Raw genomic sequence first — 57,044 nt, 5'->3', positions numbered from 1 at the left:
GGCTCCCCCGGCGACCGGGCTCTCGCCGCACGCCGTGTACTCGCTCGACACCGACGTGCTGCACGACCTGGTGGAGTTCGCGGCCGAGCTCGGGCTGCGCCAGCACATCCATGCCGCCGAGGCCGCCTCCGAAGACGAGTTCACGCGCACGGGGACGGGCACGCTCGCCGAGCAGTGGCGGCAGTACGGGCACGCCGACCTGCAGCTGCTCGCCGGCGGCGGCTCGGGCCTCGGGGCGATCTCCTACCTCGACCGGGCGGGTGCGCTCACCCCATCGACCCACCTCGCGCACGGCATCTACGTCGACGCCGACGACCGCGCGCTGCTGCGACGCCGGGGCGTGACGGTGGCGCTGTGCCCCCGCTCCAACGCGGTCATCGGGCTCGACCCGCCACCCGTGGCCGCCTACCTGGCCGAGGGCAACGCTCTGGCCGTCGGCACGGACTCGCTCTCCTCGTCGCCGTCGCTCAACCCGCTCGCCGACGTCGCAGCCCTTCATCTGCTGGCGCGGGCGCAGGGGTACCGGGAGGCCGACCTGCACGAGCGGCTGCTCGAGGCGGTCACCCTCGGAGGCGCGAGAGCGCTCGGCCTGGAGGGCTCGACCGGGCACCTGACGCCGGGCGCGCGCGCCGACTTCGCCGTCTTCGACACGGCGAGCCCCGACCCACTCGACGCTCGCGCCGAACTGGTCGAGACCGGCTCGACCCCGGTCACCGCCACCCATGTCGACGGCGCACTCCTCTGGAGCTCGACCGCCGGCCACGCGAAGGAGAGCACCCATGCCTGAACGCCGCCCCCTGCTGTACGGACTCTACGAGCAGGCCTGCGTGGGCAACGGCTCCGGCGCGGTGAGCCTGTGGACGCACCCCTCCGACGAGCGCTTGAACGCCACCGGGCTGCAGTACTGGCTCGACCTGGCCAGGCGCACCGAGGAGGCCGGCTTCGACCTGTTCTTCTTCGGCGACGTGCTCGGCCTCTACGACACCTACGGCGGCTCGGCGGCCACGGCGCTCGAGTGGGGCGTCGAGATCCCCGCCCACGACCCGCTGCTGCACATCCCCGCCCTCGCGGCCGTGACCGAGCACCTCGCGTTCGGCGCCACCGTCTCCACCACCTACGAGCATCCGTTCGCCCACGCCCGCCGGTTCAGCACGCTCGACCACCTCACGGCGGGCCGGGTGGCGTGGAACGTGGTCACCTCCTACCTGCCGGGCGCCGCCCGCAACTTCGGCCTCGACGTGGTGGCGCACGACACGCGCTACGACCGCGCCGACGAGTTCCTCGACGTGGCGTACGGGCTCTGGGAGGGCAGCTGGGAAGACGGTGCCTACCTCGGCAGCAAGGAGCGGCGCCGCTTCGCCGACCCGTCGAAGGTGCACCGGATCGACCATGACGGGGCGCAGTTCCAGGTGGCGGGCCCGCACCTCAGCATCCCCTCGCCGCAGCGCACGCCCGTGATCGTGCAGGCCGGCTGGTCGGCGCGCGGGCGCGAGTTCGCCGCCCGGCACGCCGAGCTCGTGTTCGTGGGCGAGTCGGAGCCCGCGAAGATCAGGGAGGGGCTCGACGACATCCGCCGCCGGGCGGCCGAGTTCGGCCGCGACCCGTCGGAGATCCGCGCCGTGGTGGGGCTCAACCCGGTGCTCGCCTCGACGCCGATCGCCGTGCAGGAGAAGATCGACGACCTGCAGTCGTACTACTCGGCCGAGGCCCAGCTGGCCGCCTACGCGGGCTGGAGCGGCATCGACTTCACGCGCTATCGCGACGACGAGCCGCTCGTGAAGCAGGAGACCAACCACACCCAGATCGCCGGCGCCCGGCCCGACACGCCGCCGCTGCCGGCGGGCGAGGTGCGCGAGCGGTTCAGCCGGGTGACGGCCTTCGCCGACGACCGCTTCATCGGCACACCGGATGCGGTGGCCGCCGAGGTGGAGCGGTTCGTCGACGAGTCGGGGGTCGACGGCTTCTTGCTGCACCAGTTCGTGTCGCCCGGGTCGCTGAACGACTTCACCGAGCTGCTGGTGCCCCGGCTCCGTGAACGCGGTCTCTTCGGCGGGTTCCCCACGGGCGGCACCTTCCGCTCGCGACTGCGCTCCGACCGCTCCGACCGGCTGGCGGCCGACCACCCGGCGGCGCGCTGGAGGCGTGGCGGGAACGAGAACGCCCCGAACGCCTGAGCGTGCGATTGTTACGCATTCTTGCCCCGTGTGTCGGGGGGTGACGCACCGCTGGCGCGCCCGCGCCGGGCCGTCCCAGAATGGGGCACCGGCCGCGTGTGCGCGGCTCGACACAGCATCCGGTGGCCCCTCGGCCGCCACCCGAAAGGAACCCTCCCCATGACCGTGAACCGCCGCACCCGCCGCGCGCTCTCCCGCTCACTCCCCCGTGTGCTCGCCGCCACCGCCGTCGCCGGCTCGCTCGCCCTCGCCGGCTGCTCCTCGGGCGGCACGCCCTCCTCCACCAGCGGCTCCGGCGACTTCGACGGCGTCGAGCTCACGGTGTGGAACAACATCGACTACGACCCCTACCAGAGCCTGCAGGAGAAGTACTTCGCCGACTGCGCCACCGAGCTCGGCATCACCGTGAAGAACGAGACCATCACGGGCGACTACACCTCGAAGCTGCTGCAGGCGGCCAGCTCGAAGTCGCTGCCCGACATCGCGCTGCTCAGCACCGACGTGCAGGTGCCGCTGCTCGCCTCGCAGGGCGTGCTCGCCGACCTCGACTCGCTGGGGGTCTCCACCGACGGCCTCGAAGACAGCGTCGCCGCCCTCGGCCAGTACGAGGACACCCTCTACGCCCTGCCGGTGCAGGTGGAGGACTACGCGGTGTTCTACAACAAGGACCTGTTCGCCGCCGCCGGCATCACCGAGGCGCCCACCACCTTCGACGAGCTCGTCGAAGACGCCAAGGCCCTCACCACCGCCGACCAGTACGGCGTGGCCTTCGCCGGCAACGCCACCGACGGCGCCGCCCCCGTGTTCTTCCTGCCCTTCCTGCTGAGCGCCGGCGGCGACCCCGCCGACCCCACCAGCGACGGAGCGGTGGCCGCGGTCGACCTCTACAAGAAGCTCTTCGACGACGGCAGCCTGTCGAAGGAGTTCGTGAACTGGGGCTGGGACGCCAACGACCAGTGGACCGGTGGCAAGGCCGCGATCGCGGTGACGGGTCCGTGGCAGTTGGTCACCCCCACCGACTTCGAGTACGGCATCGCTCCGTTCCCCACCCTCGAGGCCGGAGAAGAGCCCAAGGTCGGCCTGCTCGGGTACGCCTACGGCGTCGCCGCCCAGAGCGACGAGACCAAGGCCCAAGCCGCGGCCGCGCTCGTGGAGTGCCGCGCCTCCGAAGAGAACCAGGTCGAGACGGCCGTGCAGGGCGGCTACATCCCGGCCCTCACCACCGCCCAGGAGGCCTTCGTGGCCGAGGTGCCCGGCGCCGCTCCCTTCGTCGACGCCGTGCCCACCGCGGTCAACACCGCCACCCTCGGCACCGACTGGAACACTCTGCAGCAGCAGTACGTGACCGCGATCCAGGATGCGACCGTCAACGGCACCAGCGCCGAGGAGGCCCTGAGCAAGGCCGTCGCGGGCCAGTGACCACCAGCGCCACCCGCGCCACCACGCCGCGCCGCCCGGAGCCCACCCGCTCCGGGCGGCGCGGCCTGTCGCTGTCGGGCCGCACGAAGGCCGAGCTGGTGGGCTTCCTCGTGCCGGCCATCGTCTTCTTCGCCCTCTGCTTCGTGTTCCCCCTCGGCTACGGGGTGTACATGAGCACCACCGACTTCACCACGGGCACCTTCTTCACCGGCGAGGCGCCCTTCGTGGGCCTGGACAACTTCGTCCACATCTTCTCCTCGCCGCTGCTCGGCAAGGCGATCGTCAACACCCTGCTCATCACGATCGTCTCGGTGACGGTCGAGCTCGTGGTGGGCTTCGCCCTGGCCCTGCACTTCAACCGCCGTTTCCCCGGCAGCCGCTGGCTACCGATGCTGCTGCTCATCCCCTGGCTCCTCCCCGCCGTCGTGGTGGGCACCATCTGGAAGTGGTTGCTCTCGGGCGACGGCGCCGTCAACGACGTGCTGCACGCGATCGGCCTGCCCACGAACGCCTGGCTGGCCGACCCCGCGACCGCACTGTGGGCCGTCATCGCCGTGTCGATCTGGGGCGCACTGCCCTACTGGGTCACCATCCTCGGCGCCGCCCTCAAGCAGGTGCCCGACGACCAGCTCGAGGCCGCGCAGCTCGACGGGGCGGGCGCGTGGAAGCGCCTCGTGTACATCGTCGTGCCGAGCGTCTGGCCCGTCATCTCGGTGCTCGTCGTGATGAGCATCGTCTACACCCTCCTCATCGTCGACCTCGTGCTCGTGCTCACCCAGGGCGGCCCGGCCGACAACACCGTCACCCTCGGCCTGCTGTCGTACCGCTCGGCGTTCCAGCTGTTCGAGTTCGGTGACGCGGGGGCCTACGGCATGGTGCTGCTGGTCATCAGCCTGGGCTTCGCCGGTGTCTACACCTGGCTCTCGCGGCGCGGCGAGAGGCGGCAGTCGTGAGCCGCGCGCCTGGCCGCGCCACGGCGCGCGGGCCCCGCCGTGGCCGTGCCGGGCGCATCCTGCTCACGGTGCTGAGCGTCGCCATCCTGCTGGTGTACCTCTTCCCGGTGTTCTGGATGCTCTCGGCCTCGCTCCAGCCGGGCGTCACCTCGGCGAACATCGACTGGATCCCCGCCGCGCCCAGCCTCGACGGCTACTCCACCGTGTTCGAAGACGGGCTGGAGAGCCTGCAGGTGAGCATCATCGTCTCGGCGGGTTCGGTGCTGCTCAGCCTCTTCGTGGCCATTCCGGCGGCCTACGCCCTCAGCCGGCTCACCTCGCGCATCGTCGACGTGGCCCTGGTGCTGCTGCTGCTCGCGCAGATGATCCCGAGCGTGGTGCTCGCCAACTCGTTCTACGCCATGTTCAATTTCTGGGGCGTGCTCAACACCTACGCGGGGCTCATCATCGCGAACTCCACCGCGGGCATCCCGTTCGCCATCATCGTGCTGAGGGCGTTCATGCTGCGCCTCGACCACGACGTGGTGGAGGCCGGCAAGCTCGACGGCCTGGGTCCGCTCGGCAGCCTCGTGCGCATCGTGCTGCCGCTGTCGCGGAACGCGGTCATCACGGCGGGCGTGTTCACCTTCCTGTTCAGCTGGGGCGACCTGCTGTTCGGGCTGACACTCGTGACGCAAGACCAGATGTATCCCATGACGGTGTTCGTCTACGCCCTCACGAGCTCGCAGGTCACGAGCTGGGCGGCGGTGATGGCGGCCTCACTGGTGGCGAGCCTGCCGGCGCTGCTGGTGGTGTTCGCGGCGCAGCGCTACGTCAAGGCGGGGATCGCGGTGGGCGGCGGCCGCTGAGGTCGGCCGCCCGTGGAGGCCCGCCGACCGCCGATCAGTCCCAGGCCTCCGCGAGCAGCTCGTAGGAGCGGATGCGGTCGGCGAGCGCGTGCGCCTGGGTGGTGACCACGAGCTCGTCGGCCCCGGTGGCCGCGGCGAGCGCCGCCAACCGCCGCACCACGGTCGCGGGCGAGCCGACGATCCGGCTGGCCAGCCGGTCGGAGACCTGGGCCCGCTGCGACTCGGTGAGCGGATGCGCGGCGGCGGTCGCGGCGCTGGGGTACAGCGGCGCGGCGTACTCGGTGCGCGAGCGGTAGAGCCACAGCCCGAACGGTTCGGCGATGCGCGCGGCCTCCTCGTCGGTCTCCGCCACCACCACGTCGGCCGACACCGCCACGTAGGGGCGGTCGAGCTGCGCCGAGGGCACGAACGCCTCCCGGTAGGCGGCCACGGTGGCGAACACCGACTGCGGCAGCGAGTGGTAGTTGGCGCCGAAGCGCAGCCCGTTCCGCCCGGCCACCTGGGCGCTCACCCCGGCCGAGCTGCCGTGCACCCAGAGGTCGACATCGGCGCCCTCGGCCGGGGTCGCCACCACCTCGACCCCCTCGGGCACCTCGAACCCACCGCGCAGAAAGCCGAGCACTTCGGCGATCTGCTCGCCGAAGTCGGCCGGGGCACCCGGGGTGCGCGAGAGCAGGCGGTCGTTGAGCCCCGCCCGCACGTCGTTGAAGGGCACCACCACCCTCGGCGGCACCACCACCCCGTCTACGAGCTCGGACTCCCCCACTGGACCTGGTTCGAGCTCCCCCACGGCGAGGCGGTCGTTCACGGCCCGCGCCGCGGCCCGTTGAGCCTCCGACGGCCCACCCCGTCCGACCCCGAGGTCCACCCCGCGCCCCGCGAGGGCGGCGACGGTGCCGCCGATCTCGGCCACCTGCAGCGGTGCATGGTTGTCGATGACGATCACGGCGGTGCCCACTCGGATGCGCGTGGTCGCCGCGGCGACGGTCGGCAGCAGCAGGTACGAGGCGGCGCCCGCTCCGCCGGGGTAGAGGTGGTGCTCGGCCACCCAGTAACGCTGGTAGCCCGCCCGATCGGCGGCACGGGCCAGGGTCACGGCATCGGCGAGGGCGCTCGCGGGGGTGCCGCCCTCGGGGATCAGCACGAGATCGAGCACGGAGAGGGGGATGCCGGCGCCGGGTTTCTGCACCCGCCCCATGATGCCCGAGGGGTGCCCGCCGACACAGCCGCGAGTCACACTCCGACACGGAGCGCGGTTGGCGGCCGGACTCTTCTAGGATCGGTCTCCGATGTCACAACCACTCCGGCGGGTGCACCTCGGTGCGTTCTACCCGAACGACCACCACTTCACGCTCTGGTCGCATCCCGACGCCGGGAGCCAGATCGAGTTCGACGCGTTCCTGCGGTTCGCCCGGGGCGCCGAGCGCGGGCTGTTCGACTTCGTCTTCCTCGCCGAGGCGAACTGGCTGCAGGAGCACCGTGGGCGGGTGGTCGACCACGCCATCCTCGACAAGCCCGACCCGCTCACCGTGCTCTCCGGTCTCGCCGCCGAGACCACGCACATCGGGCTCGTGGCCACCGTCGGCACCACCTTCTCCGACCCCTACGACGTCGCCCGGCGGCTCGCGGCGCTGCAGCACCTCTCGCAGGGCCGGGCGGGGTGGAACGTCGTGACCTCGCACACAACCTTCGGCATCGGTGCCTCCACCAACTTCCGCCCGGGGCGCATGGTGGCGCACGCCGACCGCTACCGGCAGGCCGACGCGTTCCTGCGCGAGGTGGGCGCGCTGTGGGCGGGCGACGACCCGAGCGCGGCGTTCGACGCCGTGGCCGGTCATCGTCCGGCCATCGTGCAGGCGGGCGGATCGCCGGAGGGGCGCGACCTCGCGGCCGCCCACGCCGACGTGGTGTTCGCGGGCCGGCGCAGCATCCCGGAGTCGAAGGCGTTCTGCGACGACGTGCGGGCCAGGCGCCGGGCGGCCGGGAGACACGACCAGGTGCTCTTCCTCCCCAGCACGGCGTTCGTGCTGGGCGATACCCCGGCCGAGGCCGAGGAGCGGCTGCGCGAGTGGCGCGCCCTCGAGATGACGCCGCGCACGGCGATCTTCTTGCTCGAAGAGGTGTGGGGGCACGACCTCAGCGGGCTCGACGTCGACGGGCCGCTGCCAGCGTTCGACCCCGACTGGGCCCATGCCGAGGCGTTCACCCGTGGCGAGGTGGGCGAGGCGCGGGATGCGCGGGTCATGATCGCGGAGTGGCGCGCGCTCGCCGAGGAGCGGTCGCTCTCGGTGCGCGAGCTGCTCGGCGTGGTGCGGGCGCGCCGCGATTTCGTGGGCACCCCGCGCCAGGTGGCGGAAGAGATCAACGCCTGGGTGCAGGCCGGGGCGGCCGACGGGTTCGTGGTGAACCCCTCCGTGGTGCCGAGCGGCATCGAGGAGTTCGTCGACCGGGTGGTGCCCGAGCTGCAGGAGCTCGGGGTGTACCGCGAGGAGTACTCCGGATCGACTCTGCACGACCACCTGCACGAAGGAGACGCCCGTGTCCGCTGACAGCCTCGCCGGCCGCATCCCTGCCGCCGGGCCCTCCGAGCCTCCCTACCCGAAGATCGAGCTGCACGTGCACCTCGAGGGCGCCGTACGACCCGCCACCCTGTTCGAGCTCGCCCGCCGCAACGGCATGGCGCTCCCCGTCGACTCGCTCGAGGAGCTCGAGCGCTTCTACGAGTTCAGCGACTTCGACCACTTCATCGACGTGTGGAACGTCACCACCCACGTGGTCGACACCGCCGACGACTTCCGCCAGGTGGTCGTCGACTACGCGAAGGAGGCCGCATCGTTCGGGGTGGTCTACCTCGAGGGCATCTTCTCGCCCGGGCAGTACCTCAGCCGGGGCATCGAGAGCCGAGAGCTGTTCGAGGGCTACACCGACGGCATCCAGGACGCCTTCGAGCAGACCGGCGTGATCGTGCGGCTCACCCCCGACATCGACCGCAACCGCGAGCCGGAGTCGAGCCTGCCCATCGTGGAGGAGTCGATCCGTTTCCGCGACCGCGGCATCGTGGGCGTCGGGCTCGGCGGGCGCGAGCGCGCCGCCCCCACCTCCGACTTCGTCGAGCTGTTCGCCCGGGCGCGCGACGGTGGACTCGCGGCGGTGCCCCACGCGGGTGAAGACGACGGGGCGCGCTCGGTGCGCGAGGCCGTCGAGCTGCTGGGCGCCGACCGCATCCGCCACGGCTTCCGCGCCATCGACGACCCCTCGCTCGTGCGCGAATTGCGAGACCGGCGCCTGGTGCTCGACGTGTGCCCCACCTCCAACCTGCGCACGCGGGTGGTGCCGAGCCTCGCCGAGCATCCGTTGCCCGCCCTGCTCGCCGCGGGCCTCGCCGTGACGGTCAACACCGACGACCCCGCCATGTTCGGCACCGACCTCGGGGTGGAGCACCGCTTCGCGCTCTCGGTGGGGGCGGATGCGCGCGAGCTCTACGAGGCGGGCGTGGTCGGGCAGGTGGCGGGGCCGGAGATGGAGGCGCACCTGCGCGCCGTCGGTGACGCGCACTGGGGCGCGCGGGCGTCGGAGGCGGCGTCGTGAGCGGCCAGGCCGCCTCCCGGCGCACACTCGTCGGGCTGTCGCTCGACGGCATCGGGGCCTCCACGGATTCCGGTGCGTCGGGCGTCGACGAGCTGGTCGACGCAGCCCGGCGTGCGGAGGCGCTGGGCTTCGACCTCATCGTGCTCGACGACCCGTTGGAGCGCGCGGCCGACGGACGAGCCCGCGTCTCCCCCACCGATGCGCTGGCATTCCTGGCTCGCCGCACCACCCGCATCGGACTCCTCGCGACGGCGCGCAGCCACTACCGCGAACCCTTCCACGTGGCCAAGGAGGTGGCCACCGTCGATTTCATCAGCTCGGGCCGCGCCGGACTCCTCGTCGACCCCACGCGCACCGCGGTCGCCGACGCCCACTTCCCCCAGGCCGCAGACCTCGACCCCACCGAGCTCGTCGCAGAGGCGGCCGAGTTCGCGGAAGTCGTCTCCGCGCTCTGGGATTCGTGGGAAGACGGCGCCGAGATCAGAGAGGCCGTCACCGGAAGGTACGTCGACAACACCAAGATCCACCACATCGACCACTCCGGTCGCTACTTCACGGTGAAGGGCCCGCTCATCACCCCGCGTCCTCCCCAGGGCCAGCCGCCGCTCTTCCTGCTCGACGCCCCCGGTTCGGGCCGCCTCGCCGCGCTGCCCGGGCATCGCATCGAGTTCCTGCCGGTCCCCGCCGTGTACGTCGCCCTCGCCGCGCTCGCGGCGGCGAGGGCGACGTCGGGCACCGCAGCCGGTCCCGTGAGCGGCACCGAAGGCTCCCTCACCCTCGTGCTCACGACGCCGCCTCAGCTGGTCGGCGACATCCTCACCGCGCTGGAGATCGATCCCGCCGTTCTGGGCGACACCCCGGGCATGGCCCCGTCCCACCTGCGCGAGCGCCTCGGGATTCCGCGACCGCGCAGCCGATACGCGGGCCTCACCGGCCGTGGAGACCGGCCAGCGTGACGTCGAGAAACTCCATCGCCAGGCGCTCGGCCTCGACGTTCCGCACGAGCGGCGCCGCCGCTGCTACCGCGTGCCGGGCCTCCGCGCCGTCTCGCCAGCGGCGGTAGAGCGCGATCGAGGCCAGCAGTGCCTCGACGATCGCGGCCGGCTCGTAGCCGCAGACCGTGCTGCGCAACTCGACCGCTGCGACGGGCGCGACCGACTCGATCCGGCGCACGCCGCGCGCTTCCCGCCCGGCGGCGACCGCGGCAAGAGGCCCCAGCACCGCGCCCCGCACGAACCCCAGCAGATCGAGCACCTCGAACCACTCCCCCCGGGCGGCCTTGGTGGCGGCGTAGTGCACCCACACCCAGAAGCGATCCTCCGCCCACTGCAGGTCGAAGCCGGGCTCGCCGGCACCGGCATCCGCACCGGCCCGGTCGAGCTCGGCAGCCACCGCTCCGGCGGTGTCGTGCACGACCTCGCCCGACCTCACGCTCCGACCCACGTCGGAGATCCGCACGAACGTGAAGTCCACGTGCACCAGCGGCGGCCCGAGCAGCGTGATGATGAGGCGCGGCTCCCCCACGTGCTCGCCGGTGAACCCCGCCACCAGCGGCGCCCACGACGCGATCAGCCGCATCCGCTCGCTCATCACGCTCTCGTGCTGCGCATCGTCGGTCACCAGCACGAGGTCGACGTCGGAGTGCTCGTCGCCCCTACCCGCCCCGAGCGAGCCCGTGAGGCAGACGCCGACGATGCGCGAGTCCGCGGCGATCTGCGACAGCAAGGCGTCGAGCATCCGTCGCTGCAGTTCTGGTGCCGTCATGTCGTCTCCCCGCCGTCGCCCGATCGAAAGTCCTCCAGATTACACAGCCGGCTACACACGGCGTAACAGTGCGTCGGATGCGCGTGGCGGGCCGTGCCCAGCCGGTAGATTCGGTCGTCGTGACCGCTCCCGACGACATCCGCCACATCGTTCTCGACACCGACACGGGCATCGACGACGCGCTCGCCCTGCTCTACCTGGCGGGCCGGCCCGACGCCGAGCTCTCGGCCATCACGGCCGTCTACGGCAACACGCCGGTCGACTCGTCGCTCACCAACATCGCTCGGGTGCTGAAGGTGGCGGGCCTCGAGGACACGCTCGTGGCACGCGGCGCCGACCGCCCGATCGTGGGCGAGCCGGCCATCGCGCACCTCGTGCACGGCCGCGACGGGCTCGGCGACCTGTGGAGCGACCCGATCGCGCCGAAGAACCTGTCGCCGCTCAGCGCCGCCGAGCTCATCGTGGAGCTCGGCCGCTCACGCCCCGGCTACTACGACCTGCTGCCCGTGGGACCGCTCACCAACATCGGGCTCGCGCTCGAGCTCGACCCCGAGATCCTCACCCTCTACCGCTCGGTCGTCATCATGGGAGGCTCGGGACCGTTCCCGCCGCTCGGGGTGTCGCAGATGGTCGACGCGAACATCCAGAACGACGGCGAGGCCGCCCGCCGGGTGTTCGCCGCGCCGCGGAACGAGCTCGTGATGGTGGGCGTCAACGTCACCGCGGGCACGATCGTCGACGAGCAACAGGTCGAGGCGCTCGCCCGCGCCGGCACCGAGTGGGGCACCTTCTCGGCGCAGGTGCTCGGCGCCTACATGGACTTCTACCAGCACGCCTGGGGGCGTCGCGTCTCCTCGGCCCACGACGGCCTCGCCGCCGCACTGCTCGTGCAGCCGTCGTGGATCACGGGCTCCCGCCGCGGCCCCGTCAACATCGTCACCGACGGCTACTCGGTGCGCGCCCACCTGCTCGAGACCCACGAGGGCTACCCGCCGAGCTGGCCCACCGAACCCGCCCCCGACACCCTCGTCGTCACCGAGGTCGACCGCGAGGGCTTCCTCCGCGACTTCATCCGCGTGCTCTCCGGCCGCTGAACCGTCACGCCGCCAGGGCGCCGCGGGGTCTCCGCCCTGTCACGTCCGCTTCTCTCGACACCCGCGGGGCCCATCCGAGCGCCACCAGTGCACCCGCCAGGGCGAGCTGGCCCACGATGGGCAGCACGGCCGAGATCACCGAGCTGTCGCCGCCCGAGGTCATGAAGGTGTCGGCGATCGACATGCCGATCGAGAAGCCCGCGAAGAAGCGGAAGAACACCGCGCCCCCGACGAGCGCCAGTACGATCACGACGATGCGGCGCGGGGTGAGTCCCGTCGAGCCCCGTCGCGCGGCGATGACCACGAGCACGAGCGCGGGAACGAGCCAGAACACGGCCCACACCGTCACCGCCACGACCGCGGTGCCGAGAAAGAAGCCGTCGTCGGAGGCCATGCGCCGGTAGACCTCCCCCAGCCCGAGCCCGGGTGCCTTCGCCAGTGGGTTCCACACCAGAGTGTCGAGGCCCCCGACGACGACGATCGCGAGCATCGCGACCGCCCCGCCGACGGCGACCGGCAGGCGCTGCCGGCGGGTGGCCCGACGGGGTTGGAGCGCGAGCGGCGGGGATCCGACCACGACCGCGAGCCCCGCGGCCAACCCGAAGATCCCGACGAGGAGGCTCACCGCCGCGAGCACCAACGGGGCGAGTCCGTCAGAGAACAGCGGATGAGCGAGCGGCATCACCAGGAATACCGGGGCGAGCAGCGTGGCGAACAGCGCCGCCCTCGCGAGCGCTGTGCGCGCGGTGAACGCGGCGATCGCCGTCATGACGGCGCCCACGAGGGCCAGTGCGATGGCCAGTCTCAGCACCAGCCATCCCGCCGACTCGAGCGCGGCCAGCACGGCCGGGGTGGCTCCCGGGCCCTCCGGCACGATGCCACCGCCGGTGAGGAGGAGCCCGAGAAGAACGACGCCGCTCGCCCCGGTGAGCGCGATCCCTCGCCGGGCGAGGCGACGGGGCCGGGAGCCTCGAGGCTCACCGGTGTAGTCGGGCACGTCGCGGTCGAGCGTGAGGGTCACGACGGCGGCCCCGAGCACCACGTCGCGACGGCGGAGCCCCAGTTCAGCGGCTCCGGCCGCGTCGGCGCGCCACTCTTCGAGGTAGCGGCCGCGTGCCCCCGACGGCAGCAGGCGGGCGAGCGCGCGGAGCACCCGGTCGACGCTCACGACAGCGCTCCGCCGTGCGCCGGCGCCAGTGGCGCGCGCGGCGCCGAACGCGGCCTCTCGCGCCGGGCGACCCGCTCGAACCGGTCGACCGCCTCGCGCGCCGCATCCGCCCCCTCTGCACAGAAGCGGTACAGCCGCCGGCGTGGCCCGTTGCGCTCGCTGTCGGCCTCCCACGCCGACTCCACCCAGCCCGCGCCTTCGAGCCGCTCCAGGATCGGGTACACGCTCCCGGCCGGCCTCCCCGACCTCTTGACGACCGCGAGCCCCCAGAGCTCGCCGCCCTCCTCGAGAAGGATGCGCAGCACGTCGACGGTGGCGGGGGTGAGCCGACTCAAAGGATCCATGCACCAAGTCTAGCTATATAGAGATAGAACTGTCCAGAGCATTCCTCACAGCACATGCTGACACGGGACGTCACGATCGGGCGCCGGCCGTTCCGATCGGAGAGGGTGGAGTCACATCGCGGTGTGCCCGAGTGGTCAGGGAGCGGCCTGCAAAGCCGTCTACGCCGGTTCGAATCCGGTCACCGCGTCGACAGGCCCGCGCGCGCCGGCAACCACCCACTTCGCCAATCGAGCGCGCGTCCGGCGCTTCAACAGGCCCGGATGCGCCCACGCGTGGCGAAACCGGCCCAGCCGGGGCCGCTGAGAGCGATACGACACACCAGGCCGCACCGGAAACCGTTCACAACCGCACGATCGCGCGCATCCGCCCGCCCGAGAGCGGCGGATGGGCGCAGTCGTGCACGAGCGAACGGCGCCACCGCACGCAAAGACGAACGTGGGCGGTCAGGGGCTCGAAGAGCCGCTGTGACCGCCCACGTTCGTCTCAAGCTCGGCCGGAGCGCGCGCCGCGGCAGGCCGCGCGCGCCGGGCCGCTCAGTGCTGGTGGTCGCCCGCACCGCCGAGCTTGAACGCGAGCCGGCCATGCGCGTACCCGCCTCCGGCACGGATCGCCGTGGCGACCCACGCCGCCTCGGCGAGCTCGCCGTCGGTCGCGCCAGCCTTCACGGCGTTTTGGCTGTGGGCGTCGATGCAGTACACGCACTGCGTCGTGATGCCCACGGCGAGCGCGATGAGCTCGCGGTACTTCAGCGGGATCTCGCGCCCCTCGGCGGCGAACACCGCGCTGTCGAAGGCGCTGAACGCGGCGAGGATGTCGGGCGTCTCCTTCTTGTAGACGGCGGTGAACTTCTTGTCCTCGGTGCGGTCGTAGTAGTCGGACACGGGTTTCCTTTCGAGAGGTGGATAGGGAAAGCGGGTACCAGGATGCGGGCTACGGCCGCAGCGCCCGGTCGAGGTCGGCGATCAGGTCGTCCACCGTCTCGGTGCCGATCGAGAGCCGGATGAGCCCCGGCGTCACCCCGAGCGCGAGCCGCAGCTCCTCCGAGAACGAGAGGTGCGTCGTGGTGGCCGGGTGCAGCGCCATCGACCGCACGTCGCCGATGTTGGTCATGCGGCTGATGACCCGCAGCCGGTCGGTGAACCGCCGCGCACCCGCTTCACCGCCGCGCACCGTGACGGCGAACACCGACCCGGTGAGACCCCCGTACAACCGCTGCGCGAGTGCACTGTAGGGGCTCGACGGCAGCCCCGCGTAGTCGACCGACTCGACGCCCGGATGCGTCTCCAGCCACGCCGCGATCGTCGCCGCGTTGGAGAGGTGGCGGTCCATGCGCAGCGACAGCGTCTCGATGCCCTGGTGCAGCAGGAATGACGTGAACGGCGACAGCGCCGGCCCGATGTCGTTCACCACGGCGTCGCGCGTGGCCCGCCCGTACGGGGCCGCGGGGAACCGTTCGAGCATCGACCGCCCGCCCGGCGCCGGCGGCTGCGTGATGAGCGGATACGACCGCGACGCCGCCGCCCAGTCGAACACGCCCGTGTCGACGATGGTGCCCGAGATGGCGGCCCCGTGCCCCGAGAGGAACTTCGTCGACGAGTGCACCACCACCGCCGCCCCGTGCTCCCCCGGCCGGATGAGGTAGGGCGTGGCGATGGTGTTGTCGACCACGAGCGGGATGCCGTGGCGGGCGGCGACGGCGGCCACCCGGTCGATGTCGACGATGTCGTTCTTCGGGTTGGGGATGGTCTCGGTGAAGATCGCCTTGGTCGACGGCCCGATCCGCCGCTCCCACTCGTCGTCGTCGTCGGGGTTCCACACGTAGTCGACGCCCACGCCCATGCGCTCGAAGCTGCGGCCGAACAGGATGCGCGTGCCGCTGTAGATCGACGCCGTCGACACGAACCGCTCGCCCGAGCGCACCAGCGCGAACAGTGCCGCGGTGATGGCGGCCTGCCCCGACGACACCACGATCGCATCCGTGCCGCCCTCGAGCGAGGCGATGCGCCGCTCGGCCACCGAGCCGGAGGGATTGCGCTGGCGGGAGTAGATGAGCCCCTCGCTCTCGCCGGCGAAGCGCTCGCGCCCGTCGTCCCAGGAGTCGAAGCGGTAACCCGCGCTCAGGGCGATGGGCGGGATGCGCGCGCCGGCGACCGGGTCGGCGTACTCCCCCGCGTGGATCTGGCGGGTGTCGAAGCCGTAGCCCGACCAGTCGTACTCGGGCTCGGCGGCCGGCTCGGCGGGTGAGGCGGGCACGGCGGGCGGCTGATCGGTCATGACGGTCTCTCCGAGGGTGCGAGGGTGGAACGGGACGAGTGCACGGCGTCGGCGATCGCGACGACCGCCTCCCGCAGCAGCGGAGCGGGCATGGCGAACACGAGCCGCGCGAAGCGCTCGTACCCGGCGCCGCACAGGGCGCCGTCGGTCACGGTGACGCCCGCGTGCTCGCGCAGGAACCGGGCGGGCGCCCCGTCCAGGTCGTAGGCCCCGAGATCGAGCCAGGCCAAGTACGTGGCGTCGGGCATCCGATACCCCACCTCGGGCAGGTGCTCGTCGAGCAGCTCGCCGAGCAGCCGGCGGTTGCCGTCGAGGTAGTGCACCACGTCGCTCAACCACTCCCGACCCTCCTGGTAGGCGGCGGTCGAGGCGATCACGCCCGGGGTCGACGCCCCGTGCTGCACCGCGAAGCCGAAGCGCCGGTACCGCTCGGCGTCGGCGGGGTTGGTGGTGATGAGCTGGGCGGCCTTGAGCCCCGGGATGTTCCACGCCTTCGAGGCGCTCGTACCCGTGACGCTGTGCCCGGCCGCTGCCTCCGACACCGAGGCGTAGGGGATGTGCCGCCGCCCGTCGTAGCGCAGCGGCGCGTGGATCTCGTCGGCGAACACCCGCGCCCCGTGCCGCTCCACGATCTCGGCGATCGCCTCGAGCTCCTCGCGCTCGAGTGCGGTGCCGGTGGGGTTCTGCGGGTTGCAGAGCACGAGCGTGCCCGCGCCCGCCGCGAAGGCGGCGTCGAGGGCGTCGAGGTCGTGCGTCCACCGCCCGTCGCGCTCGATGCCCGGCACCTGCACCACCTCGCGCCCGAGCGTGGCGGGGTAGGTGAGGAAGGGCATGTACGCCGGCGTCGGCACGATCACCGCCGAGCCGGGCCGCGAGTACTCGGTGACGGCCACGCCGAGCGCGGCCATCACGTCGGACACCGGATGCACGTCGCGGGGGTCGACCGCCCAGCCGTACTCCTCGCGCATCCAGATCGCGGTCGCGTCGGCGAGGTCGCGCGCGGTGGCGGGCGAGAGGTAGCCGAGCACGCCGTCGTCGACCGCCCGGTGCAGCGCCGCGGTGACGGCCGGTGCCGTGCCGAAGTCCATCTCGGCCACCCAGGCACCCAGCGTTCCGGGGTGCAGGCTCCACTTGCGGCTGCTCGGCACGTCGAGCTGCTCAGCGGTGATGGCGTCGAACGGATGCGCGCCCGCGGCGCTCCTGGTCGGCTCACTCGACGTCATCGTGCACCCATTCTCCGCCCTGCATCACGGCCACCGCAGCCCCGGCGTCATCGAAGGTCACGGGGTCGAGCGGATCGGAGCGCAGCAGCACGAGGTCGGCGAGCCGCCCCGGCTCGAGCACGCCCGCGTCGATGCGCAGCAGCTCGGCGCCCGTGCGCGTGGCCGCGACCAGCGCGTCGGGCGCGGGCACCCCGGCCCGCACGAGCGCGGCGATCTCGGCGAGATTGGTGCCGTGCTGCTCGGGAGTGGAGAAGTCCGACCCGAGCGCGAGCGGCAGCCCGGCGTCGAGCGCGTGGCGCACCGCTTCCACGTGACGGGAGACTGCATCGGCCACGCGCTGCTCGGGCACTCCGGCGAGGGCGCCCGAGCGCACCAGGTCGAGCACCCGGCGGTAGATGGTGAGGGTGGGCACGAAGACCGTGCCGGCCGCCGCGGCGCGCGCCGCCTGGCGGGACGTGAGGTGGATGCCGTGCTCGATGCTCGCGGCGCCCTCGTCGACCGCCCAGTCGAGCGAGTCGCCGCCCCAGGTGTGCACCATCACGCGCACGCCCGCCTCGGCGGCCTCCTCCACGGCGGCGGCGATCTCGTCGCGGGTGAGCAGCGGCTCCAGCACCGACTCACCGGGCGAGGCGACGCCCGAGGTGGCCACGAGCTTGACCCAGTCGGCTCCCTTCGCGAGCGCGGCGGCGACGGCCGCGCGCATCCGGTCGACCGACCCGGCGGTGTCCGAGGCGATCTGCGCGCCCCCGATCATGTCGACCGCCACCCGCAGCCGTGGGCCCGGGAGGTCGCCTTCCGTGATTCGGTCGCGCAGCCCGGCATCGGCACCGCCCGCGTCCCGCACGGTCGTCACGCCCGCCCGCAGCGTGGCCGCGAGTCCTGCGCGCAGCCGCGCCTGCCGCTCGTCGTCGCTGCGCGCATCCCGCTCGTCGTGATGGAAGTCGTTCCACGACACGTGGTCGTGCACATCCACCACCCCGGGCATCACCCACAGCCCGCGCGCGTCGACGACCCGCTCGCCCGCTACGGAGTCGCCGCCCGCCCTCTGCACCGCACCGGTCGCATCCGCGGCGGCGTCGCTGACGGACGCGATCCGGTCGCCCTCGACGCGGAGGGTGCGCGGAGCGAACCGGCCGTGCGCATCCATCACCCGCGCGCCGACGGTGGTGGTGACACCGGTGCTGCCCGCCGTCACGAGCGCTCCGGCAGCACCAGGCGGGGCACGGCGTCGAGCAGCCGCCGGGTGTACGGATGCGCGGGGCTCGCGAGCACCCGGGCGGTCGGCCCCTGCTCCACGATCGCGCCGTCCTTCATCACGACGACCGTGTCGCTCAGCCGCTCCACCACACTGAGGTCGTGGGTGATGACGACGAGCGCCGTGCCGAGCGTCGCGCGGAGCGACGCGAACAGCGCGAGCACGGCGGCCTGCACCGACACGTCGAGCGCCGAGGTGGGCTCGTCGGCCACGATGAGGCGCGGGCGCACGGCGAGCGCGCGGGCGATGGCGACGCGCTGGCGCTGACCACCCGAGAGGTGCGAGGGGCGCACGCGGCCGAGTTCGGGCGTGAGCTCCACGCGCGCGAGCAGCTCGTCGATGGCGGCGGGGGCGGAGGCGCGGTCGGCGAGGCCGTGCGCGCGCAGCAGCTCGCCGAGAGTCTGGGCGGCGGTGAGCCGGGGGTTGAGCGACTGGTACGGGTCTTGGAACACCATCTGGATGTCGCGCCGCAGCTCGGCCGGCCGCCGGCGCGGGAGCGGGAGCGGTGCGCCCTCCCAGTGCAATGACCCGGCGCTCACCGGCACGAATCCCGCGATCGCCCGGCCGAGCGTGGTCTTGCCCGACCCCGACTCCCCCACCACGCCCACGATCTCGCCGGCGCCCACGGTGAGCGAGGCGTCGTTCACGGCACGGGTCGCCCCGTAGTCGACCGACACCGCGTCGAGCCTCAGCAGTTCGCTCACGACGCACCCCCCGCATCCGCCGCCCCGCCGCCGCTCAGCGCGAGCGCCGACGCCACGAGGCCGCGCGTGTACTCGTGGGCGGGCGCGCCGAGCACCTCGAGGGTGTCGCCGGTCTCCACCACGGCGCCGTGCCGCATCACCGCGATGCGGCTGCTCACCCGCGCGATTACCGGCAGGTCGTGCGTGACGAACAGCACCCCGACCCCCTTCGTCACCCTGATCTCGTCGAGCAGCGCCAGGATCTCGGCCTGCACCGTCACGTCGAGCGCCGTCGTCGGCTCGTCGCAGAGCAGGAACTCGGGGTCGCTCGCGAGCGCGAACGCGATCATCACGCGCTGCCGCTGCCCACCGCTCAGCTCGTGCGGGTACCGGCCGTAGAGCTGCTCCGGATGCGGCAGCCGCGCCTCCGCGAGCAGCTGCACCGCATCCCGCCGCGCCTCGGCACGGCTCCGCCCGCGCACGTGCTGCCGCACCGCGGCCACCTGCGCGCCCACCCGCTTCAGCGGATCGAGCGCACTCGACGGGTCTTGGAACACCATCGCGATCCGCGCGCGGCGAGCCTTCCGCGCGGCGGTCCCGGCCGTGAGCGGCAGCACCGCGTCGCCCACCGCGACCGAGCCCGCACGCACCACGAGCGGCTTCGGCAGCAGTGCCGCGATGGCCCGCAGGGTGAGGCTCTTGCCCGACCCCGACTCCCCCACGAGCCCGAGGCACTCGCCCGGCTGCACGGTGAGGTCGAGCTCGGAGACCAGCGGATGCGCATCCCGCTCGGGCCGCCCCACGGCCAGCCCGCGCACCACGAGCGCGCCGCTCACCGCTCGTCCCTCAAGACGTCGGCGATGCCGTCGGCGAGCAGCGAGAAGCCCACGGCGGTGACGAAGAGCGCGGCACCTGGCGCGAGCGAGATCCACGGGCGACTGGTGAGGAAGGCCTGCCCATCGGAGATCATGCCGCCCCAGTCGGGCGTGGGCGGCTGGATGCCGAGCCCGAGGTAGCTGAGCGTCACCACGGCGAGGATGACGAAGACGATGTCGTTGACGACCAGCACCACGATCTGCGGCAGCGCGTTGGGCAGCACGTGGCGCACCATCACGCGCACGTGCCCGAGCCCTCCGCCGCGCGCGGCGAGCACCCAGTTCTCGCGCGCGAACCCGGCGGTCACCACGCCCACCACCCGGGTGTAGTTCACCCACGCCACCAGCGCGAAGGTGAGGTAGATGGCCCCCTCGCCGGTGCCGAGCAGCGTGACCATGGCCAGCACGATCACGTAGAAGGGGAAGGCGAGGTTGGTGTCGACGAGGTAGGAGGCGATGCGGTCGGTCCAGCCGCCGAAGTAGCCCGCCAGGAGTCCGAGGGCGATGCCGAGCACTGCGGGTGTGGCGACCGCGAGCACGCCCACGCGCAGGTCGGTGCGGGCGGCGTAGACGATGCGCGACCAGATGTCGCGGCCGAGCTGGTCGGTGCCGAGCCAGTGCGCCGCCGAGGGCGGCTGGAGGCCCGCGGTCAGGTCTTGCACGATCGGGTCGTGGGTCGCCACGAGCGGGGCGAAGGCGGCGGCGAGCAGCACGATCCCCACGATCACGGCGCCCGCGATGAGCGTGCCGGAGCGCCGGCGCCGACGACGCGTGGGGTGGCCGCCCGCGCCGCCGTCGCCGGGGCCCGACAGGATGGACGAGATCGTCTCGACGGTCACGCGCTCACCCCCGAGCGCATCTCGGCGGCACCGGCGGTGGTGCCACGACCCGCGGCACCGGCGGCGTCGCGCCGAGCCGTCCGGCGCGACCCCCTCGTGCGCCGCCGCGGGTCGATGAGCCGCACCAGCGCATCCGTCACCAGGTTCACGACCACCACGAGGATGGCCGTGTACACCACGATGCCCTGGATGACCGGCACGTCGCGCGCGCTGATGGAATCGAACATGAGCGCACCGAGGCCCGGGATGGCGAACACCTTCTCGACCACGAAGGTGCCGCCCACGAGGTAGGCCACGTTGAGCCCCACCAGCGTGAGCGCCGGGATGGCCGCGTTCGGCAGCAGGTAGGCGAAGGTGACCCGGGCGTTCGAGAACCCCGCCGAGCGCGCGGCCGCCACGAAGTCGCCGCCCGCCACCTCGAGCAGCTGCACGCGGAGGCTGCGGGTGAGCACCGGCACGATCGCCAGCGCGGCGGTGAGCGAGGGCAGCACCAGCGAACGGATGCCGTCGGTGTTGCCGCCGACCGGGAACCACCGCAGCTGCACCCCGAACAGCAGGATGAGCAGCATGCCCACGAGGAACGCCGGGATGGCGAGGGTGCTGGTGGAGATCAGGCGCACCACCTGGTCGGCCCACCGGTCGTGGTTCGCCGCGGCCACCACCGCGAGGGCGGTGCTGATGACCACGGCGAACAGAACGGCCAGCGCCACGATGCCGAGCGTCACCCCGGCCCGGGCCGAGATGAGCTCGCCCACCGGCACGCCGTTCACGAGCGACTCGCCGCCGCCCGTGAACAGGTCGGTGACGAACGTGCCGAAGCGGGCGTACCACGGCAGGTCGAGCCCGAGTTGCTGACGCAGTTCGGCCACGGCCTCCGGGGTGGCACGGCTGCCGAGCAGCGAGGTGGCGACGTCTCCCGGCACGAGCTGCAGCAGCACGAAGGTGGCGAGCACCACTCCCCCGGCCACCAGTGCCGCACGCAGCACCAGCAGGCCGACCTGCTTCACCCAGCCCATGGAATCCGTTCTACCGCCTGCTGCTCGACGCCCTGCGACGTGACCCTGCTGCGCCTCGCTACTGCTCGATCCAGACGTTCTCGAGCCGCACGGTGCCGTTCGGGATGAGCTCCAGACCGTGCAGCTTCGACGACGTCGCCTTGATCTCGGAGATGTAGGCCAGCGGCAGCGACGGGGAGTCCTGCGCCACGATCTCCTGGATCTGAGCATAGATCGCCGCGCGGTCGTCGCCGTCGGGGGTGGTGCGGCCGTCGACCACGAGCTGGTTCACCTCGTCGTTGTCGTAGAAGGTGTGGAACGACTGCGTCGGGCCGTTGCCGTCGACCTGCCAGCTGGAGACGTTGTCGGGGTCTCCGGTGTCGGCGATGGTCGTGGTGAGCGCGAAGTCGTAGTCGCCGGCGGGGAACCTGGTCCAGAAGGTGGCGTTGTCGACGCTCTCGATCGAGACGTCGAGGCCGATCTCGGCGAGCGAGGACTGGATGATCTGCGCCTGCTGGTCGCGCGACTGCGAACCGCCGTCCACGAGCAGCGTCACCGCACCGCCGTCGGGGTGCGACGACGAGGCGAGCTCGGCCTGGGCGGCGTCGACGTCGTACTGCAGCACGTCGGCATCCTGGTCGGAGTAGTTGATGGTGGAGGCGATGAAAGTGGTCGCCGGGGTGGCGGTGCCGAAGGTGGTCGCCTCGGTGAGCGCGGTGCGGTCGACCGCCTGGGCGACGGCGCGGCGCACCGAGCGGTCGCTGAACAGCTCGGAGGTGGTGTTGAAGAACACGATGTCGGAGTTCCAGCTGCCGACGCTCTGCACGCCCACGGCCGAGTTGCCCTCGAGCTGCTCCACGCTCGCGATCGGCACGTCGTCGACGATCTGCGCCTGGCCGCTCTCCACCTGCTGCACGAGCTGATTGTCGTCGTCGACCGTGGTGAGGTGCACGGTGTCGAGGTAGGGCAGGCCCTCCACACGGTAGGCGTCGTTCTTCACCAGCGTGAAGTCGCCGGTGCTCTTGTTCCACTCGCCGACCGTGAAGGGGCCGGTGCCGATGGGGGCGTCGAAGAAGGTGTCGGCCGACTCGCCCGCGAGGTCGTCGGGGAGGATGCTGCTGGAGAAGATCGAGAGCTCCCAGAGCAGCGGGGTGTAGGGCTCGGAGAGGGTGATCTGCACGGTGCTCGCGTCGACCGCGGTCACGTCGGTGATGGGTGCGGCCAGCGGCAGGGCACCCGGCGTGTCGAGGTGGCGCTGGATGGAGTACACCACGTCGGCGGAGTCGAAGGCCGAGCCGTCGGAGAAGGTGACGCCGTCTTCGAGGGTGAAGGTCCACACCAGGCCGTCGTCGCTCGTGGTGTAGCCGGTGGCGAGCGAGGGCTGCAGCTGGCCGTCGGTGTCGATGGCGTAGAGCGTGTCGAAGATCTTGTCGAGCGTGTAGGCGTTGGCCGTGGTGAGGGTCTCCGCCTGCGGGTCGAGCGAGGAGATCTCCTGACTGAGGCGGGCGTAGGTGATCTCGCCGCCCTCCACCGGCTCGCCGGCGGCACCGCTCGGCGAGGTGGCGTCGCTGCCGGCGGCGCAGCCGGAGAGGAGGAGGACTCCGGCCGCGAGGGCGGCGACCGGTGCGGCGACGCGGATGCGGCGGCGGCGCGGGGTGCGGTGTGATGCTCGGGTCATGAGACTCTTCCGTTTCGTGGGACGACTCTGGATAGAGTAATGAATACGTTTGTGTACATTATTTCCCGCATGTAACAGTGCGTAAAAAGCTCGGGCGGTTGCCCGGGTGACCCCGGTCGAGAGGAGCCACATGGTCGCGCAGAGGGATGCGAGCTGGAGTCCGCTCCTCGATCCCGCGGCATTCAGCGCCGCGCGGTACGACCGTCTGGGCCACCGCATCGGGGCGCTGCTGGGCAGTACCCACCACGATATCGCGCTCGTGCCGGGCGAGGCCGTCGTCGCCCTCGAGGCCGTGGCGCGCGAGCTCGGCGGCGGGGGCGGTCGCGTGCTCAACGTGGCCACGAGCGTCTACGGTCATCTCTTCGGGCAGTGGCTCGCCGCCGGCGGGGCGACGGTCACCACGCTCACTCCCTCGGTGCCGGGGCAGCCCATCCCGCTGGCCGAGGTGACGGATGCGCTCGACAACGGCCCGTGGGCGGCCATCGCGCTCGTGCACGGCGAGGCCGCGTCGGGCATCGTGAACCCGCTCGCCGAGATCCTCGCCGCCGCGCGCTCGCGCGGGGTGCCCACCGTGGTCGACGCGGTGGCCTCGGTGGGCGCCGAGCCCGTGCTGCTCGGCGACGAGGGGCCCGACATTCTCGTGATCGGCGCGCAGAAGGCGCTCGGCGGGCCGTCCGGGCTCGCGGTGGCGGCCGTGTCGGAGACCGGATGGGGGCTGCTCGCCCGGCCGGCCGGCGCCCCGTCGTTCTCGTCGCTGTCGCTGCTCGACCTCAAGCGCGACTGGCTCGACACCGACCGCACGGCCATCCCGCTCACCCCCATCACGCACGATCTCTGGGCCCTCGAGGCCGCCGTCGCCGACGTCGAAGACGAGGGGCTCGGGATGCGCGTCGCACGGCACCGGGCCGTGGCCCGCGCGGTGCGGGCCGGGCTCGCCGGCCTCGGGTTGCGGCTCTGGGTCGACGAAGAGGAACGCTCGTCGGGGCTCACCACGGCGGCGCTGCTGCCCGACGGGGTCGATCGCTCCACGGTGCTCGCGCTCGCCCGCGATCGCTTCGGCGTGGTGCTCGGCACCGGCTCATCGGAGGTCGATCCTCGTCTCGTGAAGATCTCGCACACCGGACCGCGCGCCGCCTTCGTGCCCGCCGCCGGGGCCCTCGCGGCTCTGGCCGGCGCGATCGAGCTCGCCTCCGCATCCGGGTCGCCCCGTCTCGACCTCGGGGCGGGAATGGCGGCGTTCACCGCATCCTGGATCGCGTCGACGGGCGGCGCCGGGTGAGTGCCGCCGGCCGCATGCGGCTCGGGGTGACCGTGATGCCGCCGTTCCCCCACCAGAGCATGGGCACACGGCACTACCCGCGCAACCTGCCGCACGGCTACCGCTTCGACCGACCCGAGGTGTGGCAGCAGCTGGTGCGCACGGCGGAGCGGGGCGGGTTCGACTTCGTGCTGCTCGCCGACACCGGCGGGGTGTACCGCGAGTACGGCGCGTCGATCGGCGACGCCGTGGAGCACGCCGCCCACGTGCCCGTGTTCGACGCCACGGCGATGACGGGGTTCTTGGCCGCGGCCACCTCGCACGTGGGGATCGTGGCGACGCGGTCCATCGCGGGCACGGCGCCGTATGTGGCAGCGCGCACGCTCGCCACGCTCGACCACCTGAGCGACGGGCGCATCGGATGGAACGTGGTCACCGGGCACCACCGGGCCGCGGCCGAGAACCTGGGTGCCGACGATCAGACCCCGCACGACCTGCGCTACGACATGGCCGACGAGTACGTGGAGCTGTGCAGGCGGCTGTGGAACGGGTGGAAGGCGGGGGCCGGATCCGGCGACGGCGGCTCCGCGCTCGACCCTCGCGCCACCCCGTTCGTGCCGCGCGAGGCCGTCACCGAGATCGACTTCGAGGGGCGGTTCTACTCCAGCCGCGGCCCGCTCAACGTGCATCCGAGTCCACAGCGCGGGCCCGCGATCTTCCAGGCGGGGGCGTCGCCGCGCGGCATCCGCACCGGGGCGCGCTGGGCGGACGCGGTGATGAGCGTGCAGCCCTACCCGGCCGGCATGGTGCGCTACCGCGACGCCGTGAAGGCGGAGGCCGCGGCGCAGGGGCGTGAGCCGTCCGAGGTCGCGGTGCTGCACGTCATCCAGGTGTTCACCGGCGAGAGCGATGCGATCGCGGCCGAGAAGGCGCGCATCTACGACGAGGGCGTCGACCCGGTCGCCGGGCTCGTCGTGCTCTCGGGGCATCTCGGCTTCGACCTGTCGACGGTGCCGTTCGACACCCCGTTCGCCTCCCTCGACGTGCCCGGAGGTCAGGGGCTGATCGACCAGTACGCGCGGGTCGACGAGGCCCGCGACATCACCGTCGGCCAGGTCGCCGAGCGCTACGGCCGCGACACCAGCCAACCCCGCTTCGTGGGTTCGGGGGCGACCGTCGCCGCTCAGCTCGCCGAGCTGTTCGACCACGTCGGAGGCGACGGCTTCATCGTGTCGCCCGCCTGGGCCCCGGGCAATCTCGAGGACTTCGTCGACTTCGTCGTCCCCGAACTCGCCGCCCGCGGCCTCGTCCGCACCTCCTACACCCCGGGAGCCACCCTCCGCGACAACCTCCGCGACGACACCACCGGGACGCGCTCGACCCCCGCCACCCCAGCCGCCGCCACCGCGCATCCGGCCACCACCGCGCCGGCCCACCCCGCGGCCGCCAGCCCCGCGCATCCGGCCACCACCCCGCCGGCCCACCCCGCGCATCCGACCCGCCCCACCGCCCGCGAGAACGGACACCCATGACCGACCGCCTCCTGCACCTCAACGCCTTCGAGAACTTCTCCCCCGGCAACATCTCCTCGGGTCTCTGGCGCCACCCCTCCGACCGATCCAGCGAGTACAAGACCCTCCGCTACTGGACCAGCCTCGCCCGCGACCTCGAACACGCCGGCTTCGACGGCATCTTCATGGCCGACATCCTCGGCATGCTCGACTCCTACCGCGGCGGCCCCGACGACGCCCTGCGCACCGCGAGCCAGGTGCCGATCGACGACCCGGTCGCGGTGGTGTCGGCGATGGCAGCGGTCACCGAGCGCCTCGGCTTCGCCATCACCGTGTCGACGTCGTACGAGCATCCGTTCCTGTTCGCCCGCACCATGACCAGCCTCGACCACCTCTCCGAGGGCCGTGTGGGCTGGAACATCGTCACCTCGTTCCTCGACAGCGCCGCCCGCAACCTCGGCGCCGGCGAGCAGCTCGTGCACGACCAGCGCTACGACCGGGCCGACGAGTTCCTCGAGGTGACCCACAAGCTGTGGGAGCTCTCATGGGACGACGACGCCGTGCGCGTCGACAAGCAGGCCGGTGTATACGTCGACCCCGCCAAGGTGCACCCGCTGCGCCACGACGGGCGGTGGTACCAGGTGCCCGACGCGTTCATCGCGGAGCCGTCGCCGCAGCGCACGCCGGTGCTCTTCCAAGCCGGGTCGTCGTCGCGCGGCCAGCGTTTCGCGGCCGAGCACGCCGAGGGGCTGTTCGTGCACGGCACCCGGCCCGAGGTGCTCGCGCCGATCGTGGCGGGGGCACGGGATGCCGCGGTGGCGCTCGGCCGCGCCCGCGACTCCATCAAGGCGTTCGCGGTGGCCACCATCGTCACCGGCGAGACCGACGAGATCGCCGAGGCGAAGTACCGCGACCTGCTCGACTACATCGACTACGACGGCGCGATGGTACAGTTCGCCGGCCCCGTGGGCGTCGACCTGTCGACCTACGACCCGGATGTTCCCCTGGCCGACATCGAGTCCAACGGCGCCCAGTTCTCGGCGCGCTTCTTCGCCTCGGCCGACCCCGACCGGGTGTGGACGCTGCGCGAGGTCGCCCACTACATGGGCGTCGGCGGCATGGGCCCCACCATCGTGGGGTCGGGCGCCACCGTCGCCGACGAGCTCGAGCGCTGGGCCGAGGTGGCCGACCTCGACGGCTTCAACCTCGCTTACGCGGTGCGGCCGGGCACCTACGAGGACATCGTGCGGCACGTGGTGCCCGAGCTGCGGCGGCGCGGGCGGCTGCGGCCGGCTCCGGATGCGGCGGGCGGGTCGCGCACGCGCAGCACGTTCCGTGAGAATCTGTTCGGAGCGGGGGCGACACGGCTCGCGGCCGATCACCCCCACTGGCGCCTCTCGCTGTGAGCCCGCTTCCCCCACGACGTCCGGCCGAAGGAGACCTGTGAACGAGACGGCGGCATCCGCGCACTACCGCACCCTGCGCGAGCGCATCATCGCGGGTGACATCACCTCGGAGACACGGCTCTACGAGAGCGCCCTCACCGGCGACCTCGGCACCTCGCGCACGCCCATCCGCGAGGCGCTCAGCCTGCTCGAGAAGGACGGCATCCTGGTGCGCGAGCGTCGCGGCTACCGCGTGCGCGAGCGCACCCTGCAGGAGGTGCTCGACTACTTCGACGTGCGCGGCGCCCTCGAGGCGGCGGCGGCCGAGGCGGCCGCCCTCCGCGCCACCGAGCTCGAGCGCGCACAGATGAGCGCCATGCTGCAGCGGGCGGATGCGGAGCCCGACGAGGCCACGCGCGCGCGCATCCACGACGGCTGGCACCAGGCGCTGCACCGCGCCAGCCACAACGACGCCCTGATCGAGTTCATCGCCCGCGCCGAGACGCTCATCGCGCTGCACCGCCGGCCGTGGGTGTCGTCGATCGCGGGCACCGCCGAGTCGCAGGCCGAGCACCAGGGCATCCTCGACGCCGTGCTCGCCCGCGACCCCGCCCTCGCCCGCTCCCGCATGGCCGCACACATGTCCCGCGCCCGCGACTACCAGCTCCAGGGCCTCACCGCCGCCGAGCACCCCTAGCCCGCCCCGCTGCGCATCCCCACCTCATCGAGTAGGCGCAATCGGTCGCATTCCCCGCCGCGAACCGCCCGATTGCGCCTACTCGATCCACGGTGCCGCTCCGACGCCTCACCGAGGCGCGTCAGGGGCGGGGGCGTGGTGGGCGGGATGCGCGACGGAGCTGACGAGCAGCAGAGACGCCGGTTCGGTGCCACGGTTCGCGAGGCGGTGCTCGAGTTCGGCCGAGAAGTGGGCGGAGTCGCCCGGCCTGAGGGTGTGGGTCGCGGTGCCCGCTTCGAGGTCGAGGCGCCCGTGCTCCACGAGCACCCACTCCTCGCCCTCGTGCGAGCGCCGCCGCGTCGCCGACCCCGCCGGCAGAAGCACCCGGATCGGCTGGAGCAGCGTGCGCGGCGCGTTCGACCCGAGCAGCTCGTAGCCGATCTCCGTGACCGGCCCCGGTGCGGGCGGCGAGGCACGGCGCACGGACACCTCGTCGTCGGCCGCGTCCTGCTCCTCGCCGATGAGCACGCCCAGCGGCACCCCATAGGCCCGCGCGAGCTGCAGCAGCACCGCGATGGAGGGGCTCCGTTCGCCGTTCTCGATGCGCGACAGGTGCGCCGACGAGACCCCGGAGGCCTTCGCCGCCGCCGCCAAGGTCAGTCCCCGCTGGGCGCGATGAGCGCGGATGGCGCGCGCGATGCTCTCGGTCATGTTGCACTCATGTTAACTCTTGCCTTAAAGGCAATGCCAATGCCAATCGGCAAACTACGCTGGCGGCATGACCCAAGTCGTCCTCATCCACGGCACCTGGCTCGGCGGCTGGGCGTGGGAGCGTCTCGTTCCCGCACTCACCGACACCGGCCACGACGTGCACGCCCCCGACCTGCCCGGCCTCGCCGGCCGCGCCTCCGAAGCCGGGCTCGACACCGGCCTCGACACCCACATCCGCTCCATCACCGCCTACCTCGACGAGCACGATCTCCACGAGGCCATCCTCGTCGGCCACAGCTACGGCGGCCTCGTGGCGCAGGGCGCCGCCGCCGCGAGCGAGCGCGTGGCCGGCGTCGTCTACCTCGACGCCTTCCTCGCCGCGGAGGGCGAGTCGGCCTTCGACCTGCTCCCCTGGCTCGCCAACGCGTTCCAACCGGTCGACGACGCACATCCGTGGCTCGTCACCCCGCTCGACCCGGCCGGTCTCGGCGTGACCGACCCCACCGACGCCGCGTGGCTCACCGCGCACATGACCCCCATGCCCCTCGCGACCCACCGCGATCCCGCCCCGGCGCCCGACGCCACCCCCGCCCACTACGTCTACTGCGAGGCGCTCCCGCTCATGGAGGGCATGCTCGCCACCGCCGATGCCCGCGGCTATAGCGTCACCCGCATCCCGACCGCGCACATGCCGATGGTCACGCATCCCGATCTACTCGCCGCCACCCTCGCCACCGTCATCACCCGCTTGGAGGCCAGCTCATGACCGAGTTCGTCAACCCGCCCACCGTGTTCGGCCTGCCCGGGCTCATCTCGCAGCTCGGCGTCGTCGGCGCCGGGCAATCGCTGCTGTTCGTGTCGGGCCAGGTCGCCTGGGGAGACGACGGCGAGTTCGTGGGCGTGGGCGACCACGGCGCCCAGGTGGCCCGCATCGTCGAGCGCGTAGACGGGCTGCTCGCCGCGGTGGGGGCGACGCGCTCCGACATCGTGAAGGAGACGATCTACGTGGTCGGGCACTCGCCCGAGCTGGTGCCCGCGATCCTCGGGCCGCTGCGCGCCGGGGTGGAGGCGCCGCCGACGAGCACATACCTCGGCGTGCAGAGCCTGTATGCACCCGAGGCGCTGGTCGAGATCGACTTCGTCGTCGCGCTGCCGGCGTGACGGGGGCGGATGCGGGAGTGACCACGCCGGCGTCGGCACCGGCGTGGCGCGGCACCCTCTCGGCGGTGTTCGTCGCCGAGGCGGCCGGCGTCGAGATGCACGCACTCGACGAGGCCCGCATGCTCGAGGGCATCGGCATCGAGGGCGACCGCTACGCGACCCACCGCGGCCACTACTCCCACCTCTGGCACGTCGACCGGCAGGTCACCCTCATCGCCCAGGAGACCATCGACGCCCTCAACGCCGAGACCGGCCTCGGCCTCGAACCCGTCGAGACGCGCCGCAACCTCGTGACGGCGGGCGCCCCCCTCGGCGACCTCGTCGGCACCACCTTCGCCGTGGGCGAGGTGCTGCTGCACGGCGGCCGCCTCAACGTGCCGTGCCGCTACCTCGAGCGCCTCATCGACAAGGCCGTGTTCGAGCCGCTCGTGGGCCGCTCGGGGCTCAACTGCAGCATCGTGCGGGGTGGTGTGATCCGCCCGGGTGACGCGATCGTGCCGGTGCACGCGACGGCGGCGACGGATGCGCCGGGCGCGACAGGTGCGCCGGGCACGGTCGGAGACCGGTCGTGACCGTGCGCCTGCTGATCGCGGCCCGCGTCGACCGCATCACGCCGCTCTCGCCGCGGGTCATCCGCATCAGCCTGCGACCCGCTCACCGAGCGGCCTTCCCCGCGTTCGAGCCGGGCGACCACGTGCAGCTGCAGCACGCGACCGGAGTCCGGCGTGACTACTCCCTCATAGGCTTCCCCGTGCATCCCGATCGCTACGAGATCGCCGTGCAGCGCGAGCCCAACGGGCGCGGGGGCTCGCTGCTCTTCCACGACGCGCTGAGCGAGGGTGACGAGGTGTTCGTCTCGTACCCGCAACCCGGTCTGCGACTCGACCCGGATGCGGACGAGCACCTCTTCATCGCCGGCGGCATCGGCGTGACGGCGATCGCGGGCGTCGCCCACGCCCTCACCGCCGACATGACCACCGGCGCCGCTCCCGCCGCCGCCGTGGCGCATCTGGCCGTGCGCACCCCCGCCGACGCCGTGCTCGTCGACGATCTCCGGTCGCTCGGGGTGCGCGTCGAGGTACACGCGAGCTCGCTCGGCGACCGCCTTGACGTCGCCGCTGTCCTCGACGCCGCGGCACACCCTGCCACGAGCACGCTGCCATCCCCTACCGCGCGTCCCGCGACGCACCCCGCCCGCCACCTCGCCGCCTACGTCTGCGGCCCCGCCGGCCTCATGACCGCCGTCGCCGACGCCGCCTCCGCCGCGGGCCTTCCCCCGGTGCGCAGCGAGGCCTTCGCCGCCACCACCACCGCCCCCGGGGAGCGCCTCGGCGCCACGTTCCCCGTCTACCTCAAGGGCGCGGCGCGCGAACTGGTCGTCGGCGAGACGGAGTCGTTGCTCGCCGCGCTGCACCGAGTGAAGGTACCCCTCGAGTACTCGTGTGAGAGCGGGGTGTGCGGCAGCTGCGTAGTGGAATCCGTCTCCGGCGAGATCGACCACCGCGACCTCTGCCTGAGCGACACCGAACGCGCGGGCGGGTTTCTCGCCGCCTGCGTGAGCCGCGGCCGAACCCGATTGGAGATCATGCTGTGACCACCCCGCCCGGCGCGGCCCCGCGCATCCCGCCCACCCGTCTCGTGCTCGACGAGCTGTTCGCGAGCCCTGTCGTGCCCCACGCGGTGGTGCACGACGGCACCGTGCACGTGTCGGGTCTGCTCGGCACCGTCGATGCCGTAGGCACCCTACCCGCGAGCGCGGCCGACGAGTTCGAAGCAGTCTTGCGCAACCTCTTCACCGTGTTGTCGGCAGCGCGATCGGCCCCGGATGCGCTGCTGCAGCTGACCGTGCACCTCGCCTCGATCGAGCTGCTGCCGGAGTTCAACGCGGTGTATGCGCGGCTGCTCCCCGACCCGCTCGGCCGCCCCGCCCGCACGACCGTGGCCTCGGGCCTGTTCGGACGCTGCCGGGTCGAGGTGGCGGCGACGGCCTTCGCGGTCGGGGCGGCTTGAGGCGGCGTCAGCCCGTGTACTCGACCGCCACGTCGAGAACCCAGACGACCCCGAAGGCGTCGCGCAGCATCCCGTAGGCCGGCGAGAAGAACGACGGACCGAACGCTTCGATCACCGTCGAGCCCTCGACGAGCTTGTTCCAGAGCGCGGTCGTCTCCTCGGCGGAGGGCGTGCGCACCGAGACGAAGAGCGAGTTCACGCCCTGGTCGTAGTCGCGGCTCGCGGGCACGTCGTAGGCCATGATGCTGAAGCCGTTCTCGGCGGTGACCTGGCCGAACTTCACCTGTGCGGCCTCCTCGGGACGCTCGGTGCTGTGGGCGTCGTCGTTCGTGACGATGAAGAGCTGCCCGCCGAAGACGGTGCGGTAGAACTCCAGCGCCTCGCGAGCCTGGCCGCGGAAGTTGAGGTGAGGGGTGACGGTGATCGACATGGTGTCTCCTTGTTCGTGTCGGTTCAGGATGCGTTCCACTCTGTCGGGAGAAGAGGCCTGTTTCGGTCCTCTACTTCTCGTAGTGTTGAGGAATGTCGTCGAGCTCCCGGATGCTGCTCCTGTTGTCGCTGCTGCAGTCGCGCCGCGATTGGCCGGGGCAGTTGCTCGCCGAGCGACTGGAAGTGGCGCCGCGCACGGTGCGGCGGGATGTGGAACGCCTGCGGACGATGGGTTACCGCATCCGCGCGGTGAAGGGCCCAGACGGCGGGTACCGGCTCGACGCGGGGGCCGAGCTACCGCCGCTGCTCTTCGACGACGATCAGGCGCTCGCGCTCGCGGTGGCGCTGCAGTCCGCCGCGGCGAACGGCATCGACGGCACCTCCGGGACGGGCGGGCTCAGCGAGGCGGCGGTCCGCGCCCTCACAACCGTGCGCCAGGTCCTTCCCACCCGCCTTCGCCACCGCCTCGACGCCATCCGCTTCTCGGCACTTCAGCCCGCATCCGGGCCCACTCCGCCCGTCTCCCCCGACGTGCTCATCACCCTCTCCACCGCCATCCGCGCCCGCGAGATTCTCCGGTTCGACTACGCCTCGCTGGCCACCGCTCCCGCCGGCGCGTCGCGCGCCGCCGACTCCTACCCGCCGGCTCCGCGGCGCGTCGAGCCGCACCACCTCGTCACCGCGAACGGGCGCTGGTACCTCGTCGCCTGGAGCCTCGACCGCGCCGACTGGCGTCTCTACCGCGCCGACCGCATCACCCCGCGCATCCCGACCGGCCCCCGCTTCACCCCGCGCGACGTACCCGGCGGCGACGTGCACGCCTTCGTCTCGGCCCGCTTCAAGGGCTCGGATGCGCGTGATGAGTGGCCCTGCACCGGCACCGTCGTGCTCCACCTGCCCGCCACTGCCGTCACGCCGTTCGCCGGCGACGGCACCGTCACCCCTGAGGGACCCGACCGCACGCGCTACACCGCGGGCGCCTGGTCGTGGACGGCCCTCGCCGCCTCCCTCGGCCGCTTCGACGCCCCGCTCGACGTGCTCGACCCACCCGAACTCGCCGCCGCCTTCTCCACCCTCTCCGACCGCTACGCGGCCGCAGCCGGGTCACCGCCCGGTTAAAGAAAACTCGGCCCCAGAGGGGCCGAGCGGTGTACTCGAGCTTACCACATTGAGTGATGATAGCTCGCTTTATACGACCTATCGCGTGTTGGCGACGCTTCCGGTGCAGCTGGCGGTGGCGTAGGCGCCTGAGGCCGTGTCCTCGGCGATGAGGGCGCCGTCGAGAGTGATGCGGCAGGTGACGTCTCCACCATCCGCCCCGTTCACCGCGGTGATCGTGTAGCTCGCGTAGCGGTCCGCGCCATCGACGCCCACCTCGAACTCGGCCTCGAACGGCAGGTTCCGGACGGTCTCCCGCTCGACCGCCTGCACGCCGTCGACCGACGTCGTGTAGGTGACATCCACATCCGACCCCGTGCCGTCGATCTCGTACACGAGCGCCACCTCAGGCGACCGGCTGTCCGCATCCTCGGCTGCCGCGATCGCGCTGGTGATGAGCGCCCCGAAGAACACGAAGGTGTACACGATCGACATCACGACGGCGAGCACGGCGCCGACCGCGTTGAGGATGATCCCCGCGATCGCCGGCCCCCTCCGCCGCCCCGCGAAGAACAGCGCCACGATCCCGAGCACCAGCCCCACCAACGCGATGAGCACCGCCAGATACCCGAACAACGGGATGAACGCACCCACGAACGACACGATGCCCAGGATGAGTGCGGCCGTCCCCATCCCGTTCCGCCGCGGGTCGCGCCCACCTGCCGCACCCGCACCCGCACTCGTCGCACTCGCACCCCGCGAAGTACTCGGCGACGCCGCAGGCTCGCCCGCCACCCCCGGCCGACTCTGCGGCTGACCAGTCGGAAACGGCGGCACCCCTGAACTCATCCCCCGATCCTCCCAGACCAGTCCACCCATCCGCCTGGAGCATCCGCTAGTTCAACGGATGTTGACAGGACTGCTCCCGTGTTCAAACCTTTAGGCAGGAGGTCTTGTGTCACAACACTCCACAGCACTGGAGCCCAGTACGACGATCTCGCTGCCAGGCCGGGCGATCATCTCGCGCATTCGGCGACTCGTCATCGTCACCGTGCTCGTGGGCGCCCTCTACGGCATGCTCGCGGTGGCCAGCGCGGGCAGATGCGTAGGAGGGGCGGCCGAGCAGCCCGCCGACGAGAATTCCGGCTGCATCGATCTCGTGCTGAAACCGAGTCCGCTCGTGTTCGTCGCGCTCGCGGCGATCGTCGTTCTCGCACTCACCCGCGTACTCAAGTCCGCACAGACCGAGGCACAGGCGATCCGCACGCTCGATCGTGCGTCGACCGCAGTGATCGTCGTCGCCGTGGGTTCTTTCGCGATCGCGCTGGGCTGGTTCGCCCTCATCCCGATCGGCGACTGGACGCCGGGCGCACCTTACGCGTTCCTGTATCCCTTCCCCTTCGGCGTGGTGGAACTGAGCTTCCGCTAGCGGTCGCGCGAAATCTGCGCGCGCCTACCGCCGCCGCCCCGAGAACAGTGCGTGCAGCAACGGCAGCACCGACACCACCATCAGCACCGTCCCGAACACCTCGTCGGTCAGCCGCACCAGTGCCCCCGCGATCAGCAGCGACCCGAACACCAGCGCCGACCCGAGCCGCCCGGCAGCCCGCTCGAGCCGCCCGATCCTGCGCTCGAGCCCGGGCACCGACACCGCCACGCGGCCCTCGTCGATGCTCGTGAGCAGAGCGTCCATCCGTGCCGGCATCCGCCACAGCAGCCCGAGGTTCGACAGCGCCTGCGAACCGAAGTCCTGCGCCACGTTGCCGCGCTCCTCGCGGATGAGTCGCTGCGCGTACGGCTCCACCGAGTCCCACAGGTTGAACGACGGATCGAGCGCACTGCACACTCCCGAGGTGAGCGACATCGCCCGGATGATGAGCAGAAAGTTCTCGGGCAGCTGGAACGGCAGCGACCGGATGACGTGCCCGAACTCCGCCCCGAAGTCGGCGAACTCGCGCTGATCGACCTCCCGCAGCTCGGCGAACCCCATCCCCCCGAAGCGCGCGAACAGCTGCGTGAGCGCCCGCTCGAGCTCGCGCGTGTCGGCGCTCGCGAGCAGCACCCCGAGGTCTTGCGCAGCGGCGACGAGCCCCTTGCCGTCACGCGACGCGGCCGCGATGAGCATCTTGCGCAACCCGCTGCGGGTGCCGGGTGGCACGGTGCCCATCATGCCGAAGTCGATGAAGGTGAGGGTGAACGGATGCGCGGGGTCGGCACCTGAGGCGTCCGCAGCGCCCGAGGCGTCGGTGGCGCCGCTGTCGGCCGCGGGCCGAGGCGTCACGAAGATGTTCCCCGGGTGCGGATCCGCATGGAAGAACCCGTGCGTGAACAGCTGATCGAACATCACCGCCGCGAACACGGGCGCCACCGACGCCGGATCGATGCCGGCCGCCGCGAGCGCCGCCGCATCCGTGATCTTGATCGCCGTGACGTCTTCGAGCGTCAGTACGCGCCGCGTCGTCCGCTCCCACACCACCGTCGGCACACCGACCCGCGCGTCGCCCGCGAACTCGGCGGCGAAACGCTCCGAGCTCGCAGCCTCGTGCAGGTAGTCGATCTCCTCGAGAGAAGTCGCGGCGAACTCCTCCACGAGCGCCGGCGCGTCGACCCGCGACGACACGAGCCGCACGTGACTGAGCCATCCGCCCACCCGCCGGAGCGCCGCGAGGTCGACCGTCACGATCTCGTCGATGCCGGGCCGCTGCACCTTCAGCACCACTGCATCCAGCCCCGTCTCGGCCGCGTCGGCGCTCGACAGCCGCGCCCGATGCGCTTGCCCGAGCGACGCCGCCGCCACCGGAACCTCGTCGACCCACGCGAACGCCCGCTCGAGCGGCACCCCCAGCTCGGCCTCGGCCAACTGCCGGATGAGCGGGAACGGCACCGCGGGAACCTCGTCCTGCAGCCCCTCGAGTTCTTTGGTGATCTCGGGCGGCAGCACATCCAGCCGCGACGACATGAACTGCCCGACCTTGATCATGAGCCCGCCGAGCTCCACCGCCAGCCCGTGGAACCGCCGCGCGAACCGCTGCATCCGCTTCGCCCGCGTGCGCTCGGCGACGCGAGCGAGCCCGATCCGCGGCAGCAGCAGCTCGTAGAACCAGGTCACCGCCAGGTTCCACCCCGCGAACCTCAGGATGCGCCGGTAACGCGCCCGCGTCCCCCCGGCCCCGGGTCCCTGAGGCGCGGCACCCGCACCGGCCGCCGCTGCTGACGCCGCTGCCACTGCTGCCGCCCCTACCGCATCGCGCTCTCCTGTCGCCTCAGGATGCGCGGCCGCCGAGCCCTTGCGAGCGTACCTGGGCGCCTCCCCCACATACTCCTCGGTCCCGCCCTCGGCGTATCCCGCCCACCCACGATCCTCGTAGCCGGCCCCCACCTCCGACCCCGCGTTGACGTGCCGGGACGCACTCACCGGAGCGCCTCCGTCGAGCACCTCCTCCAGCCGCTCGATCCGCTCTGTCGGAAACGCGTCGGGAACCACGATCCGCTCGGTCACCTGTCCATCCGGAAGCGAGATCCGCTCCGTCTGCTGTGCCTGAATGCTGTCGTCGGCCGCTGATCGCGCCCGCTTCGCGGAGCGCACCGGCGCCTGCAACGGGATGCGCCGGGTCGGTGTGTGACCGCCCGCATCCGCACCCTCCCGCGATCCACCTGCATCCGGCTCGCTCTGACCGTCCGCGCCCACCCGCGTCACTCCTGCGCGAGGATCGCGTAGAGTCGGCGCCGCGCATCCTCGAGCTCCTGCACGGCCTGCTTCACCTGCTCGGGAGTGCCCGTGCGCCCCACCTGCGCCGCAGCCTGCGCGAGCTCGAACCCCGCCTTGGGCAGGGCACGGAAGTCACGGCCCGCACCACCGCCGCCAGCGTCTCCGGCTTCGTCACCGGTCTCCGCGCTGTCGCCGCTCCCGTTCGCCTCGACCACCGCACGCCCCGCCTCGGTGATCGAGTACGTCTTCCGCCCATCCTCCTCCGTGGCGACGATCAACCCCTCGTCGACGAGCAGCTGCAGCGTCGGATACACCTCCCCCGCACTCGGCCGCCACCGCCAGTCGCTGCGCTCCTCGATCGCGCTGATGACCCCGTACCCGTGCAGCGACTCCTCGGCCAGCACCGCGAGCACCGCGGCCCGCACATCCCGCCGACCGAACCTCGAGCCGACCCTCTCCTCGATCCGCTCTCGCACCTGCTCCAGCGCCTGCCACACAGCATCCGCCCCCGCACCCCCGAGCGGCCCGCCGGCACCGAACACGCCGTCAGCCCCGAACACGCCGTCGGCCCCGGCCCAGGCTCCTGCCCCGGAACCGCCGCCGGACCCGCTCCCCGACCCGAACCCACCGTACGAACCACCCATGACGCCTCCTCCGACAACGCCGACACCGCCGACGCCCTCACCCTAAACACGCCCCCTGAACGCCGTCGGTGAACCTCATCGGCCTCCGTCGCGGCCGCACGGGCTCACTTCGCGAACACGTCGTCCAGTGTCACCGTCTGCAGCCCGCGTTCGGCGACGATCTCGCCGAGCCGCCCGAACACCTCCGTCACCGGCAAGAAGTTGAGGTGCCCGATCACGATGTGCTGCGGCAGGAACCACCGCTCCGCGAACCCCACGACCTGCTCGGGCGTGATGAGCCCCGAGTCCGACAGCGACCCGTACCAGAGCACCGGGCAGGTGTACCCGATACTCGCGGCGAGCGCGTCCACCCGGTCGTCGTGGTAGCCATAGGGCGGGCGGAAATAGGGGCGCGCATCCACCCCGTACGTCGCCTCGATGAAGTCGTGGTTGCGCTGCAGCTGGTCGATCACGCCCGAGTCGCTGAGGCTCGTGAGGTCGGCGTGGTCGAAAGTGTGGTTGCCGAGCTGAATCTGCCCCGACTGCACGAGCGGCCGCAGCAGCTCGGCATTGTCGGCCCAGCCGCCGTAGGCGCCGTTGAGGAAGTAGGTGAGCCGGGTTCCGGTCGCCGCGGCGAACTCGGTGTAGAGCCTGATCACCTCGCCGTTCGACCCGTCGTCGACCGTCCACGCGAGCAGATTGCCCTCGCCGGGCAGCTCGGTGATCGACCCGCCGGGCAACGGCACCTTCTCGAGCACGGGGCCGGCAGATGACGTGGGCGTCGGCGTGGTGCTGGGCTCCGGCGACGGGGCGGCGGTCGGGGAAAGAGTCGGGGTTGGCGTAGGCGCGGGGGTCGGCGTCACGGCCGCAACGGGTGTCGCGGTCACCGCGCCGACCGCAGGCCCGGATGCGCGCTGCACCGCGAACAGAGCCGCCCCGCCCCCGAGAATCCCGGCCCCGAGCATCCCGAGCGCCACCCGCCGACCGACGACCGCCGACATCGGGGGCGCCTTCGCATGCCTCGGGGTCACCGTCGTCCTCGTTCTCACCGTCGCGCGCGCCCACTCGTTCAGTGGGCGACACCTGACGATAGGAGACGAACCCCAGCACCCGCTACCACGTCTTCGGGGGCACCGCCGAGCGAGTGGGATGCGCTATCGCTCGCAGGCGTGTACGCGTCACGGCAGGAAGAGGCGCGGGCCGCTGCGGAGTTCGCTGGCGCTGAAGGCGTAGGCGGGGCGGGATTCGGCGCCCACGTGGATGCCGTACTCATCGAGCCCTTCGGGCACGCCCTCGACGACGAACGGGAACCCGCATCCGAAGACCCGATTCGACGTCATCACGTCGGAGCTCCACGTCCCCACCTCGATCTGCCCCGTCGCGAGAACTCCGGATGGCCCCATCACCTGCACCTCACCGCCGGCGACCACGTCTTCGAAGCCGGCGGGGGCGGTGCAGCTCGAGTCGCCTGTGTCCCACTGGCGCTGCTGACGCTCCGCCCATTTCTCTCCGGAAGGATCCGGATCCGCGATGATGACGAACCCGTACACGGATCGCGTCTTCACCTCCGCCGCAGGCGTCGAGGCGGCTGGCCCTTGCGGCGCCGCGCTCCCGAACGCCACGCATCCGCCGAGCAGGGCCGCCACCACGAGCGCACCGCCCGCCGTGCCACCCTGCAGCAACCTCCGCCGCATCATGCCCCCTCTTTCATTCCTCGAGGAGACTATCGAGGTGCCTCGTCAGCACAGTCGTGACACCCTCGACATCTGTCAAAGTCGGGTTCTGTCGAGCATCCGACCCCGGCGGCACCTCGGCTCTCTCTGCTGAAGCGGCTCCGCCTCGGCCGCCGTCCCCCGCGAACGCCTCCACGAACAGCTCCTGCACGGCCCGCAGGTGCGCCACCGACGCCACCCGAAACCGTGACGCCCCCTCCTCTGTCAACAGCACCTCCGCCCCGCGGCCATCGACTTCCGACGACGACCGACCTACCAGTCCCCGCCGCTCCATCCGCCCCAGGTGATGCGACAACCGGCTCCGCTCCCACCCGATCGCTTCCGCGAGCTCCGACGACCGCATCCGCTTCCCCGGCGCCTCCGACAGCGCGAGCAGCACCGAGTAGTCCCCCGACGACATCCCCGACTCCGCCTGCAACCGCGCCTCGAGCAGCGACCGGATGCGGTTCCCCGTCTCCACGAAATCGCGCCACACCCGCAGGTCGTGCGGTGTCGGCGACAGCCGCCCGCCCTTCCGCCCAGCATCGCGGGAATTCTCCATCATCCCTCCTAGTTGACATGTCAATAATACGATCCACACCACCCGAAGGAGCATCCCGTGCCCGCATCCGACCTCGAGTTCGGCCTCAACTCGTTCGGCGACGTCCCCACGCACCACGGCCGAACCCTCTCCGACGCCGAGACCGTTCGCCTGGTGGTCGACGAAGCCCGTCAGGCCGAGCGCGTGGGCCTCGACATCTTCAGCGTCGGCGAGCACTACCGCGAGGGCTACGTCGACTCCGCCACCCCGGTGCTTCTGGCCGGCATCGCCACCGCGACCGAGCGCATCCGCCTCGGCACCGCCGTGACCGTGCTCAGCACCAACGACCCGGTGCGCCTCTACAACGAGTTCTCCACCCTCGACGCTCTCTCGAACGGGCGCTCGCAGATGGTGCTCGGTCGCGCATCCCAGACGCAGTCTTTCCCGCTTTTCGGGTACAACCTCGAAGACTACGAGACCCTGTTCGAGGAGAAGCTCGACCTGTTCATGAAGCTGCAGCGCGAGGAGTCGGTCACCTGGCAGGGCACCGTGCGCACTCCGCTGGTCGACGAGACGCTGCACCCGCGGATGCGCCCGGGTGGCATCCCCACGTGGATCGGCGTGGGCGGCAGCCCGAACTCGGTCATCCGCGCGGCCCGTTACGGCCTGCCCTTGCTGCTTGCGATCATCGGCGGCGAGCCGGAGCGGTTCGCCGGCCACGTCGACCTCTACTACCGCGCGCTCGAACAGTTCGGTCACCCGCGCCTCCCCGTGGGTCAGCACGCTCTCGGACTCATCGCCGACACGGATGAGGAAGCCGCCGAGACCTGGTGGCGGTCGTGGCAGCCGCTCGTCACGATGATGGGCCGCGAGCGCGGCTTCTACCCGCCGACCCGCGAGCGCTACGAGCTCGAGCTCGCGACGGGCGCGCTGTTCGTAGGCTCGCCCGAGACGGTCGCGCAGAAGATCGTGCGGATGACGCGCGAACTGCACATCAGCCGCTTCGACCTCAAGTACGACATCGGCGGGCTGCCGGTGGAGGCACGGGCGCGCACGATCGAGCTGTTCGGCACGCGGGTGGCGCCGCGGGTGCAGGAGCTACTGGCGGAGGCTTCGGACTCGGATTCGGCTTCGGATTCGGATTCGGATTCGGCCCATGAGTGACGCGGATGCGCGCCGCGCGCCCCACGAAGACACGTCGCCGCGCCCCGTGGTCGGCATCCTCGGCGCGGGCAAGGTCGGCACGGTGCTGGCCCGCCTGCTGCTCGCGGCCGGCTACCGCGTGCTCATCGCCGGATCAGGCGCTCCGTCGAAGATCGCCCTCATCGTCGATGTGCTCGCCCCGGGCGCTGTCGCGACGACCGCGGATGAGGTGGCCCGCGCATCCTCTGTCGTCATCCTGGCGCTGCCGCTGGGCAAGTACCGCAGCATCCCGGCCGCCCTGCTCGACGGCAAGCTCGTGATCGACGCCATGAACTACTGGTGGGAGGTCGACGGCCACCGCGCCGACCTCGACGACCCACGCGTCTCGACGAGCGAGCTCGTGCAGGCGTTCCTGCCGGGGTCGCGGGTGGTGAAGGCGTTCAACCACATGGGGTATCACGACCTGGATCAGGGCCCGCGGCCATCGGGGGCGCACGATCGCAAGGCGATCGGCATCGCGGGCGACGACGTCGGCTCGCTGGCCACGGTCGCTGCGTTCGTGGACACAGTGGGTTTCGACCCGGTGCCGGTCGGCACCCTCCACGACAGCATCGTGCTGCAGCCCGGCAGCCCGCTCTTCGGGGCCAACCTCCCCGCGGCCGAGCTGCGGGATGCAGTCGCCGCCTTCCCGGCAACGGACCGAGGCCGCGCTGTCGCAGCTGCTCGATGACCGCGGCCGCGGCACCCGTTGTGGGGTGTATTTGCGCGGCGTGCCCGCTGCTAGCCTGGGCCTGCTTCGGGGGATCCTGACCGCAGCATCACAACGTCGTATTTTGCATGGTCGTGGGGGCTACCGTGGTTGGTTCAACGTATTCGTCCGGAGCTCACACATCCGCGCGCGCTGTCGCGATCACCGTCGTCATGGCACTCCTCGTCTTCCTCGGCGTGCAGAGCTTTCCGCAGTCCGCATCCGCTGCCGAGGGCAACATACGATCACCGTTCGAGTCGGGCGGCCCGGTCTACATCTATCAGGGCTACTCGTCAGGAACCCATACAGGAACCTCACAATTCGGGCTCGACCTCACGACCGGTGCAAGCAGCACGTCAACAGCCGGTCGCACAGTGGTAGCGCCGCAAGACGGCGTGGTGGCGTATTGGCAGGCGTCGTACGGGAACCTCTGCGTCAATGTGAGTGGAGGCAGAAGCTACACGCTCACCCACATCAACGCATCGGTCACTAGCGGATCGATCTCGGCGGGGCAGGCGATCGGCAGCGTCGGCTCAGCAGGCAGCTACAACAACAACGGCGTCGCTCATCTTCACTTCGAGTACTGGTCTGCGCCGGGCTGCTACAACCACGGATCCCCACTACCATTCGATTCGGCACACGGCCTCAGGATCTGCGGCGCTCCCGATCTTCCGCCATCGGGCCCGATAAGCAACGGTGTGTGGGGACGCACCTCCTTTACTGCCGACGGCTGCGGCCCCGTCGGCAGCGCCGCACCGTTCGGTGCCTTCGATGCCGTCGACTCGGCATCCGGCGGGGTTTTCGTACGCGGGTGGGCGATCGACCCCGACACCAACGATCCGATAGACGTGCACGTCTACGTGAACGGTGTGATGCGCGCCGCCGCGCGGGCTGACCAATCCCGGCCCGACGTCGACGCCGTCCATCACCGCGGCGAGTTCCACGGATACTCCGTCTACCTCGACTCCGGCGCCGGCGCCGGAAACATCACCGTGTACGCGATCAACGCCGGCGGGGGTGTCAATCCAGAGCTCGGCACCAAGCCCTCGCCTCCGTCGGCCAACCCCATCGGCAATCTCGACTCCGTGGCCGGTGTCGACGGTAAAGTGCGTCTCCGCGGGTGGACCCTCGATCAGGACACAACCGACCCGATCGCCATCCACATCTATCGCAATGACGCGTTGCTGACGCAGGCGATCGCAGACATCCCCCGAAGCGACGTCGATGCGGCATTCGGGCGCGGCCCGAATCACGGCTTCGATGTCGTGGTCGACCAGAGCGACAGCTCTGACGTCTATAAGGTGTACGCGATCAACTTCGGCACAGGAATCCATCCCCAGTTCGGCGTCTCCGCAGCACCGGTGAATCTCGTCTCAGCACCCACGATCAGCGGCACGCCGCGAATCGGATCGGTACTGAAGGTAAGCAAGGGATCGTGGGCCCGCGACACCCTCACGTACACCTACCAGTGGTTCCGTAACGGCACGCCGATCCCCGGAGCGATCGGCAGCAGCTACTCGGTCGTCACCGCAGATGCGAAAGCTCGCCTCTCGGCGGTGGTCACTGTGAATCGCGACGGCTACGCCTCCGCCACCGCGACCACTGCGCAGACGTCGGCTGTGACGGTGCTGTCGTTCACGACCGCGCCCACGCCCACCATCAGCGGCACCGGCACGGTGGGTTCAACAGTGAAGGCGAACGCGGGAACGTGGACGCCGTCGCCGACCACCATCACCTACCAGTGGAAGAGAAACGGCACGCCGATCTCGGGCGCGACCGCGGCGACCTACAAGCTGGTGACGGCGGATGCGGGCACCTCGATCACGGTAACGACCACCGCCAAGAAGTCCGGCTACACCACCGCCAGCAAGACGAGTGCGGCGAAAGCTGTCGCCACCATCGCGTTCGCTGTGGCGCCGGTGCCCACGATCAGTGGAACCCCGGCTGTGGGATCCACGCTCACCGCGGCGCCGGGCTCCTGGTCGCCCGCGGCGAAGATCACCTATCAATGGAAGCGCGCGGGCGCATCCATCCCTGGAGCCACCGCGGCCACGTACAAGCTCGTCGCGGCCGATGCAGGAAAGTCGATCACCGTCACGACGACCGCAACCGCGATCGGGCGCACCAGCACGTCGAAGACGAGCGCAACGAAGGCGATCCAATCCCTCTTCTCCCAGGCGCCCACTCCGACCATCAGCGGGTCGGCGACGGTCGGATCGACGCTCACCGTGAAGCGAGGAACCTGGTCGCCGGCGGCCGACACGTACTCATACAGATGGGCTCGGAACGGGACGGCGATCTCGGGGGCGACCTCGTCCACCTACAAGCTGGTCGAGGCAGACGCGGGCGCCAAGCTGACGGTCTCCGTGAAAGCGACCAAGTCGGGCTACACGAGTTCCACGAAGACGAGCGCCGCCACGACCATCGCCTCCATCGCATTCACGAAAGCGCCGCTCCCCACGATCAACGGATCGGTCGTGGTCGGCGAGACTGTGTCCGCACAACTAGGCACGTGGTCGCCGACACCCTCGACGCTGAAGTACCAATGGAAGCGGAACGGCGTATCCATCTCCGGCGCCGTCAACTCGCGCTACACGTTAGCTCCCGCGGACGCGGGCACGTCGCTCACGGTCGTGGTCACCGCCTCATCCGTCGGGCGCATCACCACGTCGAAGACCAGTGGGGTGACAGCAGTACCCGCCTTCTTCAAAGTGACTCCGACTCCGACGATCTCGGGCCAGGGAACGGTGGGCTCCACCCTCACAGCCGCTCCAGGAACGTGGTCACCGTCACCCTCCACGATCAGCTACCAGTGGAAGAGGAACGGCACGGCGATCCCGTCCGCCACCACCTCCAAGTACACCTTGGTCGAGCCGGACGCCGGAACCACCGTCACGGTCACGGTCACGGTCAAGCGGTCGGGGTATGCGACCACGTCTAAGACGAGCACGGCGAAGAAAGTGGCGACGCTCACCTTCACCACTGCGCCGACGCCGACTGTCAGCGGCAGCGCAATCGTCGGATCGACGCTCACCGCGAAGCCGGGCACGTGGTCTCCGACGCCCTCCAAGCTCACCTATCAGTGGGTGCGGGGTGCAGAGGTCATCGCTGGCGCGACTGCGTCGACCTACAAGCTGACCGAGGCGGATGCCGCTCAGAGCATCAGCGTGACAGTAACCGCTTCACGGGCAGGATACGCGAGCACCGCCCGAACGAGCGGTCCAAAGACGATCAGCCCGCAACAGTTCACCTCAGCACCGATTCCAATCGTCAACGGCGATGCATCGTTCGGATCGACACTCAGCGCCGATGCGGGTGTTTGGTCTCCCACTCCCGACACGCTCGCGTATCAGTGGTCGGCAGACGGTGCGCCGATCGGCGGCGCGACGTCTCCGTCGTACACCGTCACTCTCAGTGAGGTGGGCAAGCGCCTCACGGTGACCGTGAACGGATCGCGCGCTGGATTCATCGCCCAAGCACAGACGAGCGCTCCGACCGCCTCCGTTCCCGCTTTACCGACCGGGACCCCGGCCGTGCAGACGCAAAGGATGAGCGCCCCCAACCTCACGTCGACGCAGGCGGGCTGGTACGGGGCCGGGACCCCACTCACGCTCGTCTGCCACGTCTATGGCCAGTCGGTCAGGGGCTATTTCAGTCCCTACATCGGAAATGGCGGCTGGGACAGCCTCTGGTATCGCGTCAGCGACGGCTACTACGTCGCGGATGTCGACCTTGAGACCGGCACTCGCGACCCCGTCGGCCGCCCGTGCTGAGCTCTCAAGCCGGGTAAAAGACCTTCACAGCAATATGCTCCGACGCCGTCAATGAGCACACCTCCATGCGCACCAGCGCGATGAATCAGATCTTCGACCGCCTGCCAGTCGAGTACTCCACATCATCGGCCGCGCAGCTCGACGAAGATCGAGACCGGCGACATGCCTCGCCCGATCTATCCACGGAGCGGCTCCAGTTCGAGCGAAACCAGAACGAATTCAGAATCGAACCGGATGCCGCCGGCCTGCCTCAGATAGGTTCGACCGGCGGCCGTTTACCCGAAAGTCGCTCAGCTCCCAGGGAACGCTTGGTGTGATGACCACCGCTCACTCTCTCGTGAAGGTGATGTTGACGCCCTCTCCCGCACGCGTGGGATCGTCCCCCGCCAACCGCACAAGCCGCACGCCCTCGGCCGCGTTCCCCTCCTCCATGAGTTCCTCCACGAACAACTGGTAAGTACGCTCCCCCCGCTCTGCCTCCGCCCACCCGATGACCTCGAAGACATCCCGGGCGTCCCGGATGCGCCACTCCCACGAGTGCGCCCCCCACGCTGGGTCGGGCTGATGCCAGAAGTACACCCGGTACACCGGGTGATCCACATCCTGACGGACGTCTCGAGGATCAACAGGCTCTGCAATCACGACCTACTCCTAGGCGCTCGGTTCAAATCGAATCGTGCTGCGCACAACGGTAGTCCCGAGAACGTCGCCGTCATCTTCGCCCGTGAGCGAGTTTCCGCACGCTAAAGGCAACACGAAGCCGTTAGCCCACCCCGTCGCCGAACGTGGCGACCATCCCGCGGGCGGAACGGCCGTGACTCGAGCCTCGCCCCAGTACTGCCCCGGCCCGGCCGAACACGGCGCAGCTGCATTCGCCTTCAGGTAGCTCGCGTTGTTCCTCGAGCCGGGAGTGCCCGCCCACTCTCCGCCGCCCTGCTTGTGGAGGTACAGCCGAATGTAGATGCTTTCCATTCGTTGCTCGCATTCCACACGGCCCTCCACGTTCATGGTGCCGCCGACGTGGTGAGACGCGTGTGGATGATCGACGGAAATCACGCAGTTGAACGCCGAGAGACTTGCATTCGCAGCCGGCGGAGCCCAGTGGCTCGCAGCAACACCACCACTCAGTACCAATACAAACGCCGCAGTCATCGTCATCCGTCGCAGCAAGCTCGGCATGATCATTCCCTTCTTCCACCCGCTCTTAGGCGGGCATGCCGACAGCTTGCTCGCTGAGGAACGTGGGGAACCATGAGTAGTTGCTGCTCATCGCTCACTCGCGTGGCGACTGAAGGGCGCAGCGATGCAGATCCGGGTGAAGGACAAGGTGCCTGCGATGGACCACGCCGGTTCCGGCGTCGGAATGCCAGCCAACACCTCGCCAGTCAAGCGTCGAATACGCTGATCGCACAGACTCCAGGGGGCACAAGTGGCACGGATCCGATCGACGATCACCGCAACTATAGCGATGGCAGGCCTCGTTGCCGGTTCCATCGCGATCTCGACAGCATCCGCAGCAGCCGCCGAGACCGAGACGCATGCCATCTCGGGGCACGTATCCAACCTGAGTCCCGCGGGCCAGAACAGTTTCGGCGTCCAAGCCCAGATCACCGTGTACGACGAGCATGGCTACTACGCCCAGTTCGGCACTGCCGACTGGAAGGGTGACTACCGACTCGAAGGTCTCAAAGATGGGGACTATCGAATCCACTTCTCCGAATACCACTCGCCGTACTCAGTAGACGACGTCGGGCTAGCCCCGACGTGGTGGGGCGACACTCCGTTCCGTTCCGAGGCCAAGGTGCTCACGATAGACGGAGCCGACATGGTTGCGAACGTCGGGATGATTGCCGGAGCCTCGATCAAGGGCGTCGTAGAGACCACCGCCTACTTCAACAACAATGTGCAGCAGGTCGTCACGTTCATCCGAAATCCGGACGGAACCTGGGAAGAAGGAACTTGGGCAACGGTTACGGGCGGCAGCTACTTCATGATCGGCGTGCCGGACGCTCCTCAAGCCCTCCTGTTCTCCGACTACACGAATGACATCGGAGGCGGGCAGATGTACAGCCCGCAATACTGGCCGAATCAGCCCACACGATCGACAGCCACGCTCATCCAGCCGTCACCTGGTGACCAGCTGACCGGTTACAGCACCACTCTATTTCCGTGGGCCGCGCGAACCGTGCAGCGGATCTCCGGCGCCGACCGCTTCGAGGCTTCTGCCAACATCTCCGCAAGTCACTTCAAGGCGGGCGTGCCAGCAGTCTTCATTGCGGATGGCACCAACTATCCGGATGCGCTGAGTGCTGGACCCGTGGCCGCCCACTTGGGCGGTCCGGTACTGCTGGTCACACCGGGTAGTGTCCCTGCGACCATCGCGTCTGAGTTGGTCCGTTTGAAACCGCAGAAGATCTACGTAGTCGGGGGGCCAAACTCGGTCAGCAGCGAGACCTATTCCCGGCTCGCGCAGTTCGCGCCAGAGATCGAACGAATCGGTGGAGCCGATCGGTACGAGGTGTCTCGAAAGCTGGCACGTCTGGCCGCACCCACCATCACGCCGGACCCCACGACTGGCGAGTCCCGCATCAGAGTGTTCTTCGCCGATGGGCGCGGCTTCGCGGACGCGCTCTCAGCAGGTTCAGCCGCCGCCTCAAATGGTGGAGTCGTGGTCTTGGTCAACGGAGCGAACACCAGGCTGGATGCGCCGACTAGAGCACTCTTGCAACAGCTCGATTCGCAATCCGCGTGGGTGATCGGAGGACCAAACTCGATTTTGCCCGCGTTGGATGACGACATCCGGTCACTCGACATGGGTCTCAACCGCATCTCGGGCGCCACCCGGTACGACGTATCGGCCGAATTGGGCGACTATTTTGTAGACCGGGGAGAGGACCAGAACGTGTTTCTAGCGCTGGGCACGAATTTCCCCGATGCGTTGTCAGGCGCGGCTCTGGCCGGGGTGACCAGGACAGTTCTCTTCATCACGCCATCGGAGTGCGTGCCTGGCAGGATCTTGGCGCGAATGCAGACAAGCGGCACACCGAACGCCATCCTCTTGGGCGGCCCGAATAGCCTCGGGACAGGGGTGGAGCAAATGCGCCGCTGCTGATGGCCACGGCGTCCCGACAACTGTCCTCGACGCGCTGCACCATCCTCGCCGCCTGGGCAACCTAGATCCGCTCGGTGAATGCTCAGAAGGATGCGCCGGGAAGGGACTTGAGTAGTAACTACTCAGCGACCGCTAGCCTGTAGCAGGGGGCAGCGATGACGTGGACGATCCAGATCGGCGAGATGATGACACGCCGAGCAGTGCATGCGCTTTACGGTGGTCAACAGCAACAGGGGATCTCAACGCCGGCGCAATCAAGCAACATCTTGGTCTTCACTGACCCAGCCAAAGGCGTCAAGTACGGCTACGACCTACATGAGGGTGCTCGCGAAGACGGAATTTACGCCTATACCGGCGAGGGTCGGATCGGGCCACAGACGCTCACGCGAGGAAATCTTGCCCTCCTGGATTCGCCACGAGACGGGAAGACAATCCGCCTATTCCGCACCAAAGACACGCACGCAACCTATGTCGGCGCATTCACGCTCGACGACCCTCCATTCGAGTGGCGAGATATACCTGATGTGATGGGCGACATCCGGCAGGGGATTATTTTCAGTCTCGCTCCGCTCGACGCCGACCTGAAACTCGTGCCGCCCCTTGGCCGCGAGCGCATTCTCCAGATCCAGTCACACGATTGGAGCGCGCCGGGGTCGGACGACTATCTACTCAGCCCAATATCCCAACCAGGACGGATTGCGTCGCGGATCGAGTTCGAGCTTCAGTCCGACTTCGGATCGTGGCGAAGGGCAATGGGGCACGACCTGCAGCGGAAGAGAATTCCAGTTGGGACGAGCTTCGTCGAACCAGACCTCTTCGACAGCACCACGTCGGAGTTGTTTGAAGCTAAGAAGTCGGCAGCCCGCAAGTGCGTTCGCGCAGCCATTGGTCAGGTATTGGATTACACCCACAACGCGAACCGCCTCGGGCTGACGGCGCGCCCCGCGATCCTGCTCCCCGGCTCGCCGGATGAGGACCTACTCAGCCTCTGCGACGGTCTGGGTATCGCGGTCTACGCACGTGACGGATCTACGTTCTCAAAGCTGACTGCCGAATTCTGAGACCGCCACATTCGCCAGGCCGCGATCTTTCTCACCATGGGTAAGTCTGGCTTCGCCCAACTCACCGCGAAAACATCCTCGGGCGCAAACCAGGAGAGGGCATCATGGTCGCTGCTCGCGATCGGTTCGAGTGAGTATTCAGTGATCCCGTAGCAAGCCAGATCGATGGTGAGTTCTCCGACGGCGGTGGGCGTTCTATCGAGCAGATCACCAACGGTCACATCAATTCCAAGCTCCTCAGCGACCTCGCGCTGAAGTGCGAATCGCGGATCCTCGCCTGGCTCCACCTTGCCGCCGGGAAATTCCCATTGACCAGCGGCTACCCGGCCTGGCGCTCTCCGACAACCGAGGACGTTACCGTCACGAATGAACACCGCAGCGACGACTTGCAGTTTGGTCATGGTCTAAGAGTCCCCTAGTTGATACGCAAGCACCATTCGCACGATCATTCGGGATCGCCGACACAATTGGCGCGAATCCATAGTTCGTCGGCGCAATCCTCCGAGCACGCCTTCCACGGCAGGATCCGTTGCGACTTTGCGACTCGGATGCCACAATTCCGGCATCGCCGAAGCTTGGTAGTTCCGTACCGAGCACGAATAAAGTTCGCGCATCCATCGCTTGCGAGCCCCTGCTCAACCTCGTAGAGCACTTTGGGTAGATCCACCCGGTCGGTCTTAGGTTCGGGGTCGTTCACCCAATCTGCGAGCAAGCGAATCACCGCTTCTTCGGCGCAGAGGCCGTCCCAATTCGCGCGATCCTCGAAGGCGTCGGCGAGGTATTTCGGTACGACCACAGAACTAAATAGAGCTGAAGGTGTCATACCACCCATGATAGAAGGTGGATGTACACCCAGCAAGAGGCGTGGATCTGGCACGATGAGTCAATGCCCAACCAGCCCAAGACGCCACACAAGTCGTTTCGGATTCCACCAGACTTGTATGCGGCTGCTCAGGACAAGGCTGCGCGACAGGGTCGGACCTTGACCGACGTGGTCAAGGAACTGCTTCAGAGGTACGTCGACGACGCCGATTAGGTGCGGCGAGGTTAGGCCGCAGGCACACACCGACGCAGATGCTCGCGCAGCACTGGGTCGCAGACATAGATATAGGTGCCGCGGATGCCGCGCGTAAGCAGCACCGCATAGATGTTCTGGATGTACCAGAGAAGGTCGTCGTCGGAGTACTTGCGGCCGAGCGCCTTGTTCGCCTCCTTGCCCTTCTTGTCGAAGTAGGAGGCGCGGTCGACGATGATGCGGCCGGTGTCGATGTCGAAGCGAAGGTCAGGGCCGATGATGACGCCGGCGTAGTTGAGGTCGTAGCCCTGCACCGTGTGGATCGAACCCACCTCGTCGAGCGAACTCGGCGATGCGATCCAGTCAGTCTGGGTGCTGTTCCAGCGCATCCGGAACTCACCGATCTCGATGTCGTAGCCCGGCTTCTTAGCCTTCGTCGTCCACTCCCAGGCGTAGCCGGCGACGAGGCGGGAGAGGCCGACTTCGCGGTCTCGGCGCTCGATCTCGGTGCGCATCTCGGTGACGTCATCGAACATCCGAAAGTCGTACTCGCCGAAATCGGGGACGACGGATGCGGCTGGCCGCCCATCCGAGGTGGGTTCGGCACCCAGCATTCGGCGGATGTGACCGACGTAGTCGGCGCCGGCACGTACGCGCAGTTGGGAGAGGAGCGGATGGTGATGGGCGGCAGACTTCGTCTCGGCGACGAGCTGGTTGAGAAGTTCGGTCGGGAGGTCGTGCGGGCGAACGCTCTGGGCCGCGTCTAGAAGGAAGATCTGGTGGGTGCTCTTGGCTTTGATCCAGTCCAGCTGCGTCTTCGTGACGTCGTCGGTTCCGAAGAGCTTCGCGGTGATGTCGCGGAACTTGATGTTCTGCGCCGCCGACGGCTGGTTCGACCGCTGGTTGAGGCGGTGGGTCTCGTCGACGATGAGCAGGTCGAAGTCGAGCTCAGACTCCCCCACCTCGAATGCTGTCAGCACCATCGACGGGTTGAGGCCCGGGGTCTTACGGAAGACCTTCTGCACTGAGGTTCGGAGCGACTGTTGCGGGACGACGAAGCCGATGCGGAGGTCGCGGAGGAGCATCCGGTGCTCGTCGGTGAAGAACTCGGAGAAGAGGGAGTCGCCGTCGTCGTCGAGGGCGTCGAGGGGTGTGGATGCACGGATGTCGGCGAGTAGCTTGAGCAGGTAGATCGCGACGACGGTCTTTCCGGTGCCGGGGTCGCCCTGGATGACCGTGGTGCTGCGGTCGTTGCTGCGCAGATCGTCGAAGAGGCTCTTCACGACGCCCTCGACGGCGGAGGCCTGGTCGTCGGTGAGCGATTTGAAGGGGCTCAGCTTGAAGAGGTCGCTGTTGATGATCTCGGGGATGGTGCGAGTGAACACGCCGTCGAGCTTCAGGCGGTCGAAGATGGCGTCGAAGGTGTCTTGGTATAAGGCGCGGTTGTAGTAGTCGGCATCGACGATGCCGTCGTTGCGGTTGAGCACCTCGAAGGCGCCGTCGCCGCTGAGCATCTCGATGAGGAACGACTCGAGGTCGAGGCAGACGGACTTGTTGAAGGTCTCGTCGAGGATGACGCGGAGGTTGGTGAGGTGGCTGCGCTCGATGCTCGCGAGGTGCTGGCGCATGCGGGCGGCTACGTTGAGGGATTCGCCTACGTAGATCTTGCGGCGGGCTGATGCCTTCGAGCCGCGGCCCGTGTCGTCGTCGAGGATGTAGACCACAGACCAATTGGTGATGCGCTTGTCGCCGCTTCGGGCCTAGACGGAGACCTCCGCCCGGTCGAACGGGAGATGGACGATTTCAGAGCTGGTCACACTTCGTTGAGGCGTCGAACGACCGCTCTCGTCGCGGTCGGCGCTCAAAATACGTGCGCGGCATCATGGGGTCTTCTTACACCCAGTCGATGACGACTCGCGTTCCGCTGAGTCGTCGATAGCGCAGCAAAGATTGTGCAGTGGTCACAATAGTAACGAGGGCGGCTCCGAGGGCACCGGTGAAGATTCGATCGATTGTGTTGTGAATCCATACGTACACCTGGCTCATTGCAAGGCTCGTATTGATCAAGCCGACAACGAGCATGGCTAGCGAGATCGCGAGAAGAGCCGCGCTGATGATGAGTAACGCGATCGGGCCGGGCCGTCTCGCGGCGTAGAAGTAAAACCCCAACCGCCCGAGAACGTGAACCGTGCCTTTGGCTTCCTCCTCGCCACCTCGATTCGACTGAATCGACTTCCCGTCGACTTCGAGCACGTCCTGGCCTCTTGAAAGAAAGGCACGCTCGCTCAGACGGTCCTCAACGTTCAAGACCGAGAGCAGATTCACGGTTCCCTCGCGAAGCGCCGTAACCTCTTGCGATCGGACGCGAATGTCGACCGCGCCCCGATCGACAGTGACGAGACCCCAACATCCTGAATGAGGATCAGCCAGCGCGAGAATGTTATTCGCGATCAATCCATCGAGTTGAATGCCGTGCTTGATCTGAACGAGCAGGTCGAGGGTGTTCGCCGCGAGGAGTTCGACTCTCGGATCGCTGATGGCAGCTCCCCGAACCGCCTTCAAGCGGTCTTCTAGCTCGCCGTTCCGCAGTGGCACACGATCCGACTTTGCCAGCGTCAGAAGTTTGACGTAGTCACCCTCGTGGAGTCGATGCTCGGGGATCCAAGACGTACTTGACAAGCGTTCGTGCACCACAGCCATAGACTCTTCTGAGCTAACGCCCGCTTCCTTCGGAACGTCAGCCGCAGATTGCGGCTCGCGGAGACGCCTGCACTTCAATCGCGTATATGTACGCATCTGCCCCCCAGTAGATGTTCAGCCGACGATGCTGATCGTCACAGGTTAGTGCAAGTCGAGACCTTGGCTGCTCGTGGACGATCTCAGAGCTGGTCATACTTCGCGGAGGTGCCGCGGGACTTGTCGACGGGGTACTTCTCGCGGGTCCTGGCGAGCTTGGTGCGGATGAGGGTGTCGGGGTCTGTGCCGAGGCGGGCGGCGAGGAGGTAGGCGTAGGTGAGCACGTCGGCGAGCTCGTCTCGGATGTCGGAGTCGGCCGCATCCGGAGTCCACTGGAAGGGTTCGAGGAGTTCGGCGGCTTCGATGGAGATGCTCTTGGCGAGGTTCTCGGGGGTGTGGAACTGGGCCCAGTCGCGCTCGTCCACGAAGGCGGCGAGTTCCTCGTAGACGGAGGGGTCGGCGAGCATGTGGTCAGGGTAGCAGCGGTCTCCATCGCTCAGCTCTACCGGTCGGTACGGCACCATCGCAGGGTCATGATCATGCGCTCGTGTCGAGGAAGGCAACGACAGCATCTCGGCACTGCTAGATTCTGGAGGTCGCGTATGCACCGATGCACGCGACCGATGTGGGGGGTAGTTGTGAAGGGTTTCGTTCCGCTCAAGCGCGCTCTGGTGGTAGCGGCCGCCACGGTCGGTTTGCTCTCTGCACCGCTAGTCGGCGCCGGCACCGCAAATGCCGCAGCGGACGTGCTGCCTCCGACCTTCGTGAGCGGAAGCGTCGACAAGAAGACCTTCAACCTCGGCGATGGACCCGCGACATTCACGGTCACCGTCAAAGCGAGCGATCCTTCGGGCGTCGAAGCGCCGTTCGTCACTGCGGGAAGCGCAACCACAAGTCAGGGTGCCGGGTTCGGACAGATGAGCCTTGTCGCAGGCACTGCGAAGAACGGCACGTGGCAACACACCATCACCATCCCGGCCACGGCCGCCCCGGGCCTGTGGACCGTCACGCTGTACCCTCTCGCCGACTCGCTCGGCAACGGCACCACCGATTTCAAGACGATCGCTAGTGTCACCCTCAATGCCGCAGCTCCTGCCGACACCAGCCCGCCGACGTTCCTCGGCGCGAGCGTCGACAAGAACAGGTTCAACCTGAAGGACGGACCGGCAACCTTCACGGTCACCCTCAAGGCGAGCGATCCCTCGGGCGTCGAGGCACCGTTCATCACGGCGGGAAGTACCACGACAACTCAGGGCGCCGGGTTCGGACAGATGAGTCTCGTCTCCGGCACCACGAAGAACGGTACCTGGCAACGCACCATCACCATCCCCTCCACAGCCGCACCAGGGCTCTGGAACATCACGCTCTACCCCCTCGGTGACTCGCTCGGAAACGGCACCACAGAATTCCGAACCATTGCCAGCGTCACACTCACCACTCGGCCTGCCCTGCCGGCAGGATCCCCGACGATCACCGGGTCGCCTGTCGTCGGCGGCCAGCTGACCACTAAGGCCGGAATCTGGCCAGCAGGCACCACGTTCACCTACCAGTGGGTTGCCGATGGAGTGGATGTGGTCGACGCGACATCGAAGTCGTTCACTCCGACCGCGGCGACCGTGGGCAAGAAGATCTCCGTGCGCGTTACCGGGTCCCTCACCGGATACGACCCCACTTCAGTGACGACGGCGCCCACCGGCGCGGTCGGACTAGGCACGCTGACAGCAGGCACCCCGACCATCAAGGGATCAGCCGCCGTGGGTGCCTCCCTTAGAGCTACAGCCGGAACCTGGACCAGCAGCGCAGCCTTGACGTACCAGTGGACAGCCGGAGGCGTCGCCGTGCCCGGTGCAACGAAATCCACCTTCACGCCGACCGCGTCACTGCTCGGCAAGCAAGTCGACGTGCGCGTCACGGGCACGCTGGCCGGGTACACCAGTCGAACGACGAAGTCGGCGTCAACTGCCGCCATCGCCAAAGGAACCCTGATCGCGCCCACCCCAACGGTGGGCGGCACACCGAAGACCGGCGTCGCCTTGACCGCGAAGACCGGGTCGTGGACCGCTGGCACCAAGTTCACGTACGCATGGTTCGCTGATTCCAAGGCCATTGCAGGGGCATCGAGTTCCAGCTTCATCCCAACAGCCGCTCAGGTCGGGAAGAAGATCAGCGTGCGCGTGACGGGAACCCTTGCCGGGTACACGACTGTGACGAGAACGTCTGCTCAGACCACCATCGTGGCGAAGGGCACACAATCCGCGGCTGCTCCTACGATCGCGGGAACGCCAAAGGTCGGGACCGTGCTCACCGTCAAGACGGGAGGATGGAGGGCCGGCACGACGCTGCGCTACCAGTGGATTGCCAGCGGCAAGGCGATCACCGGGGCAACCAAATCGACCTTCACACCAACCAGAGCGCAGATCGGACACAAGATCAGCGTCACTGTGACAGGATCGCTCCCTGGCTACTCAGATCTGAGCAAGACCTCGGCACAGACGCCTATCGTCGTTCGCTAGAAACGCTTATCAGGCAGTCGTCGGGCACCTCGGGGGCACTCGACGCACCGAGCGAGTTGCTTAACTGTGAAATCAGGCCGATGAATTCGATACGCCTGCGCCGGCTCATGCAGACGATGAACGTGCCAAAGCGCGGGATGGTGGAGGCGCGATACGACCTCAAGATCATCACATTCCGAGACGCGAAGAAGGCGGCGTGAAAACGAGCTTTGATCAGCGTCTTCTGATAGAATCTCAGTATGACCGCAACTGCTCGACTCTGGGAGATCGCTGACGATCTTCGTGGTGTTGTGGGTGGGGTCGGGGCGGGGCTTGGGGGTGCGAGCGACGATGAGGTGCTTGAGTTGATGGCTGCTGTCGAGGTGGTTGGGCGGCTTGTGGGTGCGGCGCAGGTGCGGGTCGCCGGTGAGGTTGCGGTGCGGTCGCGCAGTGAGCTTGGTGATGAGGGGCTGAGTAGGTCGCAGAATTTCACGAGCCCGGTCAAGCTCGTCGCGGGCGTGACGGGTACGTCGGCGCAGGAGAGCAGGGCGCGGCTGGAGGTCGGGCGCAGGATGCGCGGTGCGGTGGTCCTGGGTGGTGGTGAGGGTCCGGCCCCGTTCCCGCTGGTTGCGCAGCGGCTCGATGAGGGAGTCCTCGCCGTCGAGACCGCGGCCGTCATCGTGAAGCGGTGCGGCGAACTCGCCGACCGCGGCTGCTGCCCCGATGTCGTGGCCTCCGCCGAGCAGACGCTCGTCGACGAGACCATCACGCATCGTCTGACGACCGATCAGACGGCCAGGCTCGCCCTCCACTTGCGGGAGATCATCGACCCCGATGGTGCCGAGCCACGGGATGAGCGGCTCCAGCAGCAGCGCTCCCTCACTATCGCGCAGACGAGGGACGGCATGATCCGTGGCCGGTTCGCTCTTACGCCTGAGCAGGGTGGGGTGTGGTTGGCGAGCATC

General features: G+C 69.6%; 55 protein-coding genes and 1 tRNA gene (1 of these 56 running past the window's edge). 29 read left to right on the top strand and 27 right to left on the bottom strand.

Features of this window, described 5'->3' with window-relative positions; translation table 11 throughout:
- From N1031_RS00280 to N1031_RS00260, 5 genes are all read left to right on the top strand, one after another.
- Positions 1-787, top strand: partial view of an amidohydrolase family protein gene (locus N1031_RS00280; protein ID WP_259477582.1) — the 3' portion only. It extends 515 nt beyond the left edge of the window; only the last 787 of its 1,302 coding nucleotides appear in the window; its start codon lies off the left edge, out of view; the stop codon is at positions 785-787.
- Positions 780-2,174: an NtaA/DmoA family FMN-dependent monooxygenase gene (locus tag N1031_RS00275; protein ID WP_259477581.1), complete on the top strand. Its 1,395-nt coding sequence runs from the start codon at positions 780-782 to the stop codon at positions 2,172-2,174. The genes N1031_RS00280 and N1031_RS00275 overlap by 8 nt, the downstream gene beginning before the upstream one ends.
- Positions 2,175-2,333: 159 nt before the next feature.
- Positions 2,334-3,593: a sugar ABC transporter substrate-binding protein gene (locus N1031_RS00270; protein WP_259477580.1), complete on the top strand. Its 1,260-nt coding sequence runs from the start codon at positions 2,334-2,336 to the stop codon at positions 3,591-3,593.
- Positions 3,590-4,546, top strand: a complete 957-nt coding sequence (locus N1031_RS00265; protein ID WP_259477579.1) for a carbohydrate ABC transporter permease — start codon at positions 3,590-3,592, stop codon at positions 4,544-4,546. The genes N1031_RS00270 and N1031_RS00265 overlap by 4 nt, the downstream gene beginning before the upstream one ends.
- Positions 4,543-5,394, top strand: coding sequence for a carbohydrate ABC transporter permease (locus N1031_RS00260; protein ID WP_259477578.1), 852 nt, complete (start codon positions 4,543-4,545; stop codon positions 5,392-5,394). The genes N1031_RS00265 and N1031_RS00260 overlap by 4 nt, the downstream gene beginning before the upstream one ends.
- A 34-nt stretch (positions 5,395-5,428) precedes the next feature.
- On the opposite strand, the gene N1031_RS00255 is transcribed toward N1031_RS00260, so the two are convergent.
- A complete protein-coding gene (locus tag N1031_RS00255; RefSeq protein ID WP_259477577.1) occupies positions 5,429-6,583 on the bottom strand; it encodes an LLM class flavin-dependent oxidoreductase in 1,155 nt (384 codons plus the stop codon).
- A 100-nt stretch (positions 6,584-6,683) separates the two neighbouring features.
- Here N1031_RS00255 and N1031_RS00250 point away from each other — a divergent pair, with 100 nt between their 5' ends.
- The 3 genes from N1031_RS00250 to N1031_RS00240 are packed head-to-tail and all read left to right on the top strand — an operon-like array spanning position 6,684 to position 9,938.
- Complete coding sequence (locus tag N1031_RS00250; RefSeq protein ID WP_259477576.1) at positions 6,684-7,943, top strand: LLM class flavin-dependent oxidoreductase; 1,260 nt, start codon at positions 6,684-6,686, stop codon at positions 7,941-7,943.
- The gene (gene add / locus N1031_RS00245) at positions 7,933-8,982 is read left to right on the top strand and encodes an adenosine deaminase (RefSeq protein ID WP_259477575.1); all 1,050 of its coding nucleotides are present in this window, start codon (positions 7,933-7,935) and stop codon (positions 8,980-8,982) included. Before N1031_RS00250 ends, add begins: the two co-directional genes overlap by 11 nt.
- Positions 8,979-9,938 (top strand): LLM class flavin-dependent oxidoreductase, encoded by a 960-nt coding sequence (locus tag N1031_RS00240; RefSeq protein WP_259477574.1) that lies wholly within the window; start codon positions 8,979-8,981, stop codon positions 9,936-9,938. The genes add and N1031_RS00240 overlap by 4 nt, the downstream gene beginning before the upstream one ends.
- Here N1031_RS00240 and N1031_RS00235 read toward each other — a convergent pair.
- Complete coding sequence (locus N1031_RS00235) at positions 9,910-10,746, bottom strand: nucleotidyltransferase domain-containing protein (protein WP_259477573.1); 837 nt, start codon at positions 10,744-10,746, stop codon at positions 9,910-9,912. The two genes, N1031_RS00240 and N1031_RS00235, sit on opposite strands and share 29 nt — an antisense overlap.
- Before the next feature lie 119 nt (positions 10,747-10,865).
- Between N1031_RS00235 and N1031_RS00230 the strand changes: the two genes are divergently transcribed.
- The gene (locus N1031_RS00230; RefSeq protein ID WP_259477572.1) at positions 10,866-11,840 is read left to right on the top strand and encodes a nucleoside hydrolase; all 975 of its coding nucleotides are present in this window, start codon (positions 10,866-10,868) and stop codon (positions 11,838-11,840) included.
- 4 nt (positions 11,841-11,844) lie between these two features.
- Here N1031_RS00230 and N1031_RS00225 read toward each other — a convergent pair whose 3' ends face one another.
- Together N1031_RS00225 and N1031_RS00220 are read right to left on the bottom strand one after the other, a co-directional pair.
- Positions 11,845-13,008, bottom strand: coding sequence for a hypothetical protein (locus N1031_RS00225; protein ID WP_259477571.1), 1,164 nt, complete (start codon positions 13,006-13,008; stop codon positions 11,845-11,847).
- Positions 13,005-13,352: a PadR family transcriptional regulator gene (locus tag N1031_RS00220; protein ID WP_259477570.1), complete on the bottom strand. Its 348-nt coding sequence runs from the start codon at positions 13,350-13,352 to the stop codon at positions 13,005-13,007. The genes N1031_RS00225 and N1031_RS00220 overlap by 4 nt, the downstream gene beginning before the upstream one ends.
- Positions 13,353-13,469: 117 nt before the next feature.
- Between N1031_RS00220 and N1031_RS00215 the strand changes: the two genes are divergently transcribed.
- Positions 13,470-13,540: transfer RNA gene (locus tag N1031_RS00215), tRNA-Cys, on the top strand.
- Between the two features lie 346 nt (positions 13,541-13,886).
- Here N1031_RS00215 and N1031_RS00210 read toward each other — a convergent pair.
- From N1031_RS00210 to N1031_RS00170, 9 genes are read right to left on the bottom strand one after another with little or no spacing between them, the layout of a single operon-like run.
- Positions 13,887-14,234: a carboxymuconolactone decarboxylase family protein gene (locus N1031_RS00210; protein ID WP_259477569.1), complete on the bottom strand. Its 348-nt coding sequence runs from the start codon at positions 14,232-14,234 to the stop codon at positions 13,887-13,889.
- Positions 14,235-14,283: 49 nt separating this feature from the next.
- A complete protein-coding gene (locus N1031_RS00205; protein ID WP_259477568.1) occupies positions 14,284-15,627 on the bottom strand; it encodes an O-acetylhomoserine aminocarboxypropyltransferase/cysteine synthase family protein in 1,344 nt (447 codons plus the stop codon).
- Entirely contained in the window at positions 15,624-16,850 is a 1,227-nt protein-coding gene (locus N1031_RS00200; RefSeq protein ID WP_259477567.1) for a MalY/PatB family protein, read from the bottom strand. The genes N1031_RS00205 and N1031_RS00200 overlap by 4 nt, the downstream gene beginning before the upstream one ends.
- Complete coding sequence (locus N1031_RS00195; protein ID WP_259477566.1) at positions 16,837-18,045, bottom strand: amidohydrolase family protein; 1,209 nt, start codon at positions 18,043-18,045, stop codon at positions 16,837-16,839. The genes N1031_RS00200 and N1031_RS00195 overlap by 14 nt, the downstream gene beginning before the upstream one ends.
- Positions 18,042-18,809: an ABC transporter ATP-binding protein gene (locus N1031_RS00190; RefSeq protein ID WP_259477565.1), complete on the bottom strand. Its 768-nt coding sequence runs from the start codon at positions 18,807-18,809 to the stop codon at positions 18,042-18,044. Before N1031_RS00190 ends, N1031_RS00195 begins: the two co-directional genes overlap by 4 nt.
- Positions 18,806-19,624 (bottom strand): ABC transporter ATP-binding protein, encoded by an 819-nt coding sequence (locus tag N1031_RS00185; RefSeq protein WP_259477564.1) that lies wholly within the window; start codon positions 19,622-19,624, stop codon positions 18,806-18,808. Before N1031_RS00185 ends, N1031_RS00190 begins: the two co-directional genes overlap by 4 nt.
- Positions 19,621-20,502, bottom strand: a complete 882-nt coding sequence (locus tag N1031_RS00180; RefSeq protein ID WP_259477563.1) for an ABC transporter permease — start codon at positions 20,500-20,502, stop codon at positions 19,621-19,623. Before N1031_RS00180 ends, N1031_RS00185 begins: the two co-directional genes overlap by 4 nt.
- The gene (locus N1031_RS00175) at positions 20,499-21,518 is read right to left on the bottom strand and encodes an ABC transporter permease (protein ID WP_259477562.1); all 1,020 of its coding nucleotides are present in this window, start codon (positions 21,516-21,518) and stop codon (positions 20,499-20,501) included. The genes N1031_RS00180 and N1031_RS00175 overlap by 4 nt, the downstream gene beginning before the upstream one ends.
- Positions 21,519-21,576: 58 nt before the next feature.
- Positions 21,577-23,175, bottom strand: a complete 1,599-nt coding sequence (locus N1031_RS00170; RefSeq protein WP_259477561.1) for an ABC transporter substrate-binding protein — start codon at positions 23,173-23,175, stop codon at positions 21,577-21,579.
- Positions 23,176-23,305: 130 nt separating this feature from the next.
- Here N1031_RS00170 and N1031_RS00165 point away from each other — a divergent pair, with 130 nt between their 5' ends.
- Genes N1031_RS00165 through N1031_RS00150 form a run of 4 tightly spaced genes read left to right on the top strand, consistent with a single transcriptional unit; the run spans position 23,306 to position 28,026 of the window.
- Positions 23,306-24,454 (top strand): aminotransferase class V-fold PLP-dependent enzyme, encoded by a 1,149-nt coding sequence (locus N1031_RS00165; RefSeq protein WP_259477560.1) that lies wholly within the window; start codon positions 23,306-23,308, stop codon positions 24,452-24,454.
- Positions 24,451-25,965, top strand: coding sequence for an NtaA/DmoA family FMN-dependent monooxygenase (locus tag N1031_RS00160; RefSeq protein WP_259477559.1), 1,515 nt, complete (start codon positions 24,451-24,453; stop codon positions 25,963-25,965). Before N1031_RS00165 ends, N1031_RS00160 begins: the two co-directional genes overlap by 4 nt.
- Positions 25,962-27,350 (top strand): LLM class flavin-dependent oxidoreductase, encoded by a 1,389-nt coding sequence (locus tag N1031_RS00155; protein WP_259477558.1) that lies wholly within the window; start codon positions 25,962-25,964, stop codon positions 27,348-27,350. The genes N1031_RS00160 and N1031_RS00155 overlap by 4 nt, the downstream gene beginning before the upstream one ends.
- Positions 27,351-27,387: 37 nt before the next feature.
- Positions 27,388-28,026 (top strand): GntR family transcriptional regulator, encoded by a 639-nt coding sequence (locus N1031_RS00150; protein WP_259477557.1) that lies wholly within the window; start codon positions 27,388-27,390, stop codon positions 28,024-28,026.
- A 108-nt stretch (positions 28,027-28,134) separates the two neighbouring features.
- On the opposite strand, the gene N1031_RS00145 is transcribed toward N1031_RS00150, so the two are convergent.
- Complete coding sequence (locus N1031_RS00145) at positions 28,135-28,716, bottom strand: helix-turn-helix domain-containing protein (protein ID WP_259477556.1); 582 nt, start codon at positions 28,714-28,716, stop codon at positions 28,135-28,137.
- 67 nt (positions 28,717-28,783) lie between these two features.
- Between N1031_RS00145 and N1031_RS00140 the strand changes: the two genes are divergently transcribed.
- From N1031_RS00140 to N1031_RS00120, 5 genes are read left to right on the top strand one after another with little or no spacing between them, the layout of a single operon-like run.
- Complete coding sequence (locus tag N1031_RS00140) at positions 28,784-29,482, top strand: alpha/beta fold hydrolase (protein ID WP_259477555.1); 699 nt, start codon at positions 28,784-28,786, stop codon at positions 29,480-29,482.
- Entirely contained in the window at positions 29,479-29,877 is a 399-nt protein-coding gene (locus tag N1031_RS00135; protein WP_259477554.1) for a RidA family protein, read from the top strand. The genes N1031_RS00140 and N1031_RS00135 overlap by 4 nt, the downstream gene beginning before the upstream one ends.
- 17 nt (positions 29,878-29,894) lie before the next feature.
- On the top strand, positions 29,895-30,449 hold the full coding sequence (locus tag N1031_RS00130) for an MOSC domain-containing protein (RefSeq protein WP_259477553.1): 555 nt from the start codon (positions 29,895-29,897) through the stop codon (positions 30,447-30,449).
- Complete coding sequence (locus tag N1031_RS00125; protein WP_259477552.1) at positions 30,446-31,471, top strand: PDR/VanB family oxidoreductase; 1,026 nt, start codon at positions 30,446-30,448, stop codon at positions 31,469-31,471. The genes N1031_RS00130 and N1031_RS00125 overlap by 4 nt, the downstream gene beginning before the upstream one ends.
- Positions 31,468-31,887 (top strand): RidA family protein, encoded by a 420-nt coding sequence (locus tag N1031_RS00120; protein ID WP_259477551.1) that lies wholly within the window; start codon positions 31,468-31,470, stop codon positions 31,885-31,887. The genes N1031_RS00125 and N1031_RS00120 overlap by 4 nt, the downstream gene beginning before the upstream one ends.
- Positions 31,888-31,894: 7 nt before the next feature.
- Here N1031_RS00120 and N1031_RS00115 read toward each other — a convergent pair whose 3' ends face one another.
- Positions 31,895-32,317: a VOC family protein gene (locus tag N1031_RS00115; RefSeq protein WP_259477550.1), complete on the bottom strand. Its 423-nt coding sequence runs from the start codon at positions 32,315-32,317 to the stop codon at positions 31,895-31,897.
- A gap of 92 nt (positions 32,318-32,409) precedes the next feature.
- Here N1031_RS00115 and N1031_RS00110 point away from each other — a divergent pair, with 92 nt between their 5' ends.
- Positions 32,410-33,435 carry a helix-turn-helix transcriptional regulator gene (locus tag N1031_RS00110; RefSeq protein WP_259477549.1) on the top strand — a complete coding sequence of 342 codons (1,026 nt, stop codon included), beginning with the start codon at positions 32,410-32,412 and terminating at the stop codon, positions 33,433-33,435.
- Between the two features lie 78 nt (positions 33,436-33,513).
- On the opposite strand, the gene N1031_RS00105 is transcribed toward N1031_RS00110, so the two are convergent.
- On the bottom strand, positions 33,514-34,107 hold the full coding sequence (locus N1031_RS00105) for a DUF4190 domain-containing protein (protein WP_259477548.1): 594 nt from the start codon (positions 34,105-34,107) through the stop codon (positions 33,514-33,516).
- Positions 34,108-34,369: 262 nt separating this feature from the next.
- Between N1031_RS00105 and N1031_RS00100 the strand changes: the two genes are divergently transcribed.
- Positions 34,370-34,843 carry a cell division protein FtsK gene (locus tag N1031_RS00100; protein ID WP_259477547.1) on the top strand — a complete coding sequence of 158 codons (474 nt, stop codon included), beginning with the start codon at positions 34,370-34,372 and terminating at the stop codon, positions 34,841-34,843.
- A 24-nt stretch (positions 34,844-34,867) separates the two neighbouring features.
- Here N1031_RS00100 and N1031_RS00095 read toward each other — a convergent pair whose 3' ends face one another.
- From N1031_RS00095 to N1031_RS00075, 5 genes are all read right to left on the bottom strand, one after another.
- Entirely contained in the window at positions 34,868-36,640 is a 1,773-nt protein-coding gene (locus tag N1031_RS00095) for an ABC1 kinase family protein (protein ID WP_259478041.1), read from the bottom strand.
- Positions 36,641-37,107: 467 nt separating this feature from the next.
- On the bottom strand, positions 37,108-37,767 hold the full coding sequence (locus tag N1031_RS00090; RefSeq protein WP_259477546.1) for a PadR family transcriptional regulator: 660 nt from the start codon (positions 37,765-37,767) through the stop codon (positions 37,108-37,110).
- A 104-nt stretch (positions 37,768-37,871) separates the two neighbouring features.
- Complete coding sequence (locus N1031_RS00085) at positions 37,872-38,747, bottom strand: polysaccharide deacetylase family protein (protein WP_259477545.1); 876 nt, start codon at positions 38,745-38,747, stop codon at positions 37,872-37,874.
- Positions 38,748-38,924: 177 nt separating this feature from the next.
- Positions 38,925-39,443, bottom strand: a complete 519-nt coding sequence (locus tag N1031_RS00080) for a hypothetical protein (RefSeq protein ID WP_259477544.1) — start codon at positions 39,441-39,443, stop codon at positions 38,925-38,927.
- A gap of 10 nt (positions 39,444-39,453) precedes the next feature.
- Positions 39,454-40,020, bottom strand: coding sequence for a MarR family winged helix-turn-helix transcriptional regulator (locus N1031_RS00075; RefSeq protein WP_259477543.1), 567 nt, complete (start codon positions 40,018-40,020; stop codon positions 39,454-39,456).
- Between the two features lie 57 nt (positions 40,021-40,077).
- Between N1031_RS00075 and N1031_RS00070 the strand changes: the two genes are divergently transcribed.
- The 4 genes from N1031_RS00070 (at position 40,078) to N1031_RS00055 (ending at position 45,980) form a co-directional block, all read left to right on the top strand.
- Positions 40,078-41,163 (top strand): LLM class flavin-dependent oxidoreductase, encoded by a 1,086-nt coding sequence (locus N1031_RS00070; RefSeq protein WP_259477542.1) that lies wholly within the window; start codon positions 40,078-40,080, stop codon positions 41,161-41,163.
- Positions 41,156-41,872, top strand: a complete 717-nt coding sequence (locus N1031_RS00065; protein ID WP_259477541.1) for an NADPH-dependent F420 reductase — start codon at positions 41,156-41,158, stop codon at positions 41,870-41,872. Before N1031_RS00070 ends, N1031_RS00065 begins: the two co-directional genes overlap by 8 nt.
- Positions 41,873-41,979: 107 nt before the next feature.
- Positions 41,980-45,663, top strand: coding sequence for a peptidoglycan DD-metalloendopeptidase family protein (locus N1031_RS00060; RefSeq protein ID WP_259477540.1), 3,684 nt, complete (start codon positions 41,980-41,982; stop codon positions 45,661-45,663).
- Between the two features lie 65 nt (positions 45,664-45,728).
- Complete coding sequence (locus tag N1031_RS00055; RefSeq protein ID WP_259477539.1) at positions 45,729-45,980, top strand: hypothetical protein; 252 nt, start codon at positions 45,729-45,731, stop codon at positions 45,978-45,980.
- Between the two features lie 10 nt (positions 45,981-45,990).
- On the opposite strand, the gene N1031_RS00050 is transcribed toward N1031_RS00055, so the two are convergent.
- Positions 45,991-46,305, bottom strand: coding sequence for a hypothetical protein (locus N1031_RS00050; RefSeq protein ID WP_259477538.1), 315 nt, complete (start codon positions 46,303-46,305; stop codon positions 45,991-45,993).
- An 826-nt stretch (positions 46,306-47,131) separates the two neighbouring features.
- Here N1031_RS00050 and N1031_RS00045 point away from each other — a divergent pair.
- Positions 47,132-48,775 carry a cell wall-binding repeat-containing protein gene (locus N1031_RS00045; RefSeq protein WP_259477537.1) on the top strand — a complete coding sequence of 548 codons (1,644 nt, stop codon included), beginning with the start codon at positions 47,132-47,134 and terminating at the stop codon, positions 48,773-48,775.
- A 155-nt stretch (positions 48,776-48,930) separates the two neighbouring features.
- Positions 48,931-49,836, top strand: coding sequence for an SRA domain-containing endonuclease (locus tag N1031_RS00040; protein ID WP_259477536.1), 906 nt, complete (start codon positions 48,931-48,933; stop codon positions 49,834-49,836).
- Here N1031_RS00040 and N1031_RS00035 read toward each other — a convergent pair.
- The 5 genes from N1031_RS00035 to N1031_RS00015 form a co-directional block, all read right to left on the bottom strand.
- Positions 49,788-50,237, bottom strand: coding sequence for a (deoxy)nucleoside triphosphate pyrophosphohydrolase (locus N1031_RS00035; RefSeq protein ID WP_259477535.1), 450 nt, complete (start codon positions 50,235-50,237; stop codon positions 49,788-49,790). The two genes, N1031_RS00040 and N1031_RS00035, sit on opposite strands and share 49 nt — an antisense overlap.
- Before the next feature lie 44 nt (positions 50,238-50,281).
- Positions 50,282-50,659 carry a hypothetical protein gene (locus tag N1031_RS00030; RefSeq protein ID WP_259477534.1) on the bottom strand — a complete coding sequence of 126 codons (378 nt, stop codon included), beginning with the start codon at positions 50,657-50,659 and terminating at the stop codon, positions 50,282-50,284.
- Between the two features lie 224 nt (positions 50,660-50,883).
- On the bottom strand, positions 50,884-52,575 hold the full coding sequence (locus N1031_RS00025) for a DNA/RNA helicase domain-containing protein (RefSeq protein WP_259477533.1): 1,692 nt from the start codon (positions 52,573-52,575) through the stop codon (positions 50,884-50,886).
- A 169-nt stretch (positions 52,576-52,744) separates the two neighbouring features.
- Positions 52,745-53,551, bottom strand: a complete 807-nt coding sequence (locus tag N1031_RS00020; protein ID WP_259477532.1) for a hypothetical protein — start codon at positions 53,549-53,551, stop codon at positions 52,745-52,747.
- Positions 53,552-53,730: 179 nt separating this feature from the next.
- The gene (locus N1031_RS00015) at positions 53,731-54,054 is read right to left on the bottom strand and encodes a nucleotide pyrophosphohydrolase (RefSeq protein ID WP_259477531.1); all 324 of its coding nucleotides are present in this window, start codon (positions 54,052-54,054) and stop codon (positions 53,731-53,733) included.
- 171 nt (positions 54,055-54,225) lie between these two features.
- Here N1031_RS00015 and N1031_RS00010 point away from each other — a divergent pair, with 171 nt between their 5' ends.
- Both N1031_RS00010 and N1031_RS00005 read left to right on the top strand, forming a co-directional pair.
- A complete protein-coding gene (locus tag N1031_RS00010) occupies positions 54,226-56,100 on the top strand; it encodes a hypothetical protein (RefSeq protein WP_259477530.1) in 1,875 nt (624 codons plus the stop codon).
- Between the two features lie 239 nt (positions 56,101-56,339).
- The coding region (locus tag N1031_RS00005; RefSeq protein WP_259477529.1) for a DUF222 domain-containing protein at positions 56,340-57,044 on the top strand (705 nt) is incomplete at its 3' end.

The sequence above is a fragment of the Herbiconiux moechotypicola genome (genome assembly GCF_024979255.1).
Lineage (GTDB): Bacteria > Actinomycetota > Actinomycetes > Actinomycetales > Microbacteriaceae > Herbiconiux > Herbiconiux moechotypicola.
Note: the sequence above shows the minus strand (reverse complement) of the source record. Positions and strands in the feature narration are given on the sequence as shown.

Coding starts and splice junctions, on each gene's coding strand:
- N1031_RS00145 (WP_259477556.1), bottom strand. CDS start 28,716: ATGACCGAGAGCATCGCGCGCGCCATCCGCGCTCATCGCGCCCAGCGG.
- N1031_RS00060 (WP_259477540.1), top strand. CDS start 41,980: ATGGTCGTGGGGGCTACCGTGGTTGGTTCAACGTATTCGTCCGGAGCT.
- N1031_RS00170 (WP_259477561.1), bottom strand. CDS start 23,175: ATGACCCGAGCATCACACCGCACCCCGCGCCGCCGCCGCATCCGCGTC.
- N1031_RS00085 (WP_259477545.1), bottom strand. CDS start 38,747: ATGTCGGCGGTCGTCGGTCGGCGGGTGGCGCTCGGGATGCTCGGGGCC.
- N1031_RS00275 (WP_259477581.1), top strand. CDS start 780: ATGCCTGAACGCCGCCCCCTGCTGTACGGACTCTACGAGCAGGCCTGC.
- N1031_RS00030 (WP_259477534.1), bottom strand. CDS start 50,659: ATGACACCTTCAGCTCTATTTAGTTCTGTGGTCGTACCGAAATACCTC.
- N1031_RS00040 (WP_259477536.1), top strand. CDS start 48,931: ATGACGTGGACGATCCAGATCGGCGAGATGATGACACGCCGAGCAGTG.
- N1031_RS00020 (WP_259477532.1), bottom strand. CDS start 53,551: ATGGCTGTGGTGCACGAACGCTTGTCAAGTACGTCTTGGATCCCCGAG.
- N1031_RS00235 (WP_259477573.1), bottom strand. CDS start 10,746: ATGACGGCACCAGAACTGCAGCGACGGATGCTCGACGCCTTGCTGTCG.
- N1031_RS00035 (WP_259477535.1), bottom strand. CDS start 50,237: ATGACCAAACTGCAAGTCGTCGCTGCGGTGTTCATTCGTGACGGTAAC.
- N1031_RS00155 (WP_259477558.1), top strand. CDS start 25,962: ATGACCGACCGCCTCCTGCACCTCAACGCCTTCGAGAACTTCTCCCCC.
- N1031_RS00165 (WP_259477560.1), top strand. CDS start 23,306: ATGGTCGCGCAGAGGGATGCGAGCTGGAGTCCGCTCCTCGATCCCGCG.
- N1031_RS00110 (WP_259477549.1), top strand. CDS start 32,410: ATGTCGTCGAGCTCCCGGATGCTGCTCCTGTTGTCGCTGCTGCAGTCG.
- N1031_RS00175 (WP_259477562.1), bottom strand. CDS start 21,518: ATGGGCTGGGTGAAGCAGGTCGGCCTGCTGGTGCTGCGTGCGGCACTG.
- N1031_RS00015 (WP_259477531.1), bottom strand. CDS start 54,054: ATGCTCGCCGACCCCTCCGTCTACGAGGAACTCGCCGCCTTCGTGGAC.
- N1031_RS00140 (WP_259477555.1), top strand. CDS start 28,784: ATGACCCAAGTCGTCCTCATCCACGGCACCTGGCTCGGCGGCTGGGCG.
- N1031_RS00115 (WP_259477550.1), bottom strand. CDS start 32,317: ATGTCGATCACCGTCACCCCTCACCTCAACTTCCGCGGCCAGGCTCGC.
- N1031_RS00220 (WP_259477570.1), bottom strand. CDS start 13,352: ATGGATCCTTTGAGTCGGCTCACCCCCGCCACCGTCGACGTGCTGCGC.
- N1031_RS00200 (WP_259477567.1), bottom strand. CDS start 16,850: ATGACGTCGAGTGAGCCGACCAGGAGCGCCGCGGGCGCGCATCCGTTC.
- N1031_RS00090 (WP_259477546.1), bottom strand. CDS start 37,767: ATGGGTGGTTCGTACGGTGGGTTCGGGTCGGGGAGCGGGTCCGGCGGC.
- N1031_RS00045 (WP_259477537.1), top strand. CDS start 47,132: ATGGCAGGCCTCGTTGCCGGTTCCATCGCGATCTCGACAGCATCCGCA.
- N1031_RS00105 (WP_259477548.1), bottom strand. CDS start 34,107: ATGGGGACGGCCGCACTCATCCTGGGCATCGTGTCGTTCGTGGGTGCG.
- N1031_RS00250 (WP_259477576.1), top strand. CDS start 6,684: ATGTCACAACCACTCCGGCGGGTGCACCTCGGTGCGTTCTACCCGAAC.
- N1031_RS00135 (WP_259477554.1), top strand. CDS start 29,479: ATGACCGAGTTCGTCAACCCGCCCACCGTGTTCGGCCTGCCCGGGCTC.
- N1031_RS00270 (WP_259477580.1), top strand. CDS start 2,334: ATGACCGTGAACCGCCGCACCCGCCGCGCGCTCTCCCGCTCACTCCCC.
- N1031_RS00080 (WP_259477544.1), bottom strand. CDS start 39,443: ATGATGCGGCGGAGGTTGCTGCAGGGTGGCACGGCGGGCGGTGCGCTC.
- N1031_RS00065 (WP_259477541.1), top strand. CDS start 41,156: ATGAGTGACGCGGATGCGCGCCGCGCGCCCCACGAAGACACGTCGCCG.
- N1031_RS00075 (WP_259477543.1), bottom strand. CDS start 40,020: ATGGAGAATTCCCGCGATGCTGGGCGGAAGGGCGGGCGGCTGTCGCCG.
- N1031_RS00205 (WP_259477568.1), bottom strand. CDS start 15,627: ATGACCGATCAGCCGCCCGCCGTGCCCGCCTCACCCGCCGAGCCGGCC.
- N1031_RS00055 (WP_259477539.1), top strand. CDS start 45,729: ATGCGCACCAGCGCGATGAATCAGATCTTCGACCGCCTGCCAGTCGAG.